This window comes from Paenibacillus doosanensis (assembly GCF_025060755.1).
GTDB lineage: Bacteria > Bacillota > Bacilli > Paenibacillales > NBRC-103111 > Paenibacillus_S > Paenibacillus_S doosanensis.
The window spans coordinates 1-47,162 of record NZ_JANYUY010000058.1 but is presented as its reverse complement, the minus strand read 5'-3'; the positions used below and the strand labels follow the sequence as shown (position 1 = coordinate 47,162).

The window sequence follows — 47,162 nt, the reverse complement described above, 5'->3', positions numbered from 1 at the left end:
CAAACGAGTCATCCAGGGAGAATTATCTTGATTCTCCCTTTTTCTTAGTCACGAGTGGACAGCTTGTCCGTCACCATCAGGACAACTTATGCCGTCAACTGATGGACATTATGCATTAGCAGTAACAGTAACCGCTAAGAAAGCCTCTCAGATCTCCCCGCCTTGAGCAGGAACTTATAAGTAATCACCCAATATCTCTGCATACAAGCCGCGGTTCCCGGTAAAAATCGAGTCGCCTTCAAATGTTCGTACGGGACTGCCTCCCATAGACGTTGTCACGGCCTTCACTTCATCCAGGATGACCAGACCAGCCGCTTAATCCCACGGAGAAAGGCGTAAGCAAATAAAACCGTCAAGCCGGCCGCAGGCAACGGCAGCCGTTTCCAGAGCAGCCGATCCAATAATTCTCGTGCCCCGTAAATCCCGAATTAAAGAGTGGAACTTCGTGTAATCGCAATATTCGTTCGGAATGAGCCAGAGGCTGTTGATCCCGATCAGCGAATGCTTGACTGACGTATCCTCAAGCGGCTTCAGCTCAGCATCGTTTAAATAAGCGCCTTGTCCCTTAAGGGCATGGAACAGCTCGTCTTTGATCGGATCGTAGATTACGCCTATGACAGGCTGCCCTTTTTCATAGACGGCTACCGACACCGCGAAATTTTCCTTTTGGTGAACGAAGCTTGTCGTTCCATCGATAGGGTCGATTAATCACACGATCTCGTCAGCGGGATGATACGGCGATTCGGCTAACATGCCTTCTTCGCCGATGATGCGGTGATGAGGATACGTTTCTTTTATGTTGCGGATAAAAAATTGTTCGATTTCCCGATCTTTCTCCGTCACCAGATCGGCTTCCGACGTTTTATAATCCACATGCAGCTGCTGTCCCAGGCTGTCGCGCAAATTCCTGCCCGCTTCGAGCGTCCATTCCTTGGCGCTTTCGTACACTGCCTTAAAGTGATCCATACTGAAGCCCCCCGTTTAAAAATACTTATCGATTTCGATCTTCTCAAGGCTGCTGTACACGACATCGGCGCAGGTCAAATTTCGTTCCTCTCCTATTCCGATAGCCAGCATTCCGGCTGATTTGGCCGCTTCCAGCCCCGCCGCGGAATCTTCAAACACGATGCATACGTTATAAGGCAGGTTGAGTCCGTCCGCTCCAAGCATAAATACTTCGGGGTCAGGCTTGGCCTTCGATACGCTGTTGCCGTCGATAACGACGTCAAAATAGGAGGAAATTCCGGTCCGATCCAGGATCATCGGCGCATTTTTGCTTGCTGAGCCAAGAGCAATTTTAATCCCCTTCTGTTTCAATTCGCGCAGCAGCTCCAGGGCCCCTGCGAGCAGCTGCGAAGGGTCCATTTTGCTAATATAAGCGGTATACCTCGCATTTTTCTCGGTGGCCATCTCTTCTTTCTCGGACACAGTGAAGCGGTCTTTCATTTGCCCTACTTCCAGCAAAATATCCAGGGAATCCATCCTCGATACGCCCTTAAGTCTTTCGTTGTGCTCCTCCGTAAAGGTAAAGCCCAATTGATCGGCCAGCTCTTTCCATGCCAAGTAGTGATATTTGGCCGTATCGACCAAAACACCGTCCAAATCAAAGATCGCACATTGATATTTCATCCTTTATTGCCTCCATTACTTCAATTCAACCAGAAGCCGGTCCTTCAGCAAGCGGTTCTCGCCGTAAATATAAATTTCTTTTTCCGCGCCCTGCAACAAGATCACCTCAAACGCTTCCCGCTTGACATTGACTTGAATAAGACTATTTTCATAACGTATTTTAAAGTCGTAGCTTTCCCAGGCTTCAGGCAATACCGGTGCAAGGAATAGCCCCTTCTCCTTCACGCGCAAGCCGCCGAATCCATAGACGATCGACATGAAAGTACCGCCCAGATTAGCCGCGTGTATGCCGTCCTTAGTATTTTTATGCGTATTGAAAAGATCCAGCTTGGACGATTCTCCGAAATATTCGTACGCCTTGTCGCGAAGCCCCAGTTTGGAGGCCATGATGCTGAAAATACAAGTAGAAAGCGAAGAATCATGCGTGGTCACTTTCTCGTGGTAATCGAAGGAATTGCGGATCGTGCTTAGCTCCTGAGCATCCTCCAGTATAAAACGCGCGAGCACCGTATCCGGCTGCTTGCACACCTGATGCCGGGGCAGCCTCGCCGCAAATGCATAAGAACGGGAATTGACTCAAAGAATGCTATTGACAGGTATTATTTGGAAGTGATATGCTGATCCAAATTCAAATACGTTAAGCGCAATGATTGGGAGTACTAAGGAAACCTATTGTTCAGAGAACTGTCGTTTCGGTGCGAGACAGCCAATAGCTTCCCCAACTCACCCATGAGCGGTAAGGCTGAATCCAGTGGGCCTTAACGGTTAACCTCCGTAATCAGGTTCTAAGACGGTTCGTTTCTGTACTGAAGACGACGAATCAAGAAGAGTGGTACCGCGAAGGAAAACCTATCGCCTCTTTGCAGGCAATAGGCTTTTTTTATTTCATTTTGGACAAAAAATTATACTAAGGCAGGTGTTATCGGATGGAAAACGTAATCGATTACTATTCCCGTTTTGACGAGTGGGGCCGGCTGGATAGGGAACCGCTGGAGTTCATCATTAACTGGCATTACATGAAACAATATTTACCTCCCCATGGTCATGTACTGGATAATGGAGCAGGACCGGGCAAATATTCAATGGAATTGGCAAAACTGGGATTTCACGTGACTCTTTCTGATTTAACGCCTAGACTGGTTGAAATGGCCAAGGAAAAAGCAGCCGAACTGGACTTGACGGAACGCTTCAACGGCTTTCATACATTAAATGCTGTGCGTTTGGAGGGATTGCCCGCCGAGGCGTTCGATGCTTCTTTGATGCTAGGCCCTCTTTACCATTTGCAAAAAGAAGAAGAACGGATCAATGCAGTAAAAGAATTGTTCCGCGTTACCAAAAAGGGAGGTATCATTTTTGCCTCCTTCCAAAGCAGGATGAGAATGACCGTTACTTCTCTGCAATACCCGCGGCATTGGAAGCCCAATGACACTATGGATTCGATTAAAGCGTTCCGCGATACTGGGGTTTTTAACCATGTAGATCAGGGGCGGTTTACAGGAGCCTATTACTTCAATATCCATGATATTAAGCCTTTTATGGAATGTAACGGATTTGAAACGGTGGATTTGATCGGTTCTTCTAGCATCGGCGGGTTGATAAGTCATGAACAGAGGCAGTATTGGGAAGAAAAAGGTGAATCTCAGCAGATGACGAGCTTGCTTATTGAACTCGCTAAGGACCCTTCCGTCTTGGGGATATCCTCTCACTTGTTGTATATCGGCAGAAGGAAATAAGCGAACTAAGTTTAACATTGAGCAAACACCATCCTACGGACACATATATGTTCATAGTCGATGTCTACTCATCGCATCTAGAGTCGGTCATTTTGCTGGCTCGAAAATGAGATGTAAAAGGTCTACATAACAGTATTATTGTGTACGTGAAATAAACAAGGAATATCATCCAATATGCAACATATCATTGCTCGAGTATAGCATGATTTAACCAGAATCAAATTTATATAACGTCGCAGGAAAAGCACTGTTGTATGTCGAATCTATGTTTTAATATTAGGGACACAGCATTTTCATAAAATTGTAATTTATTGAACATAAGACAACAGAATTAACTAAGAAAATCTCCTGCAGATTCCAGCTAAAAGCAAATTATCTCGTGATGTTCATTTCTTGAAACGCAGGTTGACTCTCGTTATGTTTGATATAGGCTTATGGTCTGTCATAATTATGTCTTAAGTAGAAGTTCGTCACTCTTACTTTAGCAGAAATCAGAGGTAGTTCTTTCTAATTTTTATCAAAGCCAACCGATAATCTAATCTTAGGTAGGATACGTTTTGGAGGAACAATGAAAATTGCACACAATTTATCTACGCTAAATACATTAAATAGATTAAATAAGAACATCAAAACTACTGGAAATACATTAAAAAAGCTATCTTCTGGATTGCGTATTAATATGGCGTCGGATGATGCAGCAGGGTTAGCTATTTCCGAAAAATTGAGGGCACAAATAAGAGGATTGAGTCAAGCAAGTCGTAATGTACAGGATGGCATCTCTTTAATTCAAACGACTGATAGTGCATTAGGAACTATTCAAGATCCTGCCCTAATCAGATTAAAAGAACTTGCTGTACTGGCTGCCAACGGTACTCTTACTGATTCTGATAGAGGTATGATTCAAGATGAAGTAGAGATGATCAAAGAGGGAATAAATACTATTGCAAACAATACTCATTTTAATGGGATACATCTTTTAAATGTTTCAAGAAGTCCATTTGATTCGCTTAGTAATACAATCTATACAGGAACAAACGTCAGTTCCCTTCCCAGTTCATGTTTAATTGGAAATAGCTCTAATATTCATGAGGCAGCAGGGATAGAAATAACTGCTGGTGTAAACGATGGGCTGACTGTAAAGGTTGACGGTAATTCCTACTCAATTACTATTGCTGCCGGGATCTATAACGGCTCAACTACTGCTCTATACAATGATATAAATTCCAAACTGTTGGCAGCAGGTGCACAACTAGAATTAACTGATGTGTACGGCTCCTGGGATGACACTCATATGAGAACATTGCTATCAAGTACAGTTGCCGGAAATCATACAATCGAAGTCGAAGGAACTGCTTTTAATGAGATATTTGCACAAGAAGAAGGCTATAAATTTGGGGATCATTACGAAGTTTGGGGAAGGGAAGCAGACTTTTCTGTAGGGTATACTGTTATATCGGGTGATAATGATACGCTCAACTTAAAAGACATGGGGATAGACAAGACAATCGTCCTTTCCGCAGGCTCTTATAGCAGAGATGATCTAATCACTGAGTTAAATAAACAGTTAACAAACGTAGGAGCTAATATTACTGCTTCGATCTCATCTACTTCAATAGGCGTAAATACTAGCCCGAATATCGGGAATAAGCACTATATTTTAACTCTTAAACATAATCTCAGTTCCGACAAAAATGCTATTCAATTGGTTTCCGGGAATGCGCTAAACCCATTATTCTTGCGATCCGCTAATAAAGGTGATACTTGGGCTCCCCTTACCAAAAGCTATCTTAAAACGAATGTTGATATCACAAATGGATTAACAATAGATGAAAGGTCCAATATTTGGGAGTTCACTGTTGATGGTTCATTAAAAAAAACGGTCACTATAACAGCTGGTTCATATACATCCACTACTTTTATTAATGCCCTAAATAAGGAGTTGAATACTGTCAATGCAGGCATCAAAGCAGTTAATGATCAAGGTATGCTAAGATTTGAAAGAGAGATGAATGGTAATAGCTATACTATAACAAATCTAAATATTTATGGTGATATAAAAAGCGGAGCTTCGTTAAATTTACAAGTCGGTGCTAATTCGGGCGATACTTTTGAATTTGACTTAACAGATGTTAGAACAGCTGCTCTTGGTATCGATAATATTGATCTTTCAACACGTCAAGATGCTGAATCGACGTTTGTGAAAATTGATCGGGCTTTAAAAACCGTTTCTCAAGAACGTTCAAGATTTGGAGCATATCAAAACCGTCTGGAACATATACAAAATAATCTCTTGAATTATGAAAGCAATTTGGCATCAGCTGAATCTCGTATCAGAGATGTTGATATGGCAAGAGAGATGATAGAATTCTCGAAAAATAATATCCTCTCACAGGCTGCTGAAGCAATGCTGGCACAAGCGAATCTGGAACCCCAAACTGTACTGCAATTGATTAAATCAAATTAATTAACGAAATTCTTTCAGAAATATCGTATATTGGCTGAACGCCGATTATCCAACTAGCGAATTATGTGGTAATCAAAGATCCTATCTATGAAAACGACAAGCTTCGTTCATTAAAGGGCCTCAAAACCTGTATGGGATTGAGGTGTCTCCGATGCTGATTTCTAATATCACCAATAATTATGCACGTCATGAAAGAATGCCATAACCGCCATCTACATCCGGCCGCCTATGGTGTTTCTGGATGTCATTCATTTCAAGATCGAGCAAGATGGAGCTGATTATCAAACAAAACCGTACGTAGAATCAGTCGCTCTTCTTAAAGAAGAACGGCTGGTTTTACATAATCGTGTTTCATTGGTTCAAGTAAATGCAAGGAAAGCAACTCCCCTTTCCCTGCCATGTGCGAGGAGTTCACAAATAATCGATCAATATCTCCGCGTGCAAGCTGCGGTTTCCGGACGTAAGCAAATAAACCGTGAAGCCTATCGCAGGCAACGCCAGCCGCCTTCAAAGCAGCCGATCCTAATCACGATTATTGGTAATAAGCTGTACGCAAGTCTTCAGTTTTTATAGCCGCGCAGGGCATAAAGGTAGTACCACAAATCTCATTGATTTATAAGGAACGTAGCGACGAGCGGTCATCTGCAAGTAAGAGTACCTGGGGTATCCGAGGCACGACTGTCTCGTTGTCCTAAATCGAGCTATACGTTCCACAAAAACCAATCCTAGCTCCTCGTTCGTCAAAGACGGAGTTCGGATTCTAAGCCATTTCCCAAAAGTTATTTTCCGGATCGGCAAAATAGGCGATTTCTCCCACCCAGAAGGCGTCGCCAGGTTCCTGGAGTATTTGAGCGCCTGTGAGCCCTATTGTTTCAATGGTGGAATCTACTTGTTCGGGCGTATCTACATTGATAGCAAAGGTGACTCCGCAAAATGTATCGGTTTCCAAAAGTATTTCAACACCTGCATCCTTAGCAAGCTCCTTCAATCGGAAACACAGTGAGAATGACGCCTACGGTATTGAAGATGGCATAAGTACCGGAACTCGTTTTCCCCTCTGTCCGTCCCAGTTGCCGATAAAAGCTTCTAAGCTTCGGTAAATTCCATGCTCCTAGAGTTAACAGGCTTACTCTTTGCGGTACCATATGTAATCCTATCGATTGTTAATATTTATATTATTGCACATTATTATCAAAGTATGCTTCAATTGGTACGCCGTCCGTCTGTCCCCCGCCGCGTATAAATAGATGAGAAAAAAGCAGCCCATCCTTGGTCGAGGATAGGCTGCTGCTTCATTTACGATTATTCTTCCCCGCTTCCCTGTCTTCCCGCATAATGAGGCTCGCCCGGATCGAGATCGATGACGACGCGCCGCGGGGCAGCCAGAGCATATTGATGCTCGCAGCGCCAGCGCATATCCTCGGTAAAGCCGATCGTCTCCCCATCGCTGATCACATCGCCTTGGTTAAACAAGTAATACCCGATATCCGTCAAAACCCCGGCCACTTCGTTCGGTGCAAGGTCGTAGAAATGGCACTGGACGTCCGGAATGCCGAGAGCGGCCAGCCCGATCGTATCCATCAAGCCTTCATGGCGGTCGCTTCCCGTTCCTTTTACATTGTAGAAGCGAACGTTCATGGCTCCATACAAGCCGGCTCCCTGTTCAATAGCGGCTAGGTATGCCCCGGGCTCAACCAGCTTATCGCTTTCACGGAAATAGAGCGCATCGCACGGAGCGGTCTCCAATACGGCCCGCAGCGCGCCGGTAAACAGCTCCAGCCTCGATTTCGGCTCGAGTCCGGATGCCATCATATCGATGAGCAGCAGCGAGTGGCGGCATTCCTGCAGCGTCTGCTCCGCTTCCCCCCAATGCCAGGCTTGCTGAATGGCCGTCGCATATTCCGAAACCGGGCGATGCTCCGTATCCGTCAAACTGGTTTGGGCAGGCATGTCCCCTTCCTGGTAATGACATTGTAGTTTAGATGAAAGAAATGCAGCAAATCCTTGCCCGCTTCTTCATTCGCTTCCCATACGGCGAGCTTCGCTTCAGACTCCTGTCTCCCCGGCTGCTCCAGTTTGCCTGTGTAACGTTCCATGTTCGCATACAGCAGCTTCCGATCCAGCCGAGGCCGCTCCTTAAATTTCAGTTCAACCGAATAAACCCTTGCAAACCCGAACTCTTTTTCCTCGTCAAGCAGTTCCTGCGTATCCAGCGCTCTCTCCTCCATTCATGCGTTTTCTTTTGTCAGCTTGAATATAACGAACAATAGGTACGGTCAAAACGTCCGGCCAGCAAGTCCTCCTTGCGGATAAAAAAATGAAGCACGCCGGCGTCCCACCAGCAAAATCCGATCTCGTTATCCGACTCGACTTCAAGAAGCATTAAAGTATCCTCGATTTCCCGCTTCGCTCGGTGCTCGTCCCCGCCCAGCTGAGCGGTGATTCGCTCAAGCGCCCGCGCTTTGCTGTAATCGTAATGCTGGCCTGTCAGCAGCATGAGGGCCGCTTGATATTCGCTGTCGTCATGCTGTCCGTCCGGATAACCGAATAACCGGGCGACATCCCCGCTTCGGCTTTCCGTAATTGCCCAGCCCAGCTCTTCGTAATCCCCGTAATCCGCCGTTTCGCTTTCGACCTGCTCGTAATCGACATAAGCGTAATTGGGCGGCTCCAGCGTAGCTCTCGGCTCCAGCCTGTACCCGGAGTAAGTCTCCTCAAGCGCAGTCGTCTCCGGAGAGCGGCGGCAGGCAGCCGAAGCCAGCTCTTCTCCCGCGGAAAAGAGCACGCGATGCTCAATGTCATACGCCGGCTCGTCCACGCCCACGAAAAAATACAGCATCCCGCTTGCCGGCAGCAGCGAGGCTTCATCGGCCTTCGCGAGCTCCTGCAAATTCAGCTGCGCTATAAAAGTCATCGGTACGCCGTCTTTGGTCAGCGGCCACTCCGCCTCGGGAGGAAGATCGGGATCTCCCCCGATCCTTGAAGCGCATAGCTGCGCCTCGCCGGCCCGTCCGGCTTTGGAGCAGCGGATTCCTTGCCGCGTGTGCTCCAGCAAGTACGGCAAAGCATGCTCGAATTGATGCTCCCGGATCAGCTGCTCCAAGCGATGACGTTGATGTTCGTTCAAATTCATCCTGCTCCCCCTAACGGCTATGAAAGTTCTCCACATATCGGACAATACGTTTATCATACTATGCGCTTTCGCGGCGCTTCCATAGTATCATGTGCCTATAGCTTTTATAGGATAAATATACTAATTCAGCTCAAAATAGTAAGGAATGTCACTAAAGCGCCCGGTTGTACCGGAATTAACGGCAGTAAGAAATTGAGGCTCTGCCACCGAATACCGAGCATCGTTTACCCAACGTTGAACGCTGTTGAAATAGGTCGATTTTACATATTGGCGATTTCGTTATACTATATTTAGGGATAAAAATGCGGGCGGAGCCGTTGGCTCATTTTTGCAAGACATTGGGATATACTAACTTTCATGATGATGTAACCCGTCACTCCTATGAGGATGGGGCTTTTACCTGCTCAGAAAGGATGAGAAAATTTTGGACAAGCATCTGAGCGCAAAAGATCAGAAAATGCTGTTGAATGCTTTGGGAAAATTGAAAGAAACACAGGAAATCGCGGAAGCCAAGGAAGAAGAAAAGCGCTGGAGCCCCATTGAGGTTCCGCTTCGTTTGGCCGACCATCTGGCGACGCTGACCAAGGCGGATCTTACCGCCATTCGGGTCAATCTGGACATTAAAGGCGCCAGCTCGCTGAAGAAACAGGATTTGTGCGACAAGCTGTCCGAGCAGATTCCGGCTCTGCTGCCAAATCTGCTTGCTGCATGGGACGAGACGCGTCATCAAGTGATGCAGTATCTTGCCGCCAATGATGGCCGCGCTTACCTGCCGCTTGGAACGAAACAGCTTCAATATTTCAAGGAACGGGGTCTTATTTTCACGGGAACCTGGAACGGAGAAAAGACGCTGGTCATGCCGCAGGAAGTGCTGGAGGCGTATCGCGCGCTCGAGCTTTCCTCTTACCGGGAGGCCAGCCGCAGAAATACGGAATGGATCAAGCTGACTCAGGGTCTGCTGTTTTACTACGGTACGCTGGATCTCGGCAGCTTGGAGAAGCTGCTTGAGGAGCATACCGGAGAGTCGCCGCGGCTGAAGGAATATTTGGACGTTATTTTCGATTCGATCTCATTTTATGAAGAAATCAAGCAAGGAGCCGAAGGCTTCTCCAATATTCGCGTCTTCGATCCGGCCAAGGTGAAGGAAGAGCACGCTCTTCGCAGCGAGGTGCCCTTCCGTCCGTTCACCAAAGACGAGCTGATCGCCGCAGGCGAGCCCAACTTTGTCGATGCCAATCCCAGCTATCAAGCGTTCGTAGAACTAATCGACCGCTGTTACTCGATGTCGCGGGAGGAAGCCGCGCACTTGATCGACGAATGCGTCTATGCAATCCGGATCGGCCAAACGCCGAACCAGCTGTTTAACTTTTTGCAGCACCAGCTGGAAATAAAGGACCTGGAAATGGTCAAAGCGATTATGGACCATATCGTCAGACTGCACAATCACACGAGACAATGGGCGCTTAAAGGGTATTATCCGACGGAGCTGTCCGCTCAGCAGAGAGTTCCCGCAGCTAGCGGCCCGGCCGGCAAAGCGGATGTGATCAGCTTCGCAACCCGCAAAAAAGTCGGCCGCAACGATCCTTGTCCGTGCGGCAGCGGCAAAAAACACAAAAAATGCTGCGGAAGCTAGCCGCATGCTTATTTATCCTCTCGGCTCGAAAACCCGTCATTCGGCGGGTTTTCGCCTTTTATCCCCCGAATGCTTCAATTCGAACTCATCCAGCTTCCTGCCGTCGATATCATAGGCTCGGTACGTCAGCGTATCGCCTTGAATGCGGATGCCGGCGAACATTTGCCTTTCATTCTGAAAATGAACCTGATGATAGAAGCGGTCCTCCTTTTTCTTATTCAATTTGGGCCCGGCCGTATTCGGCACGACATAGACCGTCCCTTCGCCCGGCTGAACAATGGCGTCGCCCTTCAATGGGTAAGAACGGGAATATTCATGATTATGTCCCTGCAGCACGAGATCGACCCCGAATTCGTCAAAAACAGGCACCCAGCGCTTCACAATCGCTTCATCCTGATTGCCGCCGTAAGGACCGCGGTGCAAAGCGACGATAAGCCATTCCTTGTTAGTCCCCCGCAAATCGGCGCGCAGCCATTCGGCCTGCGCCTTCACATTCGACTCCGTGTTCATGACGGCGATATGAACAGGCCCGTAATCGAACGAATACGTCGTGCCTGGAATCGAGCCTTCGGCGCCGTTGTCCGGCACGTTAAAATGCTGCACGAACGCATCCGCATTCTTATCGATTTCATCATGATTGCCCGTTACCGGCATTAGCGGGATACGGTCAAGCCATGCTTGCGCCTTGCCGAAGAAGGCATCCCATGCCCCCGCATCCTCGGGCTGCTCCGTCAAATCCCCGTTATGGACGATAAAACGGGCATCGCCAAATAATTCGAACGCTTTGTCCAGCGTCTGTCCCCAAACGGCGAAATCTTCCTCCGTCTCTCCCTGTGAGTCGGCCACATCGAGGAATGTCACTTCATCGGCATCGGCCGGCGCCGTCCGGAACACAGCCGGATCGCTCCAGCCTCCCGCTTCTCCGCTGCCCACGCGATACGTATATTCCGTATCCGGTTCAAGTCCGGTGATATTCGCTTTGTGCACGCCTTGCTTCTCTCCGCTCCCGTTTCGGACCGTGTCCGTCGTGCCTTTAACCGCAGTAACATCGGCCTTGCCACCCTTCACCCATTGGACGACGGACGCAGCCTGACTGTCCTTGGTTTGCCAAGTGATCGCGCGGCTCGTTGCCGCATCGGTTTTGAACGTTGTGACGATCGCTTTCGGCTCCAGCGGAGAACCGGCCGCCGCTCCCTGGCTTCCTCCTCTCGCTTTCCACAGCTCCAACCCTCCGAACACGGCTACGCATACGATCAGCAGCCCCCACAGCAGGCAGCTTTTTTTATCCGGCATATCTCGTACCTCCTTGCCCTCCATCCTGCCCTTTTCCGTTGTTAACCAGCTTAGCCATTCGGCTTGTAAAAGTCAAAATTCAGCGGGCGGCTCGTCCGCTTACGGCGCTTGCAAACTTTCAGCGCTCATTCAGTGTCCGCTAAGGGAACGTTTAGGTACGTATTGTAAAGTAATTGTAAAGATCGATCAAGCAACAAGAAAGCGAGGTGCTCCCTATGATACCGAATTTAAAATTCAGACATGAGTTGAAATATTACGTTAATTATCACCAATACAATGTGCTGCGGCTGCGGTTCAGACATCTGCTGAAGCAGGACAAACATAGCGGTGAAACCGGCGAATACCATATTCGCAGCTTGTATTTCGACGATATCGACAACAAAGCGCTCCACGAGAAGCTAGGCGGCGTCCGGGACCGCGAGAAATACCGGATACGGATTTACAATTTTTCCGACAAAATCATTCACATGGAGAAGAAGATCAAATTCAACGATTACATCTCCAAGCTGAAGGAGCCTCTGACCCGGGAAATGGCCGATGCGATTGTGGCGGGCCGTTACGAGCCGCTGAACCTTCCGGAGAAGCCTCTCCTGCACGAAGTGTACCGGGAAATGAAACAGAAGCTGCTGCGTCCCAAAGTGATCGTCGATTATGTACGGGAAGCGTACGTAGCCGAGTCGGGCAATGTCAGACTCACCTTCGACAAGCAGCTCAAGACGGGGCTTCATTCCGTCGATCTGTTTAATCCCGAGCTCGCGACGGTCAACGCCTTTGATCAGCCGATCATCGTATTCGAGGTCAAGTATGACGAATATTTGCCCGAGTACATTCGCACCGCGATCCAAAATGAAGGCTTGATCCGGCAGTCCAATTCCAAATACGTCATCTGCCGTAAATTTTTAAAATCCAACTCCTGGGAGGACCAATAATATGGATCAATCCACTGCAAATGCAACCGCTACTACGTTTTCCGACATTATTAAAAAATCGGTGCTCAGCAATTTTACGTCCGATATCAGCACAGCCAAAATTTTGCTCACCCTGGCCATCGCCTTTTTGATCGGATTGTTCATCTATACGCTGTATAAGCGCGTGTTCAGCGGGGTGCTGTACTCCAAAAGCTTCAACGTTTCCTTAATCGGGATGACGCTCATTACCGCGCTCGTCATTATCGCCATTAATTCCAATCTCGTATTATCGCTCGGGATGGTCGGCGCGCTCAGTATCGTCCGTTTCCGGACTCCGATTAAAGACCCTACCGATTTGATCTTCCTGTTCTGGGCGGCCGTAGCCGGTATCGTAACGGGAGCCGGATTTTACTCCTTGGCCGTTATCGGGTCCGTCGTCGTCGGTTTGGTACTGTTTATTTTCATCAAGCAAGCTTCTTTCGAAACGCCGTACCTTCTTGTCGTCAACTGCGCTTCCGATGAATCGGAGAAGGCGATCCACGAGAAGCTCGGCAGCTTGGTCAAACGGTTTAATGTGAAGCAAAAAACGATTACGAGCGACAACATCGAAATGACGGTCGAAGTCCGACTGAACGAGAACGAGCCGCGATTCGTCAACGAAATTAAAGCATTGGACGGCGTGCGCAATGCCGTGCTGATCAGCTATAGCGGCGATTACGTATCCCAGTAACAGGTGGTGGCGAAGATGAAATTGAAACCGAAATCGAGATGGCCCCTTATAGCCTGCCTGTGCGCAGCTTTGCTGACCGCCGGGATCTCCGGCTCAATCGTCGCCCAAACTTCGGGGAGCTCGGCCAGCAAGGCCGGCTCCTCCAGCGCTTCGGCGCAGACGGCTGCTCTGGACAGCGAAGTTTTTCCCAAGGACAAGGTCGTCGATGTCAAAATAACAATCAACGAGGACGACTTCCAAAATATGCTGGATAATGCGTCCGCGGAAGAAATGAAGACGGCTTCCGTCGATTATAACGGCGAGCATTTCGATAATGTCGGCATACGGACCAAAGGCAATCTTACCTTAAGAAGCGTAGTCAATATGGACGATTCCGACCGCTACAGCTTCAAGCTCTCTTTCGATGAATATGTGTCCAGCCAAACGCTCCGCGGCATCAGCAAAATTAACCTGAACAACAATTACAGCGACGCGTCGTATATGAGGGAGTTTCTGACCTATGAGCTCGCCGAGGAAATGGGCCTGCCTACGCCTAAATATTCGTTTGTCAATGTGTATGTGAACGGCAAGCTGTGGGGATTTTATTTGGCCGTCGAGCAAATCGGCGACGCTTATCTCGAACGCAATTTCGGCAATTCGTACGGGGCGCTGTACAAAGGGGAAAACGGCAACGGCAGCGATCTGAAGTGGATCGACGACAGCCTCTCTTCCTACTCCGGTCTCGTACAGAAGTCCAAGTCTTCGAATAAAAAGGTGCTGATCGATATGCTCGACGAGCTGAATAACGGCACCGATTACGCCAAAGTGCTCAATGTCGAGGAAGCTTTGAAATATATTGCGCTCAATGTCGTGACGGTGAATACGGACAGCTACTTGGGCGGGAATAAACAAAATTATTATTTGTACGAAAACAACGGCATCTTCTCCGTGCTGCCTTGGGACTATAATATGGCCTTCGGCGGATTAGGCAGATCCTCTCTTCTGATCGACGAACCGACGCAGGGAGCGGTGGCCGAACGGCCGCTGATCGCCAAACTGCTCGCTGTCGACGAGTATAAGCAGATGTATCACGATATCATCCAAAAGGCCGTACAAGGCTATCTCGCCCCGGATACGTTCAAAGCGAGAGTTCAGCAGGTCGATGCGATGATCTCCGCCTACGTCAAGCAGGACCCAAGCTCCTTCTACACTTATGAACAGTACGAGAGCGGTGTTGAGCAATTGATTTCAACCAATACGAGTCAAGTGGACAATATATCGCAGCAGCTTGCCGGAACGATCGCCTCTTCGAACGACGGCAACGGCAGCGGCGGAGGCTTCGGGGGCGGAGGACCGGGCGGCCAAGGCGGTATGAACGGTCAGATGCCGGAAGGCGCGGGCTTCCCGGCCGAAGGCGGCAAAGGCAATACCGTTGCGGCCATGGCCTTCAACGGGCCGGACAACGCCCAGGGAGGCCAGCAGGGCCCCCAAGCCCAAGGCAATGCTCAGGGCAATCAAGAGAGCCCTCAAGCCCAAGGCAACGCTCAGGGCAATCAGCAGCAGGGGCAGGGCAACGGCCAAGGCTGGCAAAACCGTCAAGGCGGACCGGGCGGCGGTCAAGGAGGCGGAGGCTTCGGCGGACCGCCAGGAGGTCAAGGACCCGGCCAAGGGCCGAACAGCGCCGCTACGCAAGGCAATACGAGCGAGGCTGTCGCTACAGGCGTTTCGATCATCGTGCTCGGTCTGGCCTGCTTGTTCGTCACGCTGTATAAGCGCAAACGCATCTGAGAAACGAATGGTCACCCGCTCCACTTGCCGATAAACAGGAACAAATCCCCCAAAAGTGACGTGATGCTCTGAAGCTTATTCCGTCCGCATCCAGCCTAGGCTGGATCGGCGTCTAACCCTTCCTCCGGGATCGTTCTATGGTAGACTTTCCTTTCGGGGGAGACCCCCGATATCCACAGGATATTGCTGCGCATCATTTCCTAAACAGCAAAAAAAGCTTATCCTTAGCCGCTCAAGGCTTTGGATAAGCTTTTTTTTTACTCCATTTCAGCGCAGCAAAGAAGCGGCGCTTTCCCGTTTACCAGAAACCGCCGTAAAAGCCGCCGCCGTACGGGCCAAAACCGCCATAGCCGTAACCGCCGTATGGATACCCGCCGTATAAGCCTGCATATGGAGCCGTTCCGATAGCAAGCAGGTCGAACAGCACCAACGGAGCCAAAGCCGACGTTTTTACTTGCTTGCCCTTTTGCGGAGCCAGAATCAACTTGTTGCCGCTAATACGGACAAGCTTGCCGCTGACTTGGGTGCCGTCTTTCTTAAGGGCATAAACGGTTTTGCCGATTAACTTCTGAACATCCTGTTTGCGAACCGCTTTTTGCACGTATGTCCACCTCCATCAATCTCCCTAATGCCTTTGGCATTACGCAATATTGTACGGAGATGAACGAAGGATTGCTTGTTCGGATGCCCCTATTCTCTTAAAGATAGGATAGCGGCCCGGGGGCTTGCGCTTGCGCGTTCTACTTGCGCAGACGCCCGAGTTCCGTCGTAATGGCTTCAATCTCGCTGATGCTGAAATTAGCCTTGCCGGACACCATTTCATAAATATCTCTCAAATCCTCGTACTGCTCATCATTCATCGCCGTTGCCTTCAATGCGGCTCCCGAAGCCATACGAAGCTTCTTTTTTATTTCCTCAATCATAAAATCGGCATTCTCCAACGTATTCGCCGTCAAATCCATTCGCTTTCTCATCCTTTCTACTGCCCGGGCTAGTGCAGCATATACTGATCTAACCCATTGTACCATGTTTTGTAGAGACGCGCGCGCTGTCGTATAATACCAGCATGAAAGATACTTAATCGAAAAGGAGGCGCTTGCATGATTCACACACTTACATTGCAAACGAACCGGCGCGACGAAATGACCGATATAACCGGTCTGATAGGAGAGCTCGTGAAGGAACAACAAACCGAGGAAGGGATGGCGGTCATTTATTGTCCGCATACTACCGCAGGCATTGCCATTAATGAAAACGCCGATCCCGACGTCAAACGCGACGTGCTGATGCGATTAGATGAAGTATATCCGTGGGAGCATCCCAAGTACAGACATGCCGAGGGAAACACAGCCGCGCATTTGAAGGCTATGACCGTGGGCACCTCGCAAACGGTGTTCATTGAGAACGGCCGGCTTGTGCTGGGCCGCTGGCAGGGCATCTACTTCTGCGAATTCGACGGTCCCCGCCGGCGCACGGTGCTGGTCAAACTGTTGCGTGGGTAAGCTGAGGCGCCGGCTGCAGAGCTTGGCATAAGTATTTGACATGCTGGTCGGCCAGCTTCTTCACATCTTCATAAGATTGACGATAGCGGATATTATAAGAAATAAAGCCGTGCATGGACATGAACAAGCTCCAAGGAATGCTGTACATTTTGTGTTCATTGCCCGGCTGTCTGGCGATAACCGCCCGGACGACCGTAGCGAACAGTTCAAGACATTGCGCCTGCTCGGTTCTTGCATAAATTTGCAAATCCGAGTCGTTGATCATAAACATAATCTCATAATGATAAGGGTTCTCCAGACCGAACCGGATAAATTCGAGCATCAGCTTCTCCAGTTGGCCGATGTCGCCCATACGTGTACGGGTGAGCATCTCCTTCTGTCGTTGTAGAAGCATATGGAAATCCTGGTTGACGAGCGCATAGAAAAGTTCGGCTTTTTCTTTAAAATGATAGTATAACGCGCCGTGACTGTACCCCATCGCTTTGGCGATGCTGCGCATCGTTAAAGCATGATACCCGTGTTCGGCGAAAAGCTGCCTCGCTTCCTCCAGTATCCGTTCGCGGCTCAGCTCCTGCGCCACTGCTTTTCTGGCCAACGCGATTCAACTCGCTTTCCTATTTAAATATCTTTCTTACTTCAATAGTTTATCACTTTATTGCTGCAAAGCAAGAGAAAATATGAATTTAATCTTATTGGAATAATATGACAATGGATTTATTTTGTCAGACCGCCCTGGCGACATATATTAGCGCAAAAAAACAGCCATGCCTTTTAAAAGGATGGCGAAAAACGCTGAATGCGCATGCGAAAGCATCTTCCGATCGCTCTTGTCCCCGGATTTCTTGAATGGTTAACCCGTGATACGGTTGAAATCCGCGGACAAAGGCGAACGCTTACGCTGTTCCCGCTTTCTATCGACTATTCGGCCACTTGTTCACCACGCTTCTACTAAAAGCTTGGCTGCTTCGTATGTTCGATATACCGGGACTCTCCGGGAATGATGACGGCCTGCCCCTGAGTTATATCCGTCATCCAGGCGATGAACCGCTCCGCTTCTCCGTCCAGCGGCAGACAAGTCAGCGTCACCTTATCGGTGAACATTGTCTCTCCCATCAGCATCTCTCGGCCCCGCAGTTCGTTCTCCACTTTACCGTGCCAGGTGTAATCGATCTCGATCAGCACTTCCCGGTGCAGCACCTGGTACACCGGCTCCGCAGCCGCCAATCCGACTACGGCTCCGTCCGTATAAGCCCGGATCAACCCCCCGGCCCCGAGCATAATGCCGCCGAAATACCGGGTGACGACAACCGCTACATTTTTAAGCCCCTGGTTTTTGATAACCTCCAGAATCGGTTTGCCGGCCGTACCGCTCGGCTCCCCGTCATCGGATTGCTTCTGAATTTCGTCCCGCTCCCCGATCATATAAGCGGAACAATTGTGGGTAGCCGACCAATGCTCCTTCTTGATGCTCTCGATAAACTGAACCGCTTCCTCTTCGGTAGCTACGGGCCGCGCATGTCCGATAAACCGCGATTTCTTGATCACAATTTCCGCGACGCCGAATTGTTTCACCGTCTTGTATTGAGCCAGCATGAGCATCCTCCCTTCTGTCCGATTTAGGAAAAAAAGCAGTTCACCCATAACAGGTGGACCGCTTTTTCGTTCACGCTTACTTCTCCAGTCTTGCTTCCAGCTCCGCTTTTTCTTTCTCGTAGCCCGGCTTGCCAAGCAAAGCGAACATGTTCTTCTTGTAAGCCTCGACGCCCGGCTGATCGAACGGATTTACGCCCAGCAGGTAACCGCTGATGCCGCATGCTTTTTCAAAGAAGTACACCATATATCCGAATGTATACGCGCTTGTATCCGGCAGTGTCACGATCAGATTAGGCACCCCTCCGTCCGTATGAGCGAGCATCGTGCCTTCGAACGCCTTCTTGTTCACGAAGTCCATCGTCTTGCCGCTCAAGAAGTTCAGCCCGTCCAAATCGTCGGCATCCGTGCCGATCGTAATATGCTCGGCGACCTCCGTCACTTGAATGACCGTTTCGAACAAGGTGCGGTTGCCTTCCTGAATGAATTGACCCATCGAGTGAAGATCGGTAGAGAAATCGACGGAAGCCGGGTAAATGCCTTTGTTGTCTTTGCCTTCGCTCTCCCCGAACAGCTGTTTCCACCATTCCGAAACGAAATGCAAAGACGGCTCGTAATTGACGAGGATTTCCGTCGTTTTGCCTTTGCGGTACAGAGCGTTGCGGACAGCCGCATATTGGTAGCTCGGATTTTCGGCCAGATTCGGGCTGGAGAACGCCTCTCTGGCATCCGCAGCGCCGCGCATCATCGCTTCGATATCGATGCCGGCCGTAGCGATCGGCAGCAGCCCTACCGCCGTAAGCACGGAATAACGGCCGCCTACGTCGTCCGGAATGACGAAGGACTCGTAGCCTTCTTCTGTCGCCAGCTTCTTCAGAGCGCCTCTGGCTTGGTCGGTCGTCGCATAAATCCGTTTGCGCGCTTCTTCCTTGCCGTATTTTTTCTCCAGCAGCTCGCGGAAAATACGGAAGGCGATCGCCGGCTCCGTCGTTGTCCCCGATTTGGAGATCACATTGACGGAAATGTCCTTGCCTTCCAGCAGCTGCAGCAAATGCGTCACATACGTCGAGCTGATGTTATTGCCGACGAAGTAAACTTCCGGCGTCTTGCGCTTGCCCTTAGGCAGCAAATTGTAGAAGGAATGGGACAGCATCTCGATCGCTGCGCGCGCTCCCAGGTAAGATCCGCCGATCCCGATAACGACCAAAGCGTCGGAATCCGACTGAATCTTCTTAGCCGCTTGTCCGATGCGCTCGAACTCGGCTTTATCGTAATCGACCGGCAGGTCGATCCATCCCAAATAATCGGAACCTGCGCCGGTTTTATTATGTAATTGCTCATGAGCAAGCCGAATCGGCTCGGCAAGATAGTCAACCTCGTGCTGTTGAATGAAAGATAGTGCTTTACTATAATCAAACGATAATTTTGCGCTCATTTTTCATCCTCCTTAGGGTATTTGAACTTTACGAAACTAGAATACTTTACTTCACAGCATAAAAGCAAGTACGTCATTCACACCGTTTTGGCAAAATGCTACAATAAGACAGAGGTGATTGGATGAAAAAGGTAGGATTTATCGGATTAGGGACCATGGGCAAACCTATGGCCGCCAATCTGTTGAACCAAGGATACGATGTCGTTTTATATAATCGAAGCGCGGAAAAAGCCGCCGAGTTGGTTAAGCTGGGCGCCCGGACGGCAGCAACCCCCATGGAGGCGGCCGAAGAAGCCGACGTCGTCATGACGATGCTGAGTAACGATGCCGTCGTCCTGGAGGCCGTGCTCGGCGAGTCCGGCGTCATTCACGGGCTGCGCGCAGGGAAAACCGTCATCGATTGCAGCACGGTATCCCCGGACACCAGCAAACGAATCCATCACGAGCTGCTCGGCCGCGCCGTCGATTTCCTCGACGCTCCCGTTACAGGCAGCAAGCCTGCGGCGGAGAGCGGCACACTGGTGTTTATGGTCGGCGGCGAACAGGCTGCCCTGGAGCGCGAACGCGACATCTTCGAGGCTCTCGGCAGCAAAATCGTCTACATGGGCCCCTCCGGCTCGGGCTCTTACGCCAAGCTCGCCAACAACACGATCGTCGGCATTAATGCGCTGGGCTTGATCGAAGGCTTGTCCATCGCGGCCAAAGCGGGACTCGACGCCGAGCAATTTCTGCAAATCGTGCTGGCGGGCAGCGCGAACAGCAAGCAGGCGGAGCTTAGAGGCGGCCAACTGATCAACCGCGACTTCAGCAGTCAATTCTCACTGCAGCTGATGTTGAAGGATTTGCTTCTCGCCGGCGACGTAACGAACCGGCTCCAAATGCCTTCTCCGATGCTCAAAGCGGCGGCCGGGCTATTCCAGATGGGACTCGGCAAAGGTCTGGGGGAAGCCGATCTGTGCGCCGTAGCGCAGTGCTATGAGGAGTGGATGCATATGCCGATCGGCAAATCCGCCAGCGTCGAGGAGCGCCGGAGGACGGCCCGCCTGCAGCTTCGCGTTCCGATCCATCTCTCCGTGCATCAATGGGAGCAGGAAGGCGCCTTCACAGGCCAGACGATCCCCGGCACGCTGTACGATTTGTCCGGGAACGGACTTCAGCTCATATCCGAATTCCCGCTTGCCGAAGATATGTTCGTCGTCATTCACTTCGCTCAGGAGGCTAAGCTGCCGCCGATTACCGGCAGAGTCATCCGGATCGAAAGCGACAACAGCGGTTCGTTCCGTTACGGCTGCCTGCTGTCGGGTCTGGCTCCCTACGACCGTCTGCAGCTGGAGAACTATATCGCCAGCCATCAACAAGATCAAACCGGCTAGAAGGCGGTGAAACACGCCGACGGCGCATGCGGAACATCGTCTTTCGTTCGTCGTTGTCGCGTAGCCCCTGTAACCTAAAGCTGCCGGTCACTTAAGTCAAATACCCTGCCAAGAAGCATGAATGTGCTTGCCCGGCAGGGTATTTTTCCATCGTTCTTCGTCTGTTTTCTAAGTATCAGGCTCGGATTACTCTGCAATGTAGGAGCAGCAGTAGTCGGTAGGTGTTTTCACCTGCAGCTTGAACTTCGATTTCGCGGGAACGGTAAATTCGCCTGTGCCGTTAATATGAATCCACTCGCTGGAATCGGGAAGCAGCACGTCCAGCTCTCCAGCCTGGATTTCCATAATTTCCTTCGCATCCGTTCCGAATTCATATTCTCCCGGAAGCATAACGCCCAGCGTTTTCTTGGTGCCGTCCGCGAAAATGACGGTGCGGCTGGTTACTTTGCCGTCGAAATAAAAGTTCGCTTTTTTCAATACGGTTACTTGCTCGAATTGGGACATCGCGCTCTGTTCTCCTTTGGAATAGAGGCCGAACCGTCAAGCGGCCCGGCCTTCTTAAGATCATTTATTTCAGCAGCTGCTTCACGCGGGCAACTACATTTTCTACCGTAAAGCCGTACTCTTTAATGACAACCGGACCCGGAGCGGATGCGCCGAAGCGATCGATGCCGAGCACGCTGCCTTGTTCGCCGACATAACGTTCCCAGCCGAAGGAATGACCCATTTCCACGGCAAGACGCGCTTTAACGTCAGGGAGGATAACGGAATCTTTGTACTCCTGCGATTGCTTGTCGAACAGCTCCCAGCTAGGCATGCTGATGACGCGAACTTGTACGCCTTCTTCCGCCAATTGCTTTTGCGCCGCAACCGCCAGCTGTACTTCCGTACCAGTCGCGATGATTTGCGCCTGCGCTTTGCCGCTTGGAGCATCGGACAGAACATAAGCGCCGCGCGCGAGGCTTGCTTTCGCCTGCTCTGTGCCTTCCAGCTTAGGAGCCGCTTGACGCGAGAAGATCAAGGCGACAGGGCCCTTCTTGTTCTCCGCCGCATAGCGCCAAGCCGCAGCCGTTTCGTCGCCGTCCGCAGGACGGATGACCGTTACGCCCGGAATGACTCGCAGGGCGGCCAATTGCTCGATCGGCTCATGCGTAGGACCGTCTTCGCCGACGCCGATGCTGTCGTGCGTAAAGACATAGATCGCAGGCACGCCCATGATCGAAGCCAGACGAATCGCCGGACGCAAGTAGTCGGAGAAGACGAAGAACGTGCCGCCGAATACTTTCAGACCGCCGTGCAGCAGCATCCCGTTGACGGCAGCGCCCATACCGAATTCGCGCACGCCGAAATAGATGTTTTGACCGCTGTAATCTTTGGCCGTCATCACGCCGAGATCCTTCATATGCGTCATCGTGGAGGACTCGAGGTCAGCCGAGCCGCCTACGAGCGAAGGCACGTTTTTGGCAATGGCGTTCAGCACGATGCCGGATGCCGTACGGGTTCCTTTTTCCGCAGGGGCCGCTTCCGGAATATCTTTATCCCAGCCTTCGGGCAAATCGCCGTTAACGGCCGTTTCGAACTGCTTCGCAAGCTCGGGATATGCCTTCGCATACTCGGCGAACATTTGCTGCCAAGCCGCGTTAGCCTCGATGCCTTTTTGCTTCACAGCAGCGAAGTGAGCGCGCACTTCTTCAGGCACATAGAAATGCTGATCTTCAGGCCAGCCGTAAGCTTTCTTGGTCAAAGCCACTTCGTCCGTGCCGAGCGGAGATCCGTGAGGACCGGCATGTCCGCCTTTGCCCGCTTTGTTCGGGCTGCCGAAGCCGATAATCGTCTTCACTTCGATCAGCGTCGGACGATCGTCGTTCTTCGCTTCGGCAATCGCGCTCTCGATAGCGTTCAGATCGTTGCCGTCCTCAACGCGCAGCACTTGCCAGCCGTAGCCTTCGAACCGGCGAACAGCCGACTCGGAGAAGGACAGGTTGAGCTCGCCGTCCAGGGAAATGTCGTTGGAATCGTACAATACGACCAGCTTACCGAGCTTCATGTGGCCCGCCAGCGATGCCGCCTCGGAGGAAATTCCCTCCATCAGGTCGCCGTCGCCGCAAATCACGTACGTATAGTGGTCGATAACGTTAAATTGATCTTTATTGTAAACGGAAGCCAAATGCGCTTCCGCCATAGCCATACCGACGCCCATACCGAAGCCTTGTCCCAGAGGACCTGTCGTAGCGTCTACGCCGGCCGTATGGCCCACTTCCGGATGGCCCGGCGTTTTGCTTCCCCACATACGGAATTGCTTGAGCTCCTCCATAGGAAGATCGTATCCGCTCAAGTGAAGCAGGCTGTACAGCAGCATCGAGCCGTGGCCTGCGGAAAGCACGAAGCGGTCGCGGTTAATCCAAGTCGGATTATCCGGATTATGGTTCATCGTTTTGGCGAACAGCTCGTAACCCATCGGCGCAGCGCCCATCGGCATACCCGGATGACCCGATTTCGCCTTCTCGATGGCATCAATGGACAAAGTGCGAATCGTGTCGATGGACAATTGCTCGATCGCTTTATTCAATACTGTCATGAAAAACCCTCCTATAATGTTAGTGAAGCTGCATCTCCCGCCCACGCGGCCTAAAGCCTATAAAATGCGGGAATAAACGGCGTTGTTAACGTGTGCATAACCATTGGCACATAAACTCACTTGCACCATTTTACCATTGTCCGTTTCAGTTTGCCAACCTAAACCTAACGGAAGATTAAAAAAAACGTTTGGAAATGACAAGCAGCCTCGAAGGAATTTCCCGCGTTTTGGCGAATATGTAGTATTTGTCGATCACCGAATCCTGTTCATTTGGAGTGGTAAGAGCCGATTATGAATCATCTGTTGTTAGAGCTGGCCAACATGCGTCAAACGTATCGGAAAATGCTGAATCTATACTGGATTACGATTGTCCTTACCGTTGCACTGGAATATTGCATTCATCAAATGGAAGGCAAGCCGGGGGAAGCCGGACTGCTCGGCACTCTGCTTCTGCAAGCCGTAGGCTTGGCCGCGATAACGGGGATAACGGAGATGCTGTACCGCTATCGCAAAGTTCAAAGCGACGACCTGATGATTATTACGGGCATCCTCTACGCCTCATCCATTATCTACGTCAATCCGACCATCGGCATCGTACCTGCAATATACATCTTTCCCATCCTAACCTCCGTTCTTTCGTTCAACAAGAAACGCATTCTGGCCGCTTTTTCACTTACCTTGGTCTGCTTTGCCGTCATGTATGCGGTCACTCCCGAGCTTCGCGCGTCGATGCAGCCGATTCATGTGATCGGCACGCTGTTTCTGTACGTCGGTACGACGATCATCTCGCTCAATATATCCGTCAGCGGCATCGAGCTGCTCAACAATCTGCGAATCGCCACCGAAGCGAAACAGGAGCTGCTGGTCAAAAACGTCATCATGGACAAGCTCTCTAAGATGGACGCCCTTACGGATTTATACAATCACAAGACGTTTCACGAATATTTGGAAAAACTCGTCGAGCAGCACGAGCGCAATCACCTGGCTCTACAGCTGGCCATTTTGGACATCGACAACTTCAAAAAAATTAACGACACCTACGGCCACTGGGTAGGCGACATCGTCCTCCAGCGGGTAGCGAACATCATCAAAGAAACGGTGACCCCGAACGATTTTGTCGTCCGCTACGGAGGGGAGGAGTTCGCCGTTATTTTTACGGAAAAAACGATCGAGCAAGCGCTCCGCATCACCGAACAAATCCGCCAAAAGCTGTCGGTTACGATCCATCCCGAGCTCGATTCGCAAGCCGTCACGATCAGCATCGGCCTGCACGAGTATGTGAGAGGCGAAGGCAAAGAAGCGCTGTTCAAAGGAGCCGACGCTTCGCTCTATTCGGCCAAACGAACCGGCAAGAACAAGACCGTCGTGCAAACCCGACGCGGCAACGACCCCAAGGGAGTCTAACCCTTGCATCTGAACCTGCCTAAGACCGGAATCCTTAGCCCTTCAGGAATTCGGTCTGTTTCGGCACGCCCGCCCGGGTTCCGCCGCATATAAAAAAACGGACCCGTACGCGGGCTTGTCCGCCCGGCTTCCGTACGAATCCGTTTCTTATTTTCTACATGTCGAATTAGCTAAATACAACCGTTTTGTTGCCGTGCACGATGACGCGGTCTTCCACATGCCACGCCACGGCGCGCGCCAGCACCGTACGCTCGATATGGCGGCCGATCCGCTTCAGGTCGTCGACATTGTCGCGGTGGCTGACTCGCTGCACGTCCTGCTCGATAATCGGTCCGCCGTCCAGCTCTTCCGTAACGTAGTGCGCGGTGGCGCCGATGATTTTCACGCCGCGGTTATACGCCTGAGCGTAAGGCTTGCCGCCGACGAACGCCGGAAGGAACGAGTGGTGAATATTGATGATCCGGTTCGGGAAATGCTCGATAAATTTCGGCGTAATAATCTGCATATAACGGGCCAATACGACCGCGTCGACCTTCCCGAGCACAAGCTCAAGCTGCCGGCGCTCCGCTTCCGCCTTCGTCTCCGCCGTTACCGGAATATGATGGTACGGAATGTCGAACGATTCGACCAAAGCTCGCATATCGTTATGATTGCTGATCACCATCGCGATGTCCGCTTCAAGATCTCCCGCCTGCCACTGCCACAGCAGCTCCAGCAGAGCATGGTCTTCCTTCGAGACGAAAATCGCCAGACGCTTCTTGCGGCTCGCCCGGTTGATGCTCCATTTCATCTGGAACTGCTCGGCTACAACGGAGAAATCCGTCTTCAGCTGCTCGCGGCGATCGTCCAGGTTTTCGAGATCGAACTCAATACGTATAAAGAACAAGCCGCCTTCCGGGTCCATCGTATATTGGTCGGATTGGACGATATTGGCTCCATGCTCGTAAAGAAAACGGGAAACCGCGGCGACGATGCCCGGCTGATCCGGACAAGAAACAAGCATTCTTGCGCGGTTTTTTAAATTGTCCCGCTGGTTTTTAGGAAATACGTTCGGTGTCATGACGCTAACTACTCCTTCATCGATTCAAAATCATTGCCGCTGGACTACAGTTGGAACACTTTTTGGCCTGCCAGCCAGGCCGTCAAACGGTGGTTAATTTGCTCTTCGGACAGCTCCGTGAATACCCGGTGCTCCGCGACCATATCGTACAGCCGTTCCATCGGCTCGCGGCCGTCTTCTTTGCGCTTCTTGGCATCGCTCTTCAGCATCTCCCACGTTTGCAGCACGTAATCGCGATGATTGACGTCCTGCTTGCCGAAGAAATGCGCCAGACGCTCGACGTCCTCCATGAAGCTGGAGCCGAAGCGCTGCTCTACCGTTCCGCTGAGCAGAGCAATCTCCGCCTCGTACATCGGACGCTGCAGCTTGTCCTCCTTGCCGATCCAAGGAGTTTCCAGGATGAGCGGAAGATGAGCCAGCTTCTCGTGATGCACGACATTATTCATCGCTTCGAAGCCGATCCATCCTGCGCCTACAGGAGCATGGCGGTCTTTGCTCGCTCCCTTCGGATTTTTGCTGTCGTTCAAGTGAACGACGGCGATCCGGTCCAAGCCGACGACGTTGTCGAAATGCTCCAGCACGCCGTCCAAATCATTGATAATATCATATCCGGCATCATGAACGTGACAGGTATCGAAGCAGACGGATAAACGCCCGTTATCCTCCACCTTATCGATAATCGCCGCCATCTCTTCAAAGCTGCGTCCCATCTCCGTGCCTTTGCCCGCCATCGTCTCCAAAGCGATATTGACGTTCGTGTCCTTCACGCCGGACAATACTTCGTTAAGTCCTTGGGCAATTCTTGCCAACCCATACTCGGCGTCCTTCTCCGTATAAGCGCCCGGATGCAGCACGATCTGCTTCACGCCCAAGTAGTCGGTACGGCGAATCTCTTCTTGCAAAAAGCGGACGGCTAACTCATACGTGTCGTCTTTATAGGAACCGAGATTTATAATGTACGGAGCATGAACGATGATTTCGCCAATGCCGTGCTGCTCCATCAACGCTCTGCCTTCCTCGATGAATTGCGATTCTATCGGCTTGCGGCGCGTATTTTGCGGCGCCCCCGTGTATATCATAAATGTAGAAGACCCGTAAGATACTGCTTCTTCCGCAGCGTTCAACAGCCCTTTATCCGAAAACGATACGTGAGAACCGATTTTGACCATCGTATTCCTCATCTCCTTTTTTTCGCACTCTCTCTATTCTACTAGGATTCCCCCTTGTCCACAAGGTGACTTTTGCTTTTGGAACTCTCCAAAGTAAGGTATAATGAGGATGAGGTGACAATAATCATGAATTCCTGGTTTATGTGGTTTATCTTGTTTTGGGTGTTTGTGCTCATTTCCTTCATGTCGATCGGCGGCTACTTTATGTTCCGCAAATTTTTCAAGGTGCTGCCAATGGCGGACGGCAAAAGCAAACTCGATTGGCAAAACTATTATGTCGAATCCTCCCGTCATCTATGGACCGACGAGGCCAAGGCGTTTCTCGACGTGCTGGTCGATCCCGTGCCTGCGCCGTTCCGCGATATCGCCCGTCATTCCATAGCGGCCAAGATCGGTCAAGTCGCGCTGGAGAGCAAGGCCGACAGCATTACCGAGCAGCACTGCATCGAAGGATATATTTTGGCCACACCCAAAAGAGATTATAAAAGCCTGATTTCGTATTTGGACAAAAAGCAGATCGACTACAGCGCGTTCAAGCATTTGCTCCAATAATCGGCTTTCCGAACGGCATCGGCCAAAACATACAGGGCTTCCGCGATATCCGATCGCCGGAAGCCCTTTGTCATGCGTTTATTTTTTCTTCCCCGGTTTGGAGGTGTCCGGCTTGTCGACGCTAAGCTTAACCGTAAGCGTCGCCGTCGTCCCTCCGACTCTCATCGGATTCGGATTGCGCTGCAGCGTGCGGAAGCCTACCAGCTTGATCCCGTCCAGTTCTATCGTCTTGGGCAGCTCCTCCTGCTTTAAGAAAGCGATCTTCCCGTCCAGAATCAAATACAGATCGACCTTGTCCTGCGATTTCAGGTCGACGGTTAAGTACCGGTTCTCCTTGGGCTGCACCGCCGCTTCGATTTCCCCGTTCTGCAGATTTTTCGTTAAAACTCCTTTATCATCGAAATAATCCGTCACATTAACGATCGAATCGTTGGACCAGCTGCCGGATATATCGCCTCCCGTATCCTGCCAGTCCGGATAGTAGGAGGACGTATCGGGATTGTAAACGCCCGAAGATCCGGAACCGCCGCCGCCGCTCCCCGCTGAACCTCCGGAGCTGCCGGCCCCCGTTTGATCCAGCTGAATCGTCGTATAATCTCCGAGCCAGTAATTTTTGCTTAAATAATTGTAGATACGGTTTAAAATCGTCACCGCCTCCGCGCGGGTCACCTTGTCCAAAGGCCGAAAATAACCGAGCTCGTTCGCCGTCATAATGCCCGATGCCTGAAGGCTGGCGAGGCTGCTCGCCTGCGCGTTGGAGAAAGCATCCGTGCCGAAGGAGCAGTCGCTTTTGCCCGTGCCCAGAAACAAGACCGGCAGCACTTCCCCCGCCAACGTCGCTGCGGAGCCCGCCGCGTCGTAACGGCCGTCCGTTTTGGCGGCGTCCTCATATTGATTTTTATCGGCGTACATTTTATACGAAATATCTTTGAAGTCCGACACCACCGAACAGATATCGTTCGGACTCATCCGCCGGTCGATCAGCCGCGTATCGAAAAACGAATACAGCATGTCGGCCAGCTGCAGCCGCGTGAGCTGCATATCCGGACGGAACGTCAGCTGTCCCATATTGGACAGGCCGTACACGCCCCAATTGAACGAGTGGCTGTATATTTCCGATATCGGCTTATAGGCCCAATGCTCCGGCGACACGTCGGCGAAGCCGTCGATTTTTTGCAGCCCCGTCGCATATAAGTTAGGTCGGTATTTGTCGAACAAACGATAGATCATTGCAGTCCATTCGGCTTTGCTGATCGTTTGGTTCGGGCGAAACGTTCCGTCCGGATATCCGGTCAGCACTTGCTTTTGCGCCATCAAGTAAATGGAACCGACCGCCCAGCTGTTTTTTTGCGGATCGACATCGCTGAACCCAGCGTCGGCCCGGGCCGGCAGCGCGGGCAAGGCAAGCCCTATCATGACCAGCCACATCAGCCATACGCCTTTGATACGTCGTGATTTATTCTTCACCGGCATCCCCTCCCATCCACTATATTATATCGGATTCCGCCGGACGATTTGTTAATTCATTCCTTATTTTTTCCTGCCCGCAATGAGGAAGACCGCCGTAAAAATAAGCGCCATCAGCACGGCGCCGATCGCGTCGACCCCTACGTCGATGGCATGACCGGTACGTCCGGCGACAAACGATTGATGCCATTCGTCCGAGGCGGCGTACAGCACCGAGAATACCGTACCGGCGAGGACCGCCGTCACTCTGCCTGCGGGCTTAGCGAGCAGCGTCATGACGCTTAAGAAGCACAGCACCAAATACTCCGTCACATGTCCGCCCTTGCGAATGAAAAACTCGATAAAATCGTACGGCTGGGTCCATGTTACCAATCCGTGATCGTAATAAAATTCGATATGCGGCAGCCATTTCATCAGCAGGTCGTAAGGAAGCCACTCCGCCAGCAGCGGCCGGATATCCTGCTCCGAATAGGTTTGAGCCGATTTTACAAAGATAAGCACGAGCCATGCGCAGGTCAGCGCGAGCCACAACAGAAACTTCCATTTTTTTCGCCGCATCGTAACAAACCGCCTCCATGGGGCATATTAACAAGACGGACGCCGTTCTCCGGCTGCCGCCGCCCGGATTTTTTTGATTATGCAACTCGGAACGGAGACCCTCCGTCCATCCTTTTATAGCGACCCCTGACGATGTTCCGACTCCTTATCGGCTTTCCGGTCACTTTTCCTTCCATCAGTTCAGACAACAAAAAAATCCCTTGTGTCCAAGGGATTGTAGGTTCGTTGGATAAATGCGGTTGAGAGGACTCGAACCTCCACGGGCGTAAGCCCACCACCCCCTCAAGATGGCGTGTCTGCCATTCCACCACAACCGCAAGCTAATATATAATGAGGAAAAAAAACATGAGCCATGAAGGACTCGAACCTTCGACACCCTGATTAAAAGTCAGGTGCTCTACCAACTGAGCTAATGGCTCTTATCAGAGCATGAATTCCGATGAGCCATTCGGTCCCGAAACACATAAATGGTGACCCGTAGGGGATTCGAACCCCTGTTACCTCCGTGAAAGGGAGGTGTCTTAACCCCTTGACCAACGGGCCTTGCCGTACAATTTTCCGCCGTCCTTTTTGACGACAAGTGTTATTATAGCCGAATGCTTTTCGATTGACAAGCCCTTTTTTCAAAAAAATTTTAGCGTTCCCTTTGATGAAACTATGGTATATTGTGACCAATGAGGTGAACCGTCCCAATGATCGTACGAAATCTCGAAACCAATCAAGTGACGGAGCAAGAAATTCGGCTGCCTTCCGCTCAGGAGATCGTCTGGATTCATCTGCTCCGCCCGACTCCATCCGAGGTGCAGCAGGTTGTCGGCGACCTGTTCGGCTGTCATCCCCTGGTCGTGGAGGACTGTACCAAGCTCAACCAGCGGCCCAAGATGGACCGTTACAAGGATCATATTTTCCTCACCTTTTTTGCCGTTGTGGACAAAAAGCTGACGCACGTGGAAATAGGCATCGTGATCGGCGCCAATTTTCTCATTACGATCACCAAGCAGCCGCTCGGCTTCATAGACGATCTGCGGCGGGAACTGCTGGCCGTAACGGAGCGAACGGAGCATCCCGGACTTATGCTGCACCGTCTGCTGGACCATTGCGTCGACGGATATACGGATGTGACCGACCATATCGAGGATCTGGTCGATCAGCTCGAGCGCCGCGTATTCCATAATCCGTATCTTCACGTGTCCAAGGATGTGTTTCAGCACAAACGGGCCATTCATAAACTGAGGCGCATTATCGCCGAGGAAAAAACGATCATCGGATCGATTACCCATCATACGTTTCCGTATACGAGAGCCGAAACGGACGTTTATTTCATCGACGTCTACGACCATCTCTCGCGGGTTGTCGATTCGCTGGATACGTTCAGAGAATCGTTCAGCGGTCTGCTCGAGCTCCAAATGAATATGAAGTCGGACCGGATGAACGAGATCATGAAGACTTTAACGATTATCAGTTCCATCTTTCTCCCGCTGACCTTTGTCGTGGGCTTGTACGGCATGAATTTCAAAGACATTCCCGAGCTGAACTGGAGCTTCGGATATGCATACGTCTGGGTCGTGTTAATTGCCGTGAGCGTCGTCATGTGGCTTATTTTTAAGTGGAAAAAATGGATCTAGGTGAATTTATGCAAACATTTCTTTACCTTCTGTTCGGTTACCTGGACGTTATGGCTATTCTGGCCCTGATGTTCAAAACGTTCCGGTGGCCGTTCTGGGAGTTCGGAGCCAAGCTTTCTCTCATCGCCGTGACGTTATCGGTGGCGTCCTATCTGATTCGGATGGTGTGGGATATTCCCAGCTACGACTTGGCCGTTCAGTTTATTTTGTATGTCGTTTTGCTGCGGTACTTGATCAAGGTCAGCCTGTTTCACGCTGTCGATGTGACGGCCGTCGGCTGCCTGGCCTTTAACGTGATTCAATTTATCGTCTATTTCTCGCTGCTGGCGGCGGGCATTGTCTCGGCCGAGGAAGCGCAGCAGCCCGCGGGAACGGGAATCTTCATCATTCAGGTTTCCTGTGAATTATGCTCCTTCGGCATTGCCTACCTGCTGTACCGGTTTCATTACGGGTTTTCGTTCCTGATGAAGCCGCCGCTCGACCTATATATGAGCCGTAAAAGCAGCGGAGGCCAACTGGCCAAAACCGTGATCAATACGATTGGCATCCTGGCTATTTCCAGCTCGGTGTACTGGCTGCTAAATTATCAGGAGTATTTGCTGATTTTATTGATGGTGATCCTCGGAGCGCTAGCCATTCTCGTTTATTTGTACTATAAGAAGGACCTGCAGGATTAGAGGCGTGGTGAAAAAAGAGCGGAGGGGCCATTTGAATCTGGAAAAGCGTAAGCGTTCGCCTTTGAAAACGGATTCTCTCCGCAGAATAACGAAAAACAATCCAAAGAATCCGTTTTCAACAGCGATTGGAGGATCAAATGGACACCGCAGCGGACTTTTTCACCACCCTTTTAGAGGCGTGGTGAAAAACGCCCGCTGCGCATGCGAAAGCATCTTCCGATCGCTCTTGTTCCCAGATTTCTTGAGTCGTTAAGCCCGTGAAACGGATGAGATCCGGGAACAAAGGCGAACAATTACGCTGTTCCAACTCTCTACCGACTCTCCGGCCACTTTTTCGCCACACTTCTAAGAATCTCTGTCCGATGAACGACGTAGAAGATATATATATGCAAAATGACAGCAATTAAGCAGCGTTAGCGGCAAAATAGGCTGTCATTATTCATTCAATATGCACAACTCCTAGCTATTGCGCGATGATTTACGCGCGGCCTGCGGGCGGCCCGCTAGCCGATACCGCCGGAAGCGGCCGCGAGCAGTTTCCGGGAACAGCAAAAAACCGCCTTACGGCGGTTTCTTCGTCTACGGAGAGAGAGGGATTCGAACCCTCGCACCACTTACGCAGTCTAACCCCTTAGCAGAGGGTCCCCTTATAGCCACTTGGGTATCTCTCCAAAGTAGTGGCTCCCCGAACAGGACTCGAACCTGTGACAACTCGATTAACAGTCGAGTGCTCTACCAACTGAGCTATCAGGGAATAACAATTTTTAATTTATCATGAATGTTTTTGAATGTCAAGAGTATACAGTTTCAGCTTCCCTCGGCATTTGCCGCATGCGTATTTGTTCGGGTCGAGCTTTCTTTTACGCAAATACTCCATCCGGCAGTTGGTGCAGATCAGCTTGTACCGGTAAGGCTCTTTGCGCTTGACCGTCGGCAGCGACCGGCAAAACCGCGTGCCTCCGACCTGCTTCAGCAGCGTTTTGAAATCGGCGTCGCGATGCTGGTACCCCCGGTTCATGAGATGCAGATGATAATGGCACAGCTCGTGCTTAATAATTTTCTCGACATCCTCTGCGCCGAACTGCTCCAGTTGATGCCAGCTGATTTCGATATCATGCGTCTTCGTAAAATAACGCCCTCCCGTCGAGGTTAATCTGCGGTTGAAACGAGCCTTGTGCAAAAACGGACGCCCGAACGAGGTTATCGATATTTGTTCCACCCAATGCTGCAGCTGACGGTCATCCACGGCTTCTCTTCCCTTCGAATCTTTCGTTTTTGTTACTTGAATTGTAACCGCATCATAGGCTAAACTGTCAAGTATATAGGAACGGATGAGAGGAGCAACATGACATGTCCAAAATGAAATACGGCGTACTGCAGCTCGGCGAGCACATTGAATTTGTCGAGCTGCCTGCAACCCATCTATATCAATTGACCGCCCTTAATCAACGTCTGCACAAAGAACTGGACAAGCTGACCGCCTCCAACGTGCCGTCTCTTCCCAAGGTGATCGCCGAATGCGATAACCTGGAAATCGTCCATCCGCAGTACAAGCTCCATCACGGACTAGAGTACATCAACCAGCTGGAGCAGGCCTTCTCCGCCATTAACGAGAAAGCTTATCCGCTCGTCTCGCTGCTTACGGAAATCCGCGCTCTGCAGGCGCAGTTGGAGCAGTGGTACGAGGAAGAGGAAGAACTGTCTAACTAGGACCTGCACCCATTCGCCCACCCAGCCATATGCTGTATCATGAGACCTTTAATGTAGCCTTTCAAGGAGCAGCGTCCCAGGGTTTGTTTAGAACATGAAGCTCCGCTGAAGAGCGGCTCCCTGGATCAACCCCGCTTCGCAGGCACGGCAGGTTTAACAGCATAATGGCAGGAGGGAAGGGGCTGATCGGTTTGCCACAATGGCTTTGCAATCAACTGATGCGAGCGTTCCACAATAAAAACCGTAGACAAATCCGGTTGCTCAACGATTGCTGGTTCTTCTACCGTACGCGCAGAACCGATACGGAGGAATCCTCGTCGTCGCAGCTTTAACATGACCAATAGAGCCTCTAGCGCAGCCCGAGCTGCGTTAGAGGCTCTATTTTCGTCACTCGTATGCTAGTAGGTAAGCGCCTATGCGGCATGGATGGGTGAGCTCGGCTGACGCCGGCTCACGGCTTTTTCATCGTCAGGCTGACGCGGCCCTTCTTGAGATCGACGCTCAACACCCATACCGTCACCGTATCGCCTACGGAGACAACGTCCATCGGATGCTTCACGTAGGAATCGCTCAGCTGGGAAATATGCACGAGCCCGTCGTTTTTGATCCCGATATCGACGAATGCGCCGAAGTCGATTACGTTGCGCACCGTCCCCTGCAGTTCCATGCCCGGGACCAAATCCTCGATCTGCAGCACGTCCGTGCGGAAGATCGGCGCCGGCAGCTCGTCGCGCGGATCGCGTCCCGGACGCTGCAGGCTGTCCAGAATATCGCGCAGCGTCGGCACGCCGACGCCCAGCTTCACAGCCAGCTCCGCGGGCTCCAGATGCTGCAGCATCTCCTTCAGCTGCTGCGTGCCGAGCTGCGACAGCTCCAGCTTCAGCTCGCGGAACAGCTTGTCCACCACGTCATAGGACTCCGGATGGATCGGCGTGTTGTCGAGCGGGTTCTTGCCGTCGCTGATGCGCAGAAATCCGGCGCATTGCTCGTACGCTTTCGCGCCGAGCCGCGGCACCTTCTGCAGCTGCGTACGGCTTACGAATTTGCCGTTATCCTCGCGGAACTTGACGATATTTTTCGCCAGCGTGCTGTTAATGCCGGATACATAAGAGAGCAGCGACGGCGAAGCGGTGTTGACGTCGACGCCCACATGGTTGACCGCGGATTCCACCACAAAGGTCAGACTCTCGTCGAGCCGCTTCTGCGTCACATCATGCTGGTATTGGCCTACGCCGATCGCTTTGGGCTCAATCTTGACGAGCTCCGCCAGCGGGTCCTGAATCCTGCGCGCAATCGAGATAGCGCTGCGCTCCGCAACGTCCAGGTCGGGAAATTCGGATTGCGCCAGCTTGGAAGCCGAGTAGACGCTCGCTCCCGCTTCATTGACGATCAAATACTGCAGCTTCCGCTGTTTGATCTCGCCGATCAAATCGGCTACGAACTGCTCCGTCTCCCGCGAGGCGGTGCCGTTGCCGATAACGATCAGCTCGACGCCGTAGGTTTCGATCAGCTTGCGAAACTTGGCCTTCGCTTCCGCTACTTTATTGTTGGGCGGCGTCGGATAGGTTACGGCGATCTCCAGCATTTTGCCCGTTTCGTCCACGACCGCGAGCTTACAGCCTGTCCGGTACGCCGGATCGACGCCCAGCACGACCTTCCCTTTGATAGGGGCTTGCAGCAGCAGATTGCGCAGGTTTTCGGCGAACACTTCGATCGCCTTCTCTTCCGCCTTCTCCGTCATCTCGCCGCGCACCTCGCGCTCAATCGACGGGGCCAGCAGCCGCTTGTACGCATCCTCGATCACCGCGATCAGCGTATTCTTCGTCACCGAAGCTCCCTTGATCATCTGGCGTCCGATATATTCGTGGATACGATCGTTCTGAACATCGAGCGCCACCTTCAGCACATCCTCGCGCTCGCCGCGATTAATCGCAAGAATCCGGTGCGGAGGCAGCTTGCGAACCGGCTCCTGATAGCTGTAATACATTTCGTAAACCGACTCCTGCTCTGCATCCTTCGCTTCAGTCCGCACAATGCCTTGATCGTATGTATATTTACGCACCCACGCCCTGATTTTGGCGTCGTCGGCGATTTGTTCCGCGATAATATCCATAGCCCCTTGAACCGCTTCCTCCGCGGTCTTGACGGCCTTCTCCTCGCTTACGTAGCGCCCTGCTTCGGCGAGCAAATCGCCTTGTCTCGGCTGCGAGAGTATCCACTCGGCCAGCGGCTCGAGTCCCTTCTCCTTCGCTACGCTCGCACGCGTCTTCCGCTTCTGGCGGTACGGGCGGTACAGATCTTCCAGCTCCTGCAGCTTGACCGATTGCTCGATCCCCGCTTTCAGCTCCGACGTCAGCTTGCCCTGCTCGTCAATCAGCCGGAGCACCTCCAGCTTCCTCGATTCCAGGTTCCGCAAGTACGTCAGACGCTCCTCAATATCCCGCAGCTGATTTTCATCCAGCTCGCCGGTCATCTCCTTACGGTATCGCGCGATAAAAGGAATCGTATTGCCCTCGTCCAGCAGCCCGACGGTAGTACGCACCTTGCCCGCCGCGAGCTGCAGCTCTCCGGCGATCTGCTTCAAAATCCGCTCTTGGATCGCGGCCTTCGCCTCCTCCGTCAGCTCCGTCCCCGTTTTCTTATCTTCCAGTTGAAGCACTTCTTCTTTCGACATCGACATGAATAGTTGTCCTCCTCCGCTTTAAGAAACCCTAGTCCCCCGCAAAGGGAGTCATGCTCGTATGCAGCCTTCGTTTGCGCCTTCGCTTAAGGTCGATCATCCGGCCGGCTTCCCCCGTATTCAGAGGCGATTCGCCGCCATGCAGCTGCCGGCCGTTCTTAAGTCCCCATACAGATACTTCCATTATAATGCACAAACCGGACTACGCCAAAAATAACGGCCGGAACGAGCCTCATCCATAACGGCCGCGCTGAGGAACCTTGCTCCCCTCAAGCTGAGTTCATCACAAGATGAGCGGGCCTTGAACCAATCCCCAAAAGTGATGTGCTCCTCTAAAGGGTGGGTGCCCTTCAGTCGATAGAGGCTTCCACTCGCTAATTGTAACCCTCTGCAATACCCGCAGGAAATGGCTGCCTCATTTTCCAAGCAAAATAAAAACGAGGAACCTTAAGCTCGGTCCCTCGCTTCAATCCGCGAATGCTTTAAAACTCAATCAAACCCACGCTTACTTGCAATGCGTCGTCGACCTTACGCATCGTCTCCTCGTCCAGGTGAGTGATTTTGTCGGTCAGACGCTGTTTATCAATGGTGCGAATTTGCTCCAGCAATATGACAGAATCTCTGTCAAAGCCGTGGGATTCCGCATCAATTTCCACATGCGTGGGCAGCTTAGCCTTTTGAATTTGAGCGGTAATCGCCGCCACGATAACCGTAGGACTGAAGCGATTGCCAATATCATTTTGAATAATGAGTACGGGCCGAATTCCACCCTGCTCCGAACCTACGACCGGTGAAAGATCTGCAAAAAACACATCGCCTCTTTTGACAATCAATAGTTACACCCCGCTTACTAAACGGTCCAGTGTGTTATCCGCTTCTTCCTCCGCCTGAAATGCCTCCGAGGCCATGTGTAAATTAATTTTCGCCATTTCCATATAGCCGCGCTGCATGGATTCCCTCAGGTGACGTTTCTTCCGTTCCACCAAGTACAGCTTCATCGCCTGGCGAATAAATTCGCTGCGATTGGAGTTTTCCTTCTCCACGATGCCGTCCACTTCCTGCAGCAAATAGTCCGGCAAGCTGATCATAATTCGTTTCGTGTTCTGCGCGTTGGACACCAAGCATGCACCCCCAAAAACATACAAGCAATATTACCATTATGGCGAATATACAGCAAAATTATACAAGATGAGTATATGCAGCAGGTATAGCAGTTATGTTATACCTCTTCTTATTATCGTCAATGATCTAACCGCCCGCCGTCCGCTTAAAAACGCTCGGGCCTTTCTCCGTCATATATGCAATCAGGCCGCATCCCCTTGCTATCAGAATCTCAAGTCCTTAAGAATCCACAGAAGTATGTACAGTACATATTCGCGGTTCAACCCGAAAATCCTCCGCACTATTCGCAAAAAGATGACTGGAAAATTCCCCCTTGCCGTCCTTACCCGCGGGCGTTCCAGCCCTGCCGCATCAAAGGATTGACCGTAGAGACGACGGCCCCGTCCCGTATATATACGCGGGGAACGCGATGAGATATCATGCATGTAATCTCATAATTAACCGTACCGAGCCATGCCGCATGATCCTCCGCCGTAATGCGCTCTTCGCCTTGTTTTCCCAAAATGACGACTTCTTCGCCGTTATGAATATCGTCAAGCCCGGTAACGTTCATCATGCATTGATCCATGCAGATTCGCCCGACGATCGGCTTCTTATGCCCCTTGACCAGCGCATAGGCTTTGCCTGTCAGCATTCGCGAGAAACCGTCCGCATACCCGATCGGCAGGGTAGCTATCGTTTCCTCACCCGCCGTATGGTAGACCGTACCGTAGCTGATACCGGCTCCCTCGGGTAATTGCTTCACCATAACGACGCCCGTTTTGATGCTCAGCACGGGTTCCAACTCGATCGCCTGACGGTTTACCTCGTCAGACGGGTACAAGCCGTACATACTGATGCCGAGACGAACCATGTTGTAGGTCAAATCCGGAGAATCGATTGCCGCCGCACTGTTGCCTGCATGCACATAATCGAACGCGACGCCTTGAGCGGCAAAATGCTGTACAACCCGGTCGAAACGCCGGTACTGCTCCAGCGTATACGACTTATCCTCTTCATCCGCGCAGGCATAATGAGTGAACAGTCCCTCGACATGAAGGCCCGGAATGTGCAGCGCCCGCTCAATAAAGGCAATCGCCTCCGCCTCCGTGGTCAGACCGAGACGGTTCATCCCCGAGTCGATCTTCACATGAACATGAAGCGGCTTCTCCCGCTCCTGCAGACGCTCAAACGCATCCAATACCTCATTGCTGTACACATTAATCGTAATGTCGTGCTCCCAGGCCATCTCCAGCCCCTCCGGCGGCGTATAACCCAGCACCAGAATCGGAGCCGTAATTCCCGCCTGCCTTAGCTCCAGTCCCTCATCCAAAAAAGCAACCGCAATGTATTCCACACCGCAGCGCAGCGCTTCGCGGCTCACTTCTACCGCCCCGTGCCCGTAAGCATCCGCTTTGACCACCGCCATCATTTTCACGTGGGAGGGCAGCATCTGCCGAAATCTTCCCAGATTGCTGCGCAATGCATCCAGAGAAATCTCCACTCGCGTAGGCCGGTAAAACGAATCCATCAAGTCCACCTTCTTCTGCCAAAATCAAGGGAAGCTCCCTGAAACAGGGAACTTCCCCCTCGACATTCCTCGTGTCTTTTAATAAACCTAATGTTAATCGGTTTCTCCCTCGGGTGTCAATGAACAATATCTTGAACATCCGGGCGTCAGGAAGCCGTCAGTTTTTGGCAGTACCGCCTACGGAAATCATGCTAATCTCCGGATTCTCCTGTCAAGTTACGGGAAAACGCACTCCTTCAGACGCAACTCATAATCGGATCGAACGCTCTCCGAAAGCCGCCTAAATGGAATTATTATACAGGTACTCCAACAATTACTTGCCACTCTGATCCTGGATGGACTGCGCCACCTTGATCATTTCCGTCTGGGTCAAATCGGCCGTGGACAGTCTGAACTCGACGCCGTCGTACGTCCAGGTTAATGTTTTCTTCTCGTCGCCGGTTACGACCGCCAATGTGTAGCCCAAGTCCACAATATCCCCCGGAAGCGCCGACATCGTCTGCGAGTCAGGACGCGATTCCACGAGCGTGAAATTGAACTGTCCGGAATAGCGCAGCATGACCGCTTTCTCCTCACCCAGCTTGATCTCGCTCATATCCTGCTTCTTCACGCCGCTCGGCAAATACCCGGGCTCAATGACACCGAACTGCTGCTCCGCTTTCTGCTTACCTGCGTCCCCGGCAGCTCCGGCAGTCGTTCCGGTGGCTCCGGTTCCCGTTGTCCCGCTTGCTCCAGCGGTTCCGGAAGCTGTTCCGGCCTTGGCGCCTGTCGTCCCGCTGCCGTTAGCCGCTCCAGAGCCCGCCTGAGCGCCGTTGGCACTGCCTGCTGCGCTTCCCGTCGTTGCTGTCGCCGGAGCCTTTGCAGAGCCTGCTGCGGCCTCCTTCGAGCCGGTTGCGCCTTTGCCAGCATCAGCGGCCGCTCCGTTGTCCGCATTGCCTACAGGGGCCGTTGCCGCCGCCGTCGGCATATTCGTGACATTCCAGCTTGTCATATTCCGCTGCATGTCGAAGGAATCCTTATCGAATTTCTTGCCGAATTCAAATTGATTAAAGTCCACGATCACCATCACATTCGCATTCGAATCGGATACCTCCACATGCTGCGGCGCATAGCTCTTTTTATCCAGCCAAATCTTCTGCCGCGCAAGCGAGCCGTTCTGGTAATTGGCCAATACATCGAAGATGTACGCTTTGTCGTCCGAAGTGAAATGACGATCATTATCCATCAGAATACTTTGGACAAGCGATTGGTACAAATACACCTGGCCTTGATTTTCCGGCCAATCGCTTTGGAAACGGAAACTTTTGTTCAGATGCGGTGTCAGTACGAATACCCCGTCGTCATTGCGCAATACGATCTGAGTGATGTCCTTCTTCGCATTCGTCAGTGAAATTCGATAGTAGTGAGGGTTCTGGTACCATACCTCCACTTGATACTCCTGCGGTTCCTGCCCGGTATGGAGCACCATCCGCCCGCTGCCCTGATAGCTCTGCAGCTTGTTCACCATCGAATCCAAATCCTTTACTACCGAGCCTGAATCCTTTTTGCCGCAGCCCGCCAATACCAGACTGAAACTCAACACCAAGGCAATCACCCAAGTGAATCGCCGCATTCAAATCCCCTCCACCGCTAGAGTAAAATCAACTGATAACATGTCTATGTGGGGACTTGGACAATTATGCAGACAAGGTTGGAGCAGGAAATAAAAACTCCTATAACCGGATGGTTATAGGAGTTGGTGGTAGATGTTGATTCAAAACTGAGTATAAATGGAAATTAGGGCAGTTCGCTAAACGCTTGATCGAGCCACATATACCGTTTCTGCAGCCAGTCCTTCAAATATTGGACCTCGGAATCGTAAGTCGTACGTTCTTCCCATCCGCTCGCATTCGGCCAAACATAAGTGCCGAGAATCGGCCATCTGGAGAAATTCGTCTGCTCCGAAGCTTGCAGCTGATTGCTTGTTTGGTCAATCCGATTGAACAAATCCGGTATTTGTTTCTGCTTCATTTGCTCCCAGCGCGCTTTTACTTTCTGTACAAAAGCCGGATCTTCGAAAAACCTCGAAATCCACACGGCGTTTTTAATATAGAAGCCTGTCGGGTCATCGTTGCCGTTATAATCAATATTTCCCGCTCCAATATCAAAGTCCCATACCGGCCCCATGCTGATCTTTCCGTTTTTATCCTTATAAAGGTATACGCTGGTTCCAAATGCGGCATCCACATTTTTATAAAGCTCGTTGACCATATACCAGTCTATGATCGAGTCTACATCGAAATAGTTACTGTATCCCGTCTCCGGATCGGTAAAATGATCGCTGTACAAGGCATTTTCCGCTTCTTGAAAATAATTCGTAATATACTTGAGCTGTTCCTGGTTCAGCTTGCTGGATTTCGGATCTTTAATGTTGAACACGTCGAAGCCCGCTATTTTATCCGTGTTGAAATATATATCGTCCGGATCTAAACGGTCCAAACCATCCTTTTCTATTAGATATCCACCGGTAATCGCGTCCCCGGACTTATCCTTCGAGCTCATCTTATTAATCGGAACGCGGTCCGGAGCAATTTTAATTTTTTCCCCCAACAAGTAATTGCCAAGATATTCGCCATCCAGGAATAGCTCCACATACCGCATCCGAGGACTGTAAGCCATATTCAAATCCCGCGCCAGCTCATACGCCGTGTAGTTGCGCATCAGCGACTTATCCGCGTAATTAGCGATGAGAACGAAATCATCGTCTGCCGGCATATCCAGCAGCGGGGTAGACTTGTCCATCGAAATGGCGTAAGATTTCTTCAGCATCCCCCAGGAGCTGTTTCCTCTGCCCTTAATTTGAATATCTCCATTATACAGCCCTGTTCCATACGAATAGACACTGCCGTCGATTAACTGCATCGTTCCTTTGCTTTTCACTTCTTTTTGGATAGGCTCGCGATTGTATGTGCTGATGACCACCGTCGCTAAGCCTGTCTCCACCTTATGAACGTTCAGGCGATAAGTCCGCGAATCGTACGCATCCGTTTCAACGGTCAAATTTTGACTAGCTTCCAGATGAACCGCTTGACCGCTAGTAATCACTGAATCTCCCAGTTTCATGCCGCTTCCGGTAAACGCAACTTCCAGCTTCACCTTATCCATATCGGTAGAGCTGGGGACATAAACGGTTACTTCGTTGGCGTTATCATGAATTTCCCCTTTGAAGCCGTCAGCCGTTAAAGCATTTAAGCTTTTGTCCTGCCTTGCCTTGATCACCACTGGAAATGCTTTTGTATCCTGAGTGCTGCCTTTACGCAAAGTAGCCGTTAATGTGACCGCTGCATCCGGTTGTCCGGTATCCGGTCTCATAATTTTTCCATAGACGGTACCCGTTACCGTGCTGCCGATCTGCAGAACATTCTCGTTGTCCGACTGCCAAGTAATCGGAGTGCTGTTGGCTCCTAAATTCGGTAAGTCGATTTTATCCGCAATCAGAGCGGAAGTATCCCCCAATGTCAAAAGCTGCTTGGCCAGAGCGACGCTCTCCGCATCCGCATCGGCTGCAGTTGTTCTTTTGCCGCCGCCACCTCCACCGCCAAATACAGGCGTTGTCGGGCTCTGAGTATTTGCCGTAACGGGACTGTTGGCTATAGTCGCAGTTATTCCTGCGGCTACTTTCACTTGATCAGGCCATTTGGCCAAAGATACGTCATTATAATTAATCGTCGCCTCTTGAATGTCGCCATCGCCGACGATCTCAACCGCAGCATTAGCGATCAAGCTGTTAATGGTCGCTCCGGCCTCGATTTGAAGCTTCGACTTCAAAGGCGCCGCATCATTGGCAATTTCCAAGCTTGCGATCATTCCCTGCTTTACATTTATGCTAGCTTGAGAGGATATACGAACATTAGAAAATTGACCCTGCAGAATGACCGGTTGATCCGCGTTGGAAGGCGTCACGTTCACATTCCCCCAACTGCCTGAAGAACCCTCCGCCTGCTCCAATATCGCTCCAGAACGAAGCTCAACGTACCTCATCGCCGTCTGGCCATCGGTGCTAATTCTAATCTTGCCGTCCGCTTTGGCAACGACAACGTTCCCCGCGAACGTCGAATCTTTGATCGTAACCGTATGCTCCCCGCCGCCTTTGATAAAGGTAGCCCCCTGAACATGGACATGATCCAGCGTAACATTGCCTTGCCCTATTCCTTCCGTTAAGTACAAATTGCCGGATATCGTTACATTCTGCAGCGTAACTCCTCCGGTATTCACGATCACATTCCCGTCGTAAGAGCCGTTGTATGCCTGCTCATGATTCAAAACAGCCCCCGAGAGGTGGTCGAGCATCGTTAATGTCTCCGCTAAAGTCACATTGTTTTTAGGCTTAATCGTTTGATCGGGATATCCTGTAATCACCCCTTTGGCGATTAGCGACTGCACGTAAGACTTAGCATAGTCGGAAATGTCCGACACATCGATAAAGTTGCTTTTTGGGACGTTTATAGAACCGGAGCTTTCCTGGATAGCAAATACCCTGCAAAGAATCGTCGCCGCATCCTGCCGGCTTATATTCGCTTCAGCCCTTGCTTCCAATTCTCCTTGAGCATTCTCCACGCCCTCGATGTAGCCCGCCGCGGCGGCCTTAGCCACCTCTTCTTTATACCATGCGTCTTCGGGAACGTCGACAAACATCTGTTCTTTGGTCTCCGTATAATGGAAAACTCTGTTCACTAATGCAATAAACTGCCCTCGGGTAATGTCCTCATCAGGATTATTGAACCTTTCTTCATTCGGTTCAAGCAGCCCTCCGTCGGTCCATTTCTGAAACACTGCAGCTGACCAGTGCTGCTTTTCGGCAGCATGAGCAGGTACCGTATTCATGTTCAAACCAAACGGCATTATCAATGCAACGCATAAAACCATGTTGACTAGTCTAAGAAGTCTCATTTCTCCTCCAATGATTGTGTTATGTATATTACAGCATACGACAAATTATAGCATAATTTGCGGTTTTTGTGTGGTTTTAGACCTATGTTAAAGATCTGACTATAGGCCTCATGTGCAAGGAATTGGCAGTGATTATAAATAAAGCCCCCAAAATCCTAAGATTAAGGGGGGGTAAAAGGAACTATTTAATAGCTGTTTCTTCCGATTTTAGCCGCGGCATCAAGTTAGCTTGAATCATTAAATCCGACATGTCCAGACGCTTGCGGGCTTCTTCGGCATTTGCCGAGCACGCGCTAATCGGTTGCAGCTGATCTGTACTTAGATCATAGCATTGCCCGTCCTGAATAGAACCGCTTAGCGTAAGGAAATAATGAGACTGATCAGCGTAAGAACCGTTCCGGAACACAACTAATCTGGACGGATCGTTCTCGAACAAATCATTGCCCATAAAGAGATGGTTCTCTTCAGAAATACCAAGCAAGTGCAATATACTCGGCGTCAAGTCCAAATGTCCGGCTACAGTACTGCTGGTTGCGTTTTTGGTATAGCCCGGAATATGAATAATTAACGGTACCTTATCCAACTTGGATGCATCAATCGGTTCCGTTCCGGTTTGTACAACCGTTGAAATGTCCTTGATGTCAATGGCACTATCGTGATCACCATAGATAGCCAGCACCGTATTATCGTATAACCCTTTACTTTTCAACTCATCTATAAATGCTCCGATAGCCATATCCGTATAATGGGCGGTATTCAAATACCTGTCCAGCATGCTCCCTTCTTTCTCATCAAACACCTTATACTGGGCTGGTAACGCATCATAAGGGTGATGATTGGAAAGCGTAATTAAGAACGAGAAAAACGGCTGCTGGAGCGTTGCAATTTTTTGAACAGATTGGCTCAAAAAGTCCTTATCTGACAACCCCCATCCTATGTTCTCTCCAGGAGCGAAATCAGAGCCAAACATACTTGTATCAATTCCTAGATGCTGGTGCATCGTTTTACGATTCCAGAACTGACCATCGTATGCATGAGCAGAGAATGTTGTATAGCCGTTGTCCTTCAAAGCATATGGCAATGAATCGTAATTTTGCTGAGGATAAGAGAAATATACCGATCCTTCATTCAAAGGGTATAAAGATGTCAAGGATGTAAATTCTCCATCCGACGTCCTACCCTGATTCGTTTGATCAAAATAATTTTCGTAATACATACTGTCTTTAATAAGTTTATTAAGGTTAGGAGTTACCTCCTGCCCATTGACTTTAAGGCCAATTACAAACTGCTGGAGCGCTTCAACCTGCATAACGATAACATTCTTTCCTTTAGCGACTCCGTAATCGGCATTTTTATCATTGGTATAATGGCCTTTAAACCACTCGCTCATCGCGGCCAATTGGTCCGTAGTTACTTTTGGTTTATTAAAGCTAGCGCTAACAAACTTATAGGCATCGAATAGGTGATAATTCATCACGCCTACACTTTCGACAATCTTGCTATTGCTGAATCTTTGAACGAATATGCCCGGATTTTCTTTACTAATTGTTTTAATGTTTAAAAATAATAATGCCGTACAGGCGACAAATAACGCGCCCGTCAAAGCTTTTTTATTTATTGATTTTCCAGCCATTCTCAATTCAGGGAAATACATTTTTTGTGGCAAGAGCAGTAAAACTACTCCTATGATTAGGTCTGCCAAAACATATAATTGGTTGTAATGCAGTAACTGCATAATACTTCCTTTGACCGATGCAGCCTGCCCCATGTACAAAAGGACAGGAATCGAAAGCACGTTATCAAAATATTCCAAATAAACCAAATCACCTAAAATGGTTAGCGATATGATTAAATTAATGACAGTCACAATCGCCACACGACGTTTTCGATGCTTCATTAAATTGAATAAAAGGCCTATTAATAAAGCAAATAAGAAGGAAACCTTTTTGGCATCGGGTGTTAAAACGATGTGAGTCAGGTCGGAGAAATAATAAATTTTCAAAAAACTAGCTATTACAAACCACATTAAATCGAGTTTAGACCAAACCCATTTGTTAAATCTATGAATGTAATTCGGAATTATAACTTTATTTTTATTCGCAAGAGCATTCAAAGTTACCACAATAATAGCAAGAAGTATAAGAATACTATATACAAAATAATACATATTAAAGACTACTTGTTTCGTTGTTAAAACATTATTAGGATCCTTTCCAGAAAACCATGTTACATTCTCTTGAACCATATCCCATTGCAATTGATAAAAGCCAGCTTTTTCAGGGGTCTGTACTTTGGCAAGTAACGTAACAGATTCCCCTGGTGCTAAATCTTTAGGTAAACTCGTCCTAATACCATCATAGATGATCACATTCCCATCGAAATCTAACCAATGATAAGCTAAGTAAACATGATTTTCACCCGTCCAAGTTATGTTACCAGTGTTTTTTAAATGTATTTTAACCTCTTTGTTGTTATCTTTAAAAGAAACCCAGGATTTTCCCCCTGTTATTTCTGATCCATAAATTGCTTGTGAACTAGATTGGGGAGTTATTGCAGCAATAGTCGGAACCACATTAAAATAGACAATAAGTACTATAGAAGTAAGAAAAACTATGAATTTATTCACATCAAATGATCCTCCCGAAACAGATTTACTTTAAATAATATCAAATATTAATTAACTAGCTACACCCTTAATTTTAGCCAATGTTTCAAAATTCTGTGGCTACTTATCATATTACTAGATATTTATGAACTATTTTTTACAATAAATTAAATATTTCGTAACTTGCAAAAAATATGTAACTCAAGTTTCGCACCTTGAAAAACACGCTTAGATACTGCTGCTACTGAAAATCTTTTGAAAAATTAGCAAGCTTGACAGAAAAACACCCTTCATGTTTGGTAAAATGGAAATTGTCCAGATAACCA

Annotated in this window: 40 protein-coding genes, 5 tRNA genes, 2 pseudogenes and 1 other annotated feature; of the genes and pseudogenes, 14 read left to right on the top strand and 33 right to left on the bottom strand. The window is 50.3% G+C overall.

Annotated elements, in window-relative coordinates; genetic code table 11:
- Nucleotides 1-315 precede the first annotated feature (315 nt).
- The 3 genes and pseudogenes from N0M98_RS28625 to N0M98_RS28615 form a co-directional block, all read right to left on the bottom strand.
- Nucleotides 316-966, bottom strand: a pseudogene (locus tag N0M98_RS28625) (inositol monophosphatase family protein).
- A gap of 15 nt (nucleotides 967-981) precedes the next feature.
- Nucleotides 982-1,629 (bottom strand): beta-phosphoglucomutase, encoded by a 648-nt coding sequence (pgmB, locus tag N0M98_RS28620; protein WP_259619886.1) that lies wholly within the window; start codon nucleotides 1,627-1,629, stop codon nucleotides 982-984.
- A 15-nt stretch (nucleotides 1,630-1,644) separates the two neighbouring features.
- Nucleotides 1,645-2,166, bottom strand: a pseudogene (locus N0M98_RS28615) (glycosyl hydrolase family 65 domain-containing protein); the annotation flags it as partial.
- Nucleotides 2,167-2,266: 100 nt separating this feature from the next.
- Nucleotides 2,267-2,492: a binding site (T-box leader), on the top strand.
- 63 nt (nucleotides 2,493-2,555) lie between these two features.
- Here N0M98_RS28615 and N0M98_RS28610 point away from each other — a divergent pair.
- Together N0M98_RS28610 and N0M98_RS33800 are read left to right on the top strand one after the other, a co-directional pair.
- Nucleotides 2,556-3,362: a class I SAM-dependent methyltransferase gene (locus tag N0M98_RS28610; protein ID WP_259619885.1), complete on the top strand. Its 807-nt coding sequence runs from the start codon at nucleotides 2,556-2,558 to the stop codon at nucleotides 3,360-3,362.
- 568 nt (nucleotides 3,363-3,930) lie between these two features.
- A complete protein-coding gene (locus N0M98_RS33800) occupies nucleotides 3,931-5,826 on the top strand; it encodes a flagellin N-terminal helical domain-containing protein (protein WP_310944673.1) in 1,896 nt (631 codons plus the stop codon).
- 760 nt (nucleotides 5,827-6,586) lie between these two features.
- On the opposite strand, the gene N0M98_RS28595 is transcribed toward N0M98_RS33800, so the two are convergent.
- The 4 genes from N0M98_RS28595 to N0M98_RS28585 form a co-directional block, all read right to left on the bottom strand.
- Nucleotides 6,587-6,775 carry a VOC family protein gene (locus tag N0M98_RS28595; protein ID WP_259619884.1) on the bottom strand — a complete coding sequence of 63 codons (189 nt, stop codon included), beginning with the start codon at nucleotides 6,773-6,775 and terminating at the stop codon, nucleotides 6,587-6,589.
- A 353-nt stretch (nucleotides 6,776-7,128) separates the two neighbouring features.
- Entirely contained in the window at nucleotides 7,129-7,776 is a 648-nt protein-coding gene (locus tag N0M98_RS28590) for a DUF4261 domain-containing protein (RefSeq protein ID WP_310944672.1), read from the bottom strand.
- Nucleotides 7,755-8,054 carry a hypothetical protein gene (locus N0M98_RS33795; protein WP_310944671.1) on the bottom strand — a complete coding sequence of 100 codons (300 nt, stop codon included), beginning with the start codon at nucleotides 8,052-8,054 and terminating at the stop codon, nucleotides 7,755-7,757. The genes N0M98_RS28590 and N0M98_RS33795 overlap by 22 nt, the downstream gene beginning before the upstream one ends.
- Before the next feature lie 17 nt (nucleotides 8,055-8,071).
- Nucleotides 8,072-8,959 (bottom strand): YwqG family protein, encoded by an 888-nt coding sequence (locus tag N0M98_RS28585; RefSeq protein WP_259619883.1) that lies wholly within the window; start codon nucleotides 8,957-8,959, stop codon nucleotides 8,072-8,074.
- A 424-nt stretch (nucleotides 8,960-9,383) separates the two neighbouring features.
- Here N0M98_RS28585 and N0M98_RS28580 point away from each other — a divergent pair, with 424 nt between their 5' ends.
- Nucleotides 9,384-10,592, top strand: coding sequence for a YecA family protein (locus N0M98_RS28580; RefSeq protein ID WP_259619882.1), 1,209 nt, complete (start codon nucleotides 9,384-9,386; stop codon nucleotides 10,590-10,592).
- Between the two features lie 36 nt (nucleotides 10,593-10,628).
- On the opposite strand, the gene N0M98_RS28575 is transcribed toward N0M98_RS28580, so the two are convergent.
- Nucleotides 10,629-11,885, bottom strand: coding sequence for a purple acid phosphatase family protein (locus tag N0M98_RS28575; RefSeq protein WP_259619881.1), 1,257 nt, complete (start codon nucleotides 11,883-11,885; stop codon nucleotides 10,629-10,631).
- A 215-nt stretch (nucleotides 11,886-12,100) separates the two neighbouring features.
- On the opposite strand from N0M98_RS28575, the gene N0M98_RS28570 reads away from it, so the two are divergent.
- Genes N0M98_RS28570 through N0M98_RS28560 form a run of 3 tightly spaced genes read left to right on the top strand, consistent with a single transcriptional unit; the run spans nucleotide 12,101 to nucleotide 15,290 of the window.
- Nucleotides 12,101-12,814: a polyphosphate polymerase domain-containing protein gene (locus N0M98_RS28570; protein WP_259619880.1), complete on the top strand. Its 714-nt coding sequence runs from the start codon at nucleotides 12,101-12,103 to the stop codon at nucleotides 12,812-12,814.
- Between the two features lies 1 nt (nucleotide 12,815).
- Nucleotides 12,816-13,523 carry a DUF4956 domain-containing protein gene (locus N0M98_RS28565; RefSeq protein ID WP_259619879.1) on the top strand — a complete coding sequence of 236 codons (708 nt, stop codon included), beginning with the start codon at nucleotides 12,816-12,818 and terminating at the stop codon, nucleotides 13,521-13,523.
- Nucleotides 13,524-13,538: 15 nt separating this feature from the next.
- Nucleotides 13,539-15,290 (top strand): CotH kinase family protein, encoded by a 1,752-nt coding sequence (locus N0M98_RS28560; RefSeq protein WP_259619878.1) that lies wholly within the window; start codon nucleotides 13,539-13,541, stop codon nucleotides 15,288-15,290.
- Nucleotides 15,291-15,588: 298 nt separating this feature from the next.
- Here the strand turns inward: N0M98_RS28560 and N0M98_RS28555 are convergent, their stop codons facing one another.
- Nucleotides 15,589-15,891 (bottom strand): hypothetical protein, encoded by a 303-nt coding sequence (locus N0M98_RS28555; protein WP_249865886.1) that lies wholly within the window; start codon nucleotides 15,889-15,891, stop codon nucleotides 15,589-15,591.
- Between the two features lie 139 nt (nucleotides 15,892-16,030).
- The gene (locus N0M98_RS28550) at nucleotides 16,031-16,252 is read right to left on the bottom strand and encodes a DUF1128 domain-containing protein (RefSeq protein ID WP_249865887.1); all 222 of its coding nucleotides are present in this window, start codon (nucleotides 16,250-16,252) and stop codon (nucleotides 16,031-16,033) included.
- A 138-nt stretch (nucleotides 16,253-16,390) separates the two neighbouring features.
- On the opposite strand from N0M98_RS28550, the gene N0M98_RS28545 reads away from it, so the two are divergent.
- Nucleotides 16,391-16,792, top strand: a complete 402-nt coding sequence (locus tag N0M98_RS28545; protein WP_259619877.1) for a secondary thiamine-phosphate synthase enzyme YjbQ — start codon at nucleotides 16,391-16,393, stop codon at nucleotides 16,790-16,792.
- Here N0M98_RS28545 and N0M98_RS28540 read toward each other — a convergent pair.
- From N0M98_RS28540 to N0M98_RS28530, 3 genes are all read right to left on the bottom strand, one after another.
- Nucleotides 16,773-17,387: a TetR/AcrR family transcriptional regulator gene (locus N0M98_RS28540; RefSeq protein WP_249865889.1), complete on the bottom strand. Its 615-nt coding sequence runs from the start codon at nucleotides 17,385-17,387 to the stop codon at nucleotides 16,773-16,775. The genes N0M98_RS28545 and N0M98_RS28540 overlap by 20 nt on opposite strands.
- A 353-nt stretch (nucleotides 17,388-17,740) precedes the next feature.
- Nucleotides 17,741-18,385 (bottom strand): YigZ family protein, encoded by a 645-nt coding sequence (locus N0M98_RS28535; protein ID WP_259619876.1) that lies wholly within the window; start codon nucleotides 18,383-18,385, stop codon nucleotides 17,741-17,743.
- Between the two features lie 76 nt (nucleotides 18,386-18,461).
- Nucleotides 18,462-19,817, bottom strand: a complete 1,356-nt coding sequence (locus N0M98_RS28530) for a glucose-6-phosphate isomerase (protein ID WP_259619875.1) — start codon at nucleotides 19,815-19,817, stop codon at nucleotides 18,462-18,464.
- 122 nt (nucleotides 19,818-19,939) lie between these two features.
- Between N0M98_RS28530 and N0M98_RS28525 the strand changes: the two genes are divergently transcribed.
- The gene (locus N0M98_RS28525; protein WP_310944670.1) at nucleotides 19,940-21,190 is read left to right on the top strand and encodes an NAD(P)-binding domain-containing protein; all 1,251 of its coding nucleotides are present in this window, start codon (nucleotides 19,940-19,942) and stop codon (nucleotides 21,188-21,190) included.
- Nucleotides 21,191-21,376: 186 nt separating this feature from the next.
- Here N0M98_RS28525 and ppnP read toward each other — a convergent pair whose 3' ends face one another.
- Entirely contained in the window at nucleotides 21,377-21,694 is a 318-nt protein-coding gene (gene ppnP / locus N0M98_RS28515; RefSeq protein ID WP_249865892.1) for a pyrimidine/purine nucleoside phosphorylase, read from the bottom strand.
- A 64-nt stretch (nucleotides 21,695-21,758) separates the two neighbouring features.
- Nucleotides 21,759-23,768, bottom strand: coding sequence for a transketolase (gene tkt, locus N0M98_RS28510; protein ID WP_249865893.1), 2,010 nt, complete (start codon nucleotides 23,766-23,768; stop codon nucleotides 21,759-21,761).
- Nucleotides 23,769-24,059: 291 nt separating this feature from the next.
- On the opposite strand from tkt, the gene N0M98_RS28505 reads away from it, so the two are divergent.
- On the top strand, nucleotides 24,060-25,172 hold the full coding sequence (locus tag N0M98_RS28505; protein WP_259619874.1) for a GGDEF domain-containing protein: 1,113 nt from the start codon (nucleotides 24,060-24,062) through the stop codon (nucleotides 25,170-25,172).
- 166 nt (nucleotides 25,173-25,338) lie between these two features.
- On the opposite strand, the gene purU is transcribed toward N0M98_RS28505, so the two are convergent.
- Together purU and N0M98_RS28495 are read right to left on the bottom strand one after the other, a co-directional pair.
- Nucleotides 25,339-26,232 (bottom strand): formyltetrahydrofolate deformylase, encoded by an 894-nt coding sequence (gene purU, locus N0M98_RS28500; RefSeq protein ID WP_259619873.1) that lies wholly within the window; start codon nucleotides 26,230-26,232, stop codon nucleotides 25,339-25,341.
- Between the two features lie 44 nt (nucleotides 26,233-26,276).
- Nucleotides 26,277-27,401 carry a deoxyribonuclease IV gene (locus N0M98_RS28495; RefSeq protein WP_259619872.1) on the bottom strand — a complete coding sequence of 375 codons (1,125 nt, stop codon included), beginning with the start codon at nucleotides 27,399-27,401 and terminating at the stop codon, nucleotides 26,277-26,279.
- A 126-nt stretch (nucleotides 27,402-27,527) separates the two neighbouring features.
- Between N0M98_RS28495 and N0M98_RS28490 the strand changes: the two genes are divergently transcribed.
- On the top strand, nucleotides 27,528-27,953 hold the full coding sequence (locus tag N0M98_RS28490) for a DUF2621 domain-containing protein (RefSeq protein WP_283942826.1): 426 nt from the start codon (nucleotides 27,528-27,530) through the stop codon (nucleotides 27,951-27,953).
- Nucleotides 27,954-28,031: 78 nt separating this feature from the next.
- Here N0M98_RS28490 and N0M98_RS28485 read toward each other — a convergent pair whose 3' ends face one another.
- The 5 genes from N0M98_RS28485 to N0M98_RS28465 form a co-directional block, all read right to left on the bottom strand.
- A complete protein-coding gene (locus N0M98_RS28485; protein ID WP_259619871.1) occupies nucleotides 28,032-29,420 on the bottom strand; it encodes an S-layer homology domain-containing protein in 1,389 nt (462 codons plus the stop codon).
- A 63-nt stretch (nucleotides 29,421-29,483) separates the two neighbouring features.
- Complete coding sequence (locus N0M98_RS28480; RefSeq protein WP_259619870.1) at nucleotides 29,484-29,978, bottom strand: VanZ family protein; 495 nt, start codon at nucleotides 29,976-29,978, stop codon at nucleotides 29,484-29,486.
- 234 nt (nucleotides 29,979-30,212) lie between these two features.
- Nucleotides 30,213-30,295, bottom strand: a tRNA-Leu gene (locus N0M98_RS28475).
- A 29-nt stretch (nucleotides 30,296-30,324) separates the two neighbouring features.
- Nucleotides 30,325-30,397: transfer RNA gene (locus tag N0M98_RS28470), tRNA-Lys, on the bottom strand.
- 49 nt (nucleotides 30,398-30,446) lie between these two features.
- Nucleotides 30,447-30,521 (bottom strand) — tRNA-Glu (locus N0M98_RS28465).
- Between the two features lie 149 nt (nucleotides 30,522-30,670).
- On the opposite strand from N0M98_RS28465, the gene corA reads away from it, so the two are divergent.
- Nucleotides 30,671-31,603, top strand: a complete 933-nt coding sequence (gene corA / locus N0M98_RS28460; protein ID WP_249865899.1) for a magnesium/cobalt transporter CorA — start codon at nucleotides 30,671-30,673, stop codon at nucleotides 31,601-31,603.
- A gap of 8 nt (nucleotides 31,604-31,611) precedes the next feature.
- Nucleotides 31,612-32,280 carry a hypothetical protein gene (locus tag N0M98_RS28455; protein WP_259619869.1) on the top strand — a complete coding sequence of 223 codons (669 nt, stop codon included), beginning with the start codon at nucleotides 31,612-31,614 and terminating at the stop codon, nucleotides 32,278-32,280.
- Nucleotides 32,281-32,862: 582 nt separating this feature from the next.
- On the opposite strand, the gene N0M98_RS28450 is transcribed toward N0M98_RS28455, so the two are convergent.
- The 3 genes from N0M98_RS28450 to N0M98_RS28440 all read right to left on the bottom strand — a co-directional run bounded on the left by N0M98_RS28450 (nucleotide 32,863) and on the right by N0M98_RS28440 (nucleotide 33,526).
- Nucleotides 32,863-32,951, bottom strand: a tRNA-Ser gene (locus N0M98_RS28450).
- A gap of 7 nt (nucleotides 32,952-32,958) precedes the next feature.
- Nucleotides 32,959-33,034 (bottom strand) — tRNA-Asn (locus tag N0M98_RS28445).
- Between the two features lie 18 nt (nucleotides 33,035-33,052).
- On the bottom strand, nucleotides 33,053-33,526 hold the full coding sequence (locus N0M98_RS28440) for a SprT family protein (protein WP_249865901.1): 474 nt from the start codon (nucleotides 33,524-33,526) through the stop codon (nucleotides 33,053-33,055).
- A 104-nt stretch (nucleotides 33,527-33,630) separates the two neighbouring features.
- On the opposite strand from N0M98_RS28440, the gene N0M98_RS28435 reads away from it, so the two are divergent.
- Nucleotides 33,631-33,990: a hydrolase/acyltransferase gene (locus tag N0M98_RS28435; protein WP_249865902.1), complete on the top strand. Its 360-nt coding sequence runs from the start codon at nucleotides 33,631-33,633 to the stop codon at nucleotides 33,988-33,990.
- A 191-nt stretch (nucleotides 33,991-34,181) separates the two neighbouring features.
- Nucleotides 34,182-34,322: a cortex morphogenetic protein CmpA gene (gene cmpA, locus N0M98_RS28430; protein WP_249865903.1), complete on the top strand. Its 141-nt coding sequence runs from the start codon at nucleotides 34,182-34,184 to the stop codon at nucleotides 34,320-34,322.
- Nucleotides 34,323-34,441: 119 nt separating this feature from the next.
- On the opposite strand, the gene N0M98_RS28425 is transcribed toward cmpA, so the two are convergent.
- The 8 genes from N0M98_RS28425 to N0M98_RS28390 form a co-directional block, all read right to left on the bottom strand.
- The gene (locus N0M98_RS28425) at nucleotides 34,442-36,670 is read right to left on the bottom strand and encodes a Tex family protein (RefSeq protein WP_375295560.1); all 2,229 of its coding nucleotides are present in this window, start codon (nucleotides 36,668-36,670) and stop codon (nucleotides 34,442-34,444) included.
- Nucleotides 36,671-36,701: 31 nt separating this feature from the next.
- Complete coding sequence (locus N0M98_RS28420; protein ID WP_249865904.1) at nucleotides 36,702-36,854, bottom strand: hypothetical protein; 153 nt, start codon at nucleotides 36,852-36,854, stop codon at nucleotides 36,702-36,704.
- Nucleotides 36,855-37,152: 298 nt separating this feature from the next.
- Entirely contained in the window at nucleotides 37,153-37,503 is a 351-nt protein-coding gene (locus N0M98_RS28415; RefSeq protein WP_028553083.1) for a type II toxin-antitoxin system PemK/MazF family toxin, read from the bottom strand.
- A gap of 3 nt (nucleotides 37,504-37,506) precedes the next feature.
- Nucleotides 37,507-37,788 carry a CopG family ribbon-helix-helix protein gene (locus N0M98_RS28410; RefSeq protein WP_028553084.1) on the bottom strand — a complete coding sequence of 94 codons (282 nt, stop codon included), beginning with the start codon at nucleotides 37,786-37,788 and terminating at the stop codon, nucleotides 37,507-37,509.
- Nucleotides 37,789-38,114: 326 nt separating this feature from the next.
- Nucleotides 38,115-39,302 carry an alanine racemase gene (alr, locus tag N0M98_RS28405; RefSeq protein ID WP_259619868.1) on the bottom strand — a complete coding sequence of 396 codons (1,188 nt, stop codon included), beginning with the start codon at nucleotides 39,300-39,302 and terminating at the stop codon, nucleotides 38,115-38,117.
- 313 nt (nucleotides 39,303-39,615) lie between these two features.
- A complete protein-coding gene (locus N0M98_RS28400; protein WP_259619867.1) occupies nucleotides 39,616-40,914 on the bottom strand; it encodes an outer membrane lipoprotein-sorting protein in 1,299 nt (432 codons plus the stop codon).
- A 164-nt stretch (nucleotides 40,915-41,078) separates the two neighbouring features.
- Entirely contained in the window at nucleotides 41,079-44,114 is a 3,036-nt protein-coding gene (locus N0M98_RS28395) for a CotH kinase family protein (protein WP_259619866.1), read from the bottom strand.
- Between the two features lie 298 nt (nucleotides 44,115-44,412).
- A complete protein-coding gene (locus N0M98_RS28390; protein WP_259619865.1) occupies nucleotides 44,413-46,857 on the bottom strand; it encodes a sulfatase-like hydrolase/transferase in 2,445 nt (814 codons plus the stop codon).
- Nucleotides 46,858-47,162: the final 305 nt, after the last annotated feature.

Coding starts and splice junctions, on each gene's coding strand:
- N0M98_RS28400 (WP_259619867.1), bottom strand. CDS start 40,914: ATGCGGCGATTCACTTGGGTGATTGCCTTGGTGTTGAGTTTCAGTCTG.
- N0M98_RS28490 (WP_283942826.1), top strand. CDS start 27,528: ATGAATTCCTGGTTTATGTGGTTTATCTTGTTTTGGGTGTTTGTGCTC.
- N0M98_RS28505 (WP_259619874.1), top strand. CDS start 24,060: ATGAATCATCTGTTGTTAGAGCTGGCCAACATGCGTCAAACGTATCGG.
- N0M98_RS28560 (WP_259619878.1), top strand. CDS start 13,539: ATGAAATTGAAACCGAAATCGAGATGGCCCCTTATAGCCTGCCTGTGC.
- N0M98_RS28575 (WP_259619881.1), bottom strand. CDS start 11,885: ATGCCGGATAAAAAAAGCTGCCTGCTGTGGGGGCTGCTGATCGTATGC.
- N0M98_RS28420 (WP_249865904.1), bottom strand. CDS start 36,854: ATGGAAGTATCTGTATGGGGACTTAAGAACGGCCGGCAGCTGCATGGC.
- N0M98_RS28455 (WP_259619869.1), top strand. CDS start 31,612: ATGCAAACATTTCTTTACCTTCTGTTCGGTTACCTGGACGTTATGGCT.
- N0M98_RS28535 (WP_259619876.1), bottom strand. CDS start 18,385: ATGCTGGCTCAATACAAGACGGTGAAACAATTCGGCGTCGCGGAAATT.
- N0M98_RS28585 (WP_259619883.1), bottom strand. CDS start 8,959: ATGAATTTGAACGAACATCAACGTCATCGCTTGGAGCAGCTGATCCGG.
- N0M98_RS28550 (WP_249865887.1), bottom strand. CDS start 16,252: ATGGATTTGACGGCGAATACGTTGGAGAATGCCGATTTTATGATTGAG.
- purU (WP_259619873.1), bottom strand. CDS start 26,232: ATGACACCGAACGTATTTCCTAAAAACCAGCGGGACAATTTAAAAAAC.
- N0M98_RS28525 (WP_310944670.1), top strand. CDS start 19,940: ATGAAAAAGGTAGGATTTATCGGATTAGGGACCATGGGCAAACCTATG.
- N0M98_RS33800 (WP_310944673.1), top strand. CDS start 3,931: ATGAAAATTGCACACAATTTATCTACGCTAAATACATTAAATAGATTA.
- N0M98_RS28565 (WP_259619879.1), top strand. CDS start 12,816: ATGGATCAATCCACTGCAAATGCAACCGCTACTACGTTTTCCGACATT.
- N0M98_RS28590 (WP_310944672.1), bottom strand. CDS start 7,776: ATGCCTGCCCAAACCAGTTTGACGGATACGGAGCATCGCCCGGTTTCG.
- tkt (WP_249865893.1), bottom strand. CDS start 23,768: ATGACAGTATTGAATAAAGCGATCGAGCAATTGTCCATCGACACGATT.
- N0M98_RS28530 (WP_259619875.1), bottom strand. CDS start 19,817: ATGAGCGCAAAATTATCGTTTGATTATAGTAAAGCACTATCTTTCATT.
- N0M98_RS28480 (WP_259619870.1), bottom strand. CDS start 29,978: ATGCGGCGAAAAAAATGGAAGTTTCTGTTGTGGCTCGCGCTGACCTGC.
- N0M98_RS33795 (WP_310944671.1), bottom strand. CDS start 8,054: ATGGAGGAGAGAGCGCTGGATACGCAGGAACTGCTTGACGAGGAAAAA.
- N0M98_RS28570 (WP_259619880.1), top strand. CDS start 12,101: ATGATACCGAATTTAAAATTCAGACATGAGTTGAAATATTACGTTAAT.
- N0M98_RS28435 (WP_249865902.1), top strand. CDS start 33,631: ATGTCCAAAATGAAATACGGCGTACTGCAGCTCGGCGAGCACATTGAA.
- pgmB (WP_259619886.1), bottom strand. CDS start 1,629: ATGAAATATCAATGTGCGATCTTTGATTTGGACGGTGTTTTGGTCGAT.
- alr (WP_259619868.1), bottom strand. CDS start 39,302: ATGGATTCGTTTTACCGGCCTACGCGAGTGGAGATTTCTCTGGATGCA.
- ppnP (WP_249865892.1), bottom strand. CDS start 21,694: ATGTCCCAATTCGAGCAAGTAACCGTATTGAAAAAAGCGAACTTTTAT.
- N0M98_RS28425 (WP_375295560.1), bottom strand. CDS start 36,670: ATGTCGATGTCGAAAGAAGAAGTGCTTCAACTGGAAGATAAGAAAACG.
- N0M98_RS28495 (WP_259619872.1), bottom strand. CDS start 27,401: ATGGTCAAAATCGGTTCTCACGTATCGTTTTCGGATAAAGGGCTGTTG.
- N0M98_RS28545 (WP_259619877.1), top strand. CDS start 16,391: ATGATTCACACACTTACATTGCAAACGAACCGGCGCGACGAAATGACC.
- corA (WP_249865899.1), top strand. CDS start 30,671: ATGATCGTACGAAATCTCGAAACCAATCAAGTGACGGAGCAAGAAATT.
- N0M98_RS28610 (WP_259619885.1), top strand. CDS start 2,556: ATGGAAAACGTAATCGATTACTATTCCCGTTTTGACGAGTGGGGCCGG.